This window comes from Nocardia sp. BMG51109, from assembly GCF_000526215.1.
Taxonomy (GTDB): domain Bacteria; phylum Actinomycetota; class Actinomycetes; order Mycobacteriales; family Mycobacteriaceae; genus Nocardia.
The window spans coordinates 8,491,941-8,533,894 of record NZ_JAFQ01000004.1 but is presented as its reverse complement, the minus strand read 5'-3'; the positions used below and the strand labels follow the sequence as shown (position 1 = coordinate 8,533,894).

At 67.8% G+C, this 41,954-nt stretch carries 38 protein-coding genes and 1 pseudogene; 19 read left to right on the top strand and 20 right to left on the bottom strand.

Annotated elements, in window-relative coordinates; all coding sequences use genetic code 11:
* Positions 1-349, bottom strand: a pseudogene (locus tag D892_RS0139940) (hypothetical protein); the annotation flags it as partial.
* Positions 350-515: 166 nt separating this feature from the next.
* Here D892_RS0139940 and D892_RS49100 point away from each other — a divergent pair.
* The 5 genes from D892_RS49100 (at position 516) to D892_RS0139920 (ending at position 5,478) form a co-directional block, all read left to right on the top strand.
* Complete coding sequence (locus D892_RS49100; protein WP_232236439.1) at positions 516-659, top strand: hypothetical protein; 144 nt, start codon at positions 516-518, stop codon at positions 657-659.
* Between the two features lie 262 nt (positions 660-921).
* Complete coding sequence (locus tag D892_RS43310) at positions 922-1,893, top strand: sensor histidine kinase (protein WP_063629998.1); 972 nt, start codon at positions 922-924, stop codon at positions 1,891-1,893.
* Between the two features lie 103 nt (positions 1,894-1,996).
* Positions 1,997-2,914 (top strand): undecaprenyl-diphosphate phosphatase, encoded by a 918-nt coding sequence (locus D892_RS0139930; protein ID WP_036566578.1) that lies wholly within the window; start codon positions 1,997-1,999, stop codon positions 2,912-2,914.
* Positions 2,915-3,073: 159 nt separating this feature from the next.
* On the top strand, positions 3,074-3,733 hold the full coding sequence (locus D892_RS0139925) for a response regulator transcription factor (protein ID WP_024806609.1): 660 nt from the start codon (positions 3,074-3,076) through the stop codon (positions 3,731-3,733).
* 50 nt (positions 3,734-3,783) lie between these two features.
* A complete protein-coding gene (locus tag D892_RS0139920) occupies positions 3,784-5,478 on the top strand; it encodes a serine/threonine-protein kinase (RefSeq protein WP_024806608.1) in 1,695 nt (564 codons plus the stop codon).
* A gap of 50 nt (positions 5,479-5,528) precedes the next feature.
* Here the strand turns inward: D892_RS0139920 and D892_RS0139915 are convergent, their stop codons facing one another.
* From D892_RS0139915 to D892_RS0139875, 7 genes are all read right to left on the bottom strand, one after another.
* Complete coding sequence (locus tag D892_RS0139915) at positions 5,529-5,708, bottom strand: hypothetical protein (RefSeq protein WP_024806607.1); 180 nt, start codon at positions 5,706-5,708, stop codon at positions 5,529-5,531.
* A 166-nt stretch (positions 5,709-5,874) separates the two neighbouring features.
* Positions 5,875-6,906 (bottom strand): ATP-dependent 6-phosphofructokinase, encoded by a 1,032-nt coding sequence (locus D892_RS0139910; protein ID WP_024806606.1) that lies wholly within the window; start codon positions 6,904-6,906, stop codon positions 5,875-5,877.
* A gap of 80 nt (positions 6,907-6,986) precedes the next feature.
* Entirely contained in the window at positions 6,987-7,949 is a 963-nt protein-coding gene (locus tag D892_RS0139905; RefSeq protein WP_024806605.1) for a hypothetical protein, read from the bottom strand.
* A 223-nt stretch (positions 7,950-8,172) separates the two neighbouring features.
* Positions 8,173-9,114, bottom strand: a complete 942-nt coding sequence (locus D892_RS0139895) for a serine hydrolase (RefSeq protein WP_036567831.1) — start codon at positions 9,112-9,114, stop codon at positions 8,173-8,175.
* Positions 9,104-11,845 (bottom strand): serine/threonine-protein kinase, encoded by a 2,742-nt coding sequence (locus D892_RS49095; protein ID WP_232236283.1) that lies wholly within the window; start codon positions 11,843-11,845, stop codon positions 9,104-9,106. Before D892_RS49095 ends, D892_RS0139895 begins: the two co-directional genes overlap by 11 nt.
* A gap of 72 nt (positions 11,846-11,917) precedes the next feature.
* Positions 11,918-12,577, bottom strand: coding sequence for a response regulator transcription factor (locus D892_RS0139880; RefSeq protein ID WP_036571648.1), 660 nt, complete (start codon positions 12,575-12,577; stop codon positions 11,918-11,920).
* A 98-nt stretch (positions 12,578-12,675) separates the two neighbouring features.
* The gene (locus D892_RS0139875) at positions 12,676-14,139 is read right to left on the bottom strand and encodes a sensor histidine kinase (protein ID WP_063629996.1); all 1,464 of its coding nucleotides are present in this window, start codon (positions 14,137-14,139) and stop codon (positions 12,676-12,678) included.
* A 183-nt stretch (positions 14,140-14,322) separates the two neighbouring features.
* Here D892_RS0139875 and D892_RS0139870 point away from each other — a divergent pair, with 183 nt between their 5' ends.
* The 4 genes from D892_RS0139870 (at position 14,323) to gatB (ending at position 19,527) form a co-directional block, all read left to right on the top strand.
* Positions 14,323-14,643, top strand: a complete 321-nt coding sequence (locus D892_RS0139870; RefSeq protein ID WP_024806601.1) for a hypothetical protein — start codon at positions 14,323-14,325, stop codon at positions 14,641-14,643.
* Between the two features lie 58 nt (positions 14,644-14,701).
* Positions 14,702-15,424: an ABC transporter ATP-binding protein gene (locus tag D892_RS0139865; protein ID WP_024806600.1), complete on the top strand. Its 723-nt coding sequence runs from the start codon at positions 14,702-14,704 to the stop codon at positions 15,422-15,424.
* Positions 15,421-17,913, top strand: a complete 2,493-nt coding sequence (locus tag D892_RS0139860) for an ABC transporter permease (protein ID WP_024806599.1) — start codon at positions 15,421-15,423, stop codon at positions 17,911-17,913. Before D892_RS0139865 ends, D892_RS0139860 begins: the two co-directional genes overlap by 4 nt.
* 102 nt (positions 17,914-18,015) lie before the next feature.
* Entirely contained in the window at positions 18,016-19,527 is a 1,512-nt protein-coding gene (gene gatB / locus D892_RS0139855; RefSeq protein ID WP_024806598.1) for an Asp-tRNA(Asn)/Glu-tRNA(Gln) amidotransferase subunit GatB, read from the top strand.
* 205 nt (positions 19,528-19,732) lie between these two features.
* Here the strand turns inward: gatB and D892_RS47515 are convergent, their stop codons facing one another.
* Complete coding sequence (locus tag D892_RS47515; RefSeq protein WP_024806597.1) at positions 19,733-20,065, bottom strand: hypothetical protein; 333 nt, start codon at positions 20,063-20,065, stop codon at positions 19,733-19,735.
* 3 nt (positions 20,066-20,068) lie between these two features.
* Complete coding sequence (locus tag D892_RS0139845; protein WP_084161434.1) at positions 20,069-21,268, bottom strand: PQQ-dependent sugar dehydrogenase; 1,200 nt, start codon at positions 21,266-21,268, stop codon at positions 20,069-20,071.
* A 123-nt stretch (positions 21,269-21,391) separates the two neighbouring features.
* Here D892_RS0139845 and D892_RS0139840 point away from each other — a divergent pair, with 123 nt between their 5' ends.
* The gene (locus D892_RS0139840; protein WP_024806595.1) at positions 21,392-22,252 is read left to right on the top strand and encodes a DoxX family protein; all 861 of its coding nucleotides are present in this window, start codon (positions 21,392-21,394) and stop codon (positions 22,250-22,252) included.
* Positions 22,253-22,393: 141 nt separating this feature from the next.
* On the opposite strand, the gene ilvD is transcribed toward D892_RS0139840, so the two are convergent.
* Together ilvD and D892_RS0139830 are read right to left on the bottom strand one after the other, a co-directional pair.
* Positions 22,394-24,235 carry a dihydroxy-acid dehydratase gene (gene ilvD, locus D892_RS0139835; protein WP_024806594.1) on the bottom strand — a complete coding sequence of 614 codons (1,842 nt, stop codon included), beginning with the start codon at positions 24,233-24,235 and terminating at the stop codon, positions 22,394-22,396.
* A 534-nt stretch (positions 24,236-24,769) separates the two neighbouring features.
* Positions 24,770-25,231 (bottom strand): PH domain-containing protein, encoded by a 462-nt coding sequence (locus tag D892_RS0139830; RefSeq protein WP_232236282.1) that lies wholly within the window; start codon positions 25,229-25,231, stop codon positions 24,770-24,772.
* A gap of 369 nt (positions 25,232-25,600) precedes the next feature.
* On the opposite strand from D892_RS0139830, the gene D892_RS0139825 reads away from it, so the two are divergent.
* From D892_RS0139825 to ilvC, 3 genes are read left to right on the top strand one after another with little or no spacing between them, the layout of a single operon-like run.
* The gene (locus D892_RS0139825; protein ID WP_024806592.1) at positions 25,601-27,550 is read left to right on the top strand and encodes an acetolactate synthase large subunit; all 1,950 of its coding nucleotides are present in this window, start codon (positions 25,601-25,603) and stop codon (positions 27,548-27,550) included.
* Positions 27,547-28,050, top strand: coding sequence for an acetolactate synthase small subunit (gene ilvN / locus D892_RS0139820; RefSeq protein ID WP_024806591.1), 504 nt, complete (start codon positions 27,547-27,549; stop codon positions 28,048-28,050). The genes D892_RS0139825 and ilvN overlap by 4 nt, the downstream gene beginning before the upstream one ends.
* A gap of 52 nt (positions 28,051-28,102) precedes the next feature.
* Positions 28,103-29,104 carry a ketol-acid reductoisomerase gene (ilvC, locus tag D892_RS0139815; protein ID WP_198037210.1) on the top strand — a complete coding sequence of 334 codons (1,002 nt, stop codon included), beginning with the start codon at positions 28,103-28,105 and terminating at the stop codon, positions 29,102-29,104.
* Between the two features lie 249 nt (positions 29,105-29,353).
* Here the strand turns inward: ilvC and D892_RS0139810 are convergent, their stop codons facing one another.
* On the bottom strand, positions 29,354-29,887 hold the full coding sequence (locus D892_RS0139810; protein ID WP_024806589.1) for an SMI1/KNR4 family protein: 534 nt from the start codon (positions 29,885-29,887) through the stop codon (positions 29,354-29,356).
* Positions 29,888-30,051: 164 nt separating this feature from the next.
* On the bottom strand, positions 30,052-30,717 hold the full coding sequence (locus D892_RS0139805; protein ID WP_156959911.1) for a TetR/AcrR family transcriptional regulator: 666 nt from the start codon (positions 30,715-30,717) through the stop codon (positions 30,052-30,054).
* A gap of 117 nt (positions 30,718-30,834) precedes the next feature.
* Here D892_RS0139805 and D892_RS0139800 point away from each other — a divergent pair, with 117 nt between their 5' ends.
* Positions 30,835-31,764 carry an oxygenase MpaB family protein gene (locus D892_RS0139800; protein ID WP_024806587.1) on the top strand — a complete coding sequence of 310 codons (930 nt, stop codon included), beginning with the start codon at positions 30,835-30,837 and terminating at the stop codon, positions 31,762-31,764.
* A 109-nt stretch (positions 31,765-31,873) separates the two neighbouring features.
* Positions 31,874-32,260 (top strand): nitroreductase family deazaflavin-dependent oxidoreductase, encoded by a 387-nt coding sequence (locus D892_RS0139795; RefSeq protein WP_084161999.1) that lies wholly within the window; start codon positions 31,874-31,876, stop codon positions 32,258-32,260.
* Between the two features lie 47 nt (positions 32,261-32,307).
* On the opposite strand, the gene D892_RS0139790 is transcribed toward D892_RS0139795, so the two are convergent.
* Positions 32,308-32,568 (bottom strand): hypothetical protein, encoded by a 261-nt coding sequence (locus D892_RS0139790; protein ID WP_232236281.1) that lies wholly within the window; start codon positions 32,566-32,568, stop codon positions 32,308-32,310.
* A gap of 192 nt (positions 32,569-32,760) precedes the next feature.
* The gene (locus tag D892_RS0139785) at positions 32,761-33,177 is read right to left on the bottom strand and encodes a PPOX class F420-dependent oxidoreductase (protein ID WP_024806584.1); all 417 of its coding nucleotides are present in this window, start codon (positions 33,175-33,177) and stop codon (positions 32,761-32,763) included.
* 225 nt (positions 33,178-33,402) lie between these two features.
* Here D892_RS0139785 and D892_RS0139780 point away from each other — a divergent pair, with 225 nt between their 5' ends.
* The 3 genes from D892_RS0139780 to D892_RS46180 are packed head-to-tail and all read left to right on the top strand — an operon-like array spanning position 33,403 to position 36,253.
* Positions 33,403-33,753: a hypothetical protein gene (locus D892_RS0139780; RefSeq protein WP_024806583.1), complete on the top strand. Its 351-nt coding sequence runs from the start codon at positions 33,403-33,405 to the stop codon at positions 33,751-33,753.
* A complete protein-coding gene (locus D892_RS46185; RefSeq protein WP_084161432.1) occupies positions 33,750-35,015 on the top strand; it encodes a caspase family protein in 1,266 nt (421 codons plus the stop codon). The genes D892_RS0139780 and D892_RS46185 overlap by 4 nt, the downstream gene beginning before the upstream one ends.
* Before the next feature lie 41 nt (positions 35,016-35,056).
* Entirely contained in the window at positions 35,057-36,253 is a 1,197-nt protein-coding gene (locus tag D892_RS46180; RefSeq protein ID WP_084161431.1) for a hypothetical protein, read from the top strand.
* Between the two features lie 646 nt (positions 36,254-36,899).
* Here the strand turns inward: D892_RS46180 and D892_RS0139775 are convergent.
* On the bottom strand, positions 36,900-37,496 hold the full coding sequence (locus D892_RS0139775; RefSeq protein WP_024806582.1) for a GNAT family N-acetyltransferase: 597 nt from the start codon (positions 37,494-37,496) through the stop codon (positions 36,900-36,902).
* Positions 37,493-38,842, bottom strand: a complete 1,350-nt coding sequence (locus tag D892_RS0139770) for a helix-turn-helix domain-containing protein (RefSeq protein ID WP_156959910.1) — start codon at positions 38,840-38,842, stop codon at positions 37,493-37,495. Before D892_RS0139770 ends, D892_RS0139775 begins: the two co-directional genes overlap by 4 nt.
* A 495-nt stretch (positions 38,843-39,337) precedes the next feature.
* On the opposite strand from D892_RS0139770, the gene D892_RS44345 reads away from it, so the two are divergent.
* The gene (locus D892_RS44345; protein ID WP_024806580.1) at positions 39,338-39,763 is read left to right on the top strand and encodes a hypothetical protein; all 426 of its coding nucleotides are present in this window, start codon (positions 39,338-39,340) and stop codon (positions 39,761-39,763) included.
* A gap of 441 nt (positions 39,764-40,204) precedes the next feature.
* Here D892_RS44345 and D892_RS0139760 read toward each other — a convergent pair whose 3' ends face one another.
* Positions 40,205-41,296: a hypothetical protein gene (locus D892_RS0139760; RefSeq protein ID WP_156959909.1), complete on the bottom strand. Its 1,092-nt coding sequence runs from the start codon at positions 41,294-41,296 to the stop codon at positions 40,205-40,207.
* 162 nt (positions 41,297-41,458) lie between these two features.
* Positions 41,459-41,890, bottom strand: a complete 432-nt coding sequence (locus D892_RS0139755; protein ID WP_024806578.1) for a MarR family winged helix-turn-helix transcriptional regulator — start codon at positions 41,888-41,890, stop codon at positions 41,459-41,461.
* Positions 41,891-41,954 lie beyond the last annotated feature (64 nt).

Here is a 41,954-nt window from a genome sequence, read left to right as displayed (position 1 = left end):
CGCCGGGCGGTAGCCCTGGCGCGCCCTGGAAATCGCCGGGGATCACCGCTTCCCAGGGATGGTCGCCGGTCAATTCGATGATCGCGGCCCGCGCGGCCGCGCTCTCGACCGTCGGCTGAGTGACCGCGGCGGTCGCCGCGGGTGCGAACGCAACGGTCGAACCCGCCACCATCGCCACCACCGCGGCGCCGCCGCCGAGCCGGCGTAGCCGGTGGGATCTGCCGTCCGGCGCCGAGGCGGCGCGGCCGCTCCCGGATTCGGTCGGCAGTGTGCCCGCATCCCGCGCGTCGGACGAGTCGGTGACGGCCGGCTCCGCCCGGGAGGGGCGGCCCTGCGTTGCATCGCTCATGACAGCCTAGGTTATGGACATCCCCCTCACCCGTCCTCACGCCGGGGATAGATTTCGGTACCGGCGCGCCGGGGGAGCGGGATTTCCGGCTAGCACCCAGGTAGGGGTGCGAATTCATCCACCGGTATGACGACGCAGGTCATGGAGGTTTTCTACGGTCATAGGCATGGCTCGGATTGCGCAGGCGGCGCGACAGGTGACTCTGACCACGCGGCGGCCCGATCGCATGCGGTTCGTCTTCGACGTGTTCACGGTGGTGGGTCCCACCGTGACGCTGTTTCTCGGTCCGCGTGGCCGACCCTGCATCTGACCCACCAGGTGCCGGCGGCGGCCCAGCCGTTCATCGCCGGTCTGGCGGCGCTGCCGTTCGCGCTGATCCGGGTCAACCCGGCGCTCGGCTGGGCGATAATCCGCCGGCTCCGCGCTGCTGATCGCGCTGGCCATCGCCAACCAGCCCGGCAACTCGCTGCCGTTCCAGGTCGTGCACATCCTGACCTGCTTCGCCCTGTTGTTCGCGGTGGCGGTGCGGGCGCAGATGCAGATCGTGGTGGTGGCCTGGCTGGCCTCGTCGCTTGCTGTTCGTCACCACGATGGCCCGCACCGGCGACCCGTTCGCGTGGCCGATCGCCATGACGGGCCTGGTGGTGTTCGGCCTCCTGGTGCGCTGGCTGGTGCTGTCGCGCCGGGAGCTGGTGCGGCGGGAGGAGGAGAACGAGCTGGAGCGGGCGCGCCGGGCGATCCTGGAGGAGAAGGCGCGCATCGCCCGCGACCTGCACGACGTGGTCGCCCACCACATGTCGCTGGTGGTGGTGCAGGCGCAGACCGCGCCCTACCGGGTCGCCGACGTGTCCGAGCAGGCGAGGGCGGAGTTCGAATCGATCGGGGCCTCGGCCCGTGAGGCGCTCAACGAGGTGCGCGGCATGCTCGGGGTGCTGCGCAGCGACGGCCAGCTGCCCGAGCACGCACCCCAGCCGGCGGCCGTGGACGTCCTCGCGGTGCTCGACGCCGCCCGCCGGGCGGGGGTGCCGGTCGACTGGGTGCTCGAGGGTGAGCTGGCCGCGGTCCCGGACACGGCGGGCCTGGCGCTGTACCGGATCGTGCAGGAGTCGCTGTCCAATGCCTCGCGTCATGCTCCCGGCACCGCGGTGCGGGTCACGATCACGGTCCGGCCCGGCGCGGTCGAGGTGGTCATCCGGCAACGAGCCCGGCGTGGTCGTGCCGAACGGCGCACCGGGAACGGGTATTTCGGGTATGCAGGCCCGGGCCGCGGCCATCGGCGGCACGCTGACGGCGGGTACCCGGCCCGACGGTGGTTTCGAGGTGCGCGCCGTGCTGCCGTTCGGGGCGGACGCCGGACCGGTCGCCGCCGAGGTCACGCCCGCCGTCGTCGCGCCGGCGCCCCGGACCGCGCCCGAGACATCCGTTCCGGAGTCCTGACGCCCGGCGGCGTATCGCCCGGGCGGATCGCACCTGCCGGTGTCGGTCCGTCGTCCGGCAGGTCGGAAATGCCCGGAGTGCAGACGAATTCGAGGTCCCGGGCGTGACGGCGCACGGGCCCGGGTGGATCCGCCCGAATTGCCGGGGCGCGGCGGCGGGGACCGAATGCTCGTGCGGCGGTGGCGGTCTGGTCGTGCCAGACTCTTCGCGATGCTGACCTACTTCCAAGCGACCGTCATCGGCACGGTGCAGGGTGTCACCGAACTGTTCCCGGTCTCGAGCCTCGGGCATTCGGTACTGGTGGCCGCGTGGGTCGGCGGCGACTGGCAGGCCATGGTCGGCACGGAGGAACCCGGCACGGGCACACCGTATCTGGCGTTCGTGGTCGCCCTGCACGTGGCGACGGCCGTGGCGCTGCTCGGTTACTACCGGCGGGACTGGTACGCCATCGTCGCCGGGTTCCTCACCACCCTGCGCACCAGACGCCTGGAGACCGTTCCGCAACGGCTGGCCTGGCTGATCGTGATCGGCACCGTCCCGGTCGGCGTGCTCGGGCCGCTGCTCGAACATCCGCTGCACGTGCTGTTCGCGGCGCCGATCTACGCGAGCGTATTCCTGACCCTCAACGGTGTCGTGCTGATCGTCGGCGAGGGGTTGCGCCGGCGCAACGAGCCGACGCTGGCGCAGTACGGTCGCCGGTTCGCACTGCGCCAGCGGCACGCCCGGGCCCGCCGGCAGTCCGATCGGCCGCTGGCCGCCCTCGGGCTGCGCGACGCCGCCGGGATCGGTTTCGCGCAGGCCGGTGCGCTGCTGACCGGATTCAGCCGATCCGGCCTCAGCATGGTCGGCGGTCTGTTCCGTGGCCTCGAGCACGTCCACGCGGCCAAGTTCGCCTTTCTGCTCGCCACGCCGGTGATCCTGGGCGCGGGGCTGGTCGAGCTGCCGGTGCTGGCCGGACCGGAGACCGTCGGGATCCGGGGGCCGGTGCTGGTCGGTGCCGTCGTATCGGGATCGGCCTCCTGGCTGTCGGTGCGGTTCCTGGAACAGTTCTTCCGCACCCGCACGCTCCTGCCGTTCGCGGTGTATTGTCTGGCCGCCGGGCTGCTGTCGATCGCCAGGTTCTGCTGAGATCGGCGGCGGTTCCGTCCGGCAGCGCACCGGGGGTACGGCGCGCGGCCCGCGGGTCGCTCGTGCGAGACTCGTCACGATGTTCACCTACCGTTCAGCGCTCGGGCCGGCGGCGGCCGGGGCGCTGTCGACCGTCCGATCCAGCCGAGGTCCGGTCACGTGCCCATAACCGTGTTGATCGCCGACGATCAGGCGATGGTGCGACAAGGGTTCGGCGCCCTGCTCGCCGCCCAGTCCGATATCAGCGTCATCGGCGACGCGCCCAACGGCAAGGTCGCCGTCGAGGAGACGGCGCGGCTGCGGCCCGATGTGGTCCTGATGGATGTGCGGATGCCGGAGATGAACGGCCTGGACGCCGCCCGCACCATCCTGGCCGCGCATGCCGATCCGCCGGTGCGGGTGCTGATGCTCACCACCTTCGATATCGACGACTATGTCTACGAGGCACTGAGCCTGGGCGCCAGCGGTTTTCTGCTCAAGGACGCGCCCGCCGAGGAACTGGTGCGCGCGGTGCGGGTGGTGGCCGAGGGCCAGGCCCTGCTGGCGCCGACGGTCACCCGGCGGCTGATCGCCGACGTCACCCGCCGCCGCGCCCGCCCCAAGCCGGCCCCGGCGCTGGACGCGCTGACGCCGCGCGAGCGGGAGGTGCTCGAACTGATCGCCAAGGGCATGTCCAACACGGAGATCGCCGAGGCGCTGTTCGTCGCCGAACAGACGGTGAAAACGCATGTGTCCAAGGTGTTCTCGAAACTCGAGCTGCGCGACCGCGCGCAGGCCGTGGTGCTGGCCTACGAATCCGGCCTGGTCACCCCGGGCTGACCGGACAGGTAGGATCGCGCACTGGTACGTCGCCGGAAGGGGATCCGCAGGTGTTGAGCACAGGTGATGTGTTCGCCGGGTTTTCCGTCGAGCGCCTGCTGGGGCAGGGCGGGATGGGTTCGGTCTACCTCGCGCGCCATCCCCGCCTGCCGCGCCTGACCGCCTTGAAGCTGCTGAACCGGGAGCTGTTCGCCGACGCCGAGATCCGCGCCCGGTTCGAGCGGGAGGCCGACCTGGCCGCGCGGCTGGACCACCCGAACATCGTGGCCGTCTACGACCGCGGCGTCGAGGACGAACAGCTGTGGATGAGCATGCAGTACGTCGACGGCGTCGACGCGGCCACCGTGAACCCGCACACGCTGCCGCCGGAGCGCGCGGTGCAGATCATCGAGGGCGTCGCCGCCGCACTGGATTACGCGCACGGCAACGGCGTCCTGCACCGCGACGTCAAGCCGGCCAACATCATGCTGGCGCGCTCCGGCGGCGGCAAGGGCGAACGGGTGTTCCTCACCGATTTCGGCATCGCGCGGCTGCGCGAGGACTCCCAGCATCTGACCCAGGCCGGAATGTTCACCGCGACACTGGCGTACGCGTCGCCGGAACAGATGACCGGCGCCGTGCTGGATCATGCCTCCGACCAGTATTCGCTGGGCTGCGCGCTGTACTGGCTGCTGACCGGCACCGGCCCGTTCGACTCCGAGGATCCGAGCGAGCTGATCGACGGCCACCTGCAGCGGCCGGTGCCGCCGGCCAGCGCGCGGCGGGCCGGGCTGTCACCGGCCATGGACGCGGTGATCGCGCGGGCGATGGCCAAGCGTTCGGTCGACCGGTTCCCGACCTGTGCGGAATTCGCGGCCGCCGCGCGGCACGCCCTGACCGCCCCGGCCGCCGTCCCGGTCGGTGCCGTGGGCCCTGCCACGGGGCCGCTGCCGGTCGGCCCGTCGCCGGGCATGGTGGCGCCGCCGGCGAATCCGTCGGTCCCGCCCGCGTATTCGACCACGACGCCGATGGGCCCCGGCGTGCGTCCGGTCGCCGCGGCACGGGCGGTGCGCCCGCCCGCGCCCGCGTTCACCGCCCGCCCGCCGCAGCGACGCTCGCCGGGCGCGCTCGGCTGGATCGCCGGCGGCGTCGTGCTCCTGGTGGCGGCGCTGGCCGCCCTCATCGCCGTCGTCGCGTCGCACGACGACGACTCGGACGACATCGGCTCCGACACCACGCCCCCGCGCAAGTCCGATCCGGTGCGGGAACTGGAGTCGCTGCACACCGCCTTCCCGAAGCTGGTCCCCGAACTCACCACAGGCGACGGCACCGGCGAGGGCCCGGGCTTCGGCGGCAAGACCTGCCATGCCGCGAAACCCGGCGATCCGCTGGTCCAGCACGGCGAAGGCCAACCCGCACTGGGCAACTGGGTCGCGGCGTGGGACTGCTGGGGCGGCACCGGCGACCGGCCCGACTACGCCCTCGTCGCCTACGGATCGCCGGCCGACGCGCTCACCGTGCTGTCGCGATTACCCCCGAACCGGCGGGTCGCGGAGCGCAACGGGGACACCGCGTATACGAACTACCGCTGGAACACCCCGGAGAACCAGTCGCGCACCACGTACTACTCCATCACCTCGTTCGACACCGATCCGAATCGCTCGAACTACCTGCTGTACTGTACCGACGACCACTGGCCGTCGATCCAGCTCGGCCTGTCCGCCACCGACTTCGCCGAGTGGTGGAAGACGCTGCCCCTGAAGTGATCCGGCCGCTGAAGTGATCCGGCCGCTGAAGTGACTCCGGACGGCCCGCGTTACCAGCGGATGGCGCGCTCGTCGAGCACCATGTGCCCGGCGTCGACGAGGATCTGCCGCGCCCGTTTGCGGACGGCGCAATCGTCTACGGTGCAGCACATGTGGATCTGCATGGCCTCATGAGACTGGTCCGGTGTCAGCGGACCGGGGTCGACGGTGCAGTCGAAGAGAAACATCATGGCGACTACCAGCGTTCTGCATTCGGGGCCGACGAAAGCAATCCGAGTAAGCCTAACCACACTCGCCGGGATGCGTGAACCGTATGGGTCGTTCGGAGTTGCCAAGGCCCCTGTGGGCAGAGCTGCCAAGGCCCCCTACGGGTCGGGGGTTGCCAAGCCTCTACGGTCACCCGAAGAATGCGGCCGCCTCCCCGTATCGGTCCGACGGCACCAGCTTGAGCTGCTTGGTCGCATCCGCCAGCGGCACCAGTTCGATCTCGGTGCCCTGCAACGCCACCATCTGCCCGAAGTGCCCGTCGTGCACGGCCTCGGTGGCGTGCACACCGAACCGGGTCGCCAGCACCCGGTCGAACGTCGTCGGCTTGCCGCCGCGCTGCACGTGCCCGAGCACCGTGGTGCGCACCTCCTTGCCGATCCGCCGCTCGATCTCGGAACCCAGTTGATGCGCGACACCGGTGAACCGCTCGTGCCCGTATTCGTCGATGCCGCCCTGGCGCAGCTGGAACGATCCCTCGGCCGGCTTGGCGCCCTCGGCCACCACGCAGATGAAATGCGAATCACCGCGCTGGAAGCGGCGTTTGATCATCGTGCACACCTCGTCCACGTCGAACGGCACCTCGGGCACGAGGGTGAGGTGCGCGCCGGAGGCGATGCCGGAGTTGATCGCGATCCAGCCGGCGTGCCGGCCCATCACCTCCACCAGCATCACGCGCTGATGGGATTCGGCGGTGGTGTGCAGCCGATCGATGGCATCGGTGGCGATGGCGATCGCGGTGTCGTGGCCGAATGTGGTGTCGGTGCAGTCGATGTCGTTGTCGATGGTCTTGGGCACCCCGACCACCGGGACGCCCTCGTCGGCCAGCCAGCTGGCCGCCGTCAGCGTGCCCTCGCCGCCGATCGGGATGAGCGCCTCGATGCCGTTGTCGTCGAGGGTCTGCTTGATCCGGCCGAGCCCCTCGCGCAGCACGTCCGGATTGGTGCGCGCGGTGCCGAGCATGGTGCCGCCCTTGGTGAGCAGCCGATCGGTCCGGTCGTCGTTGTGGATGCGGATCTTGCGATCCTCGAGTAGGCCGCGCCAGCCGTCCTGGAAACCGACGATCGCGTCTCCGTAGCGGCCGTTCGCGGTGCGAACGACAGCACGGATGACCGCGTTCAAGCCTGGGCAGTCCCCGCCTCCGGTCAAGACTCCGATGCGCATATCCGCTATCTTGCCGGGCGCGTCCCGGCCGCGCAGCCCCGACCCCGTGAAGCCTCGGTAACAGGGGGCGCACCGGCCGATCAGCGCGCCGGTGGGCACTGCCCGGCGGGCAGTTCGCCCAGGTGCTTGCCGACCAGCCCGACCAGCTTGTCGAGGATCTGGGTGCCCTCGTCGAATCTGCCCGAATTGGCCTGCGCGGCAAGGGCGATCGCCATCTGGCCGGTCGGCGTGGCGACGAGCCCGAACTGGCGGACGAGATAGCCCCCGGCCGGATCCGGCCCCCAGCCGCCCTTGTACCGGGCGTCGTCGAGACGGCCGACGCCCCACTGCTGGCCCCACACCACCTGGCCCATCAGGTTCAGCACGGTGTCGGAATCGGGCAGGCAGGGCAGGCGCGAGGCGAACCGCACCTGGTCGGCCAGCGACCACTGGGCCTGGCCGAATGCGGAGTAGTCGGGGCGGGACCGGGTCGCGGGCACCTTGGTCGTGGTGTCGCCGCCCTCGTGCAGCACCCCCTCCACCGCCTGCGCCGCCCGGTCCGGGGTGCCCAGCGACTGCCACAGCCCGTCCGCGGCGGCGTTGTCGGATTCGGTGATCGCCGCCGACATCTGATACGTGCTGGTGTTGCCGTTGCCGCGGAGCACGGCCAGGGTCAGCGGCACCTTCATCGTCGACCAGGCCGGGCCGGTGGTCCAGTCGCCCATGGCGCTGAGCCGGGTGCCGCCGACGGGCATGATCGCCATGCCGGCGTGCCCGCCCAGCGACGGTTGCAGATCCTTGAAGTCGGCGGCCAGCGTGCCGGGCAGCGCCACCATCGCGCCGGGGTCGATATTCTTCGGCGGCGCCATCGTGGGTATCGGGCCGGAGTCGCCGCCGCTGTCGGTGGAACAGGCTCCGACCAGCATCAGCGCACCGCACAGGGCGAGCGTCAGCCGCCGGATTCGCTTGCCGCGCGGCCGCCGGGGCGACTCCAGCGGTGGCCCGCCGACCGGCGCCGGAGCGGAACCCGCTGCCCGCGGCGCTGTTCCGTCGCGGGGGTTCATACCGAAATGCCCCGGTAGCGAACGCGTTTCGGGCGGCTCGCACCGGTTGCACGGCCGCCGGTGCGGATGTCCTGGCCGCCGGCACGGTGCGTCCACGCGGTCACCTCCACCATTCCCGGGTGGCTCGGAACCATGACACCCGCCAGTCGAGGCATTCTGGGCCGCCGGGACAGAACGGTCAAATGTTGTAGCCCACGGTGTCGCATATGCGACGGGCCGCGTCTCACCTCCGGCACTCGCCGCCGCCCAGTTCGTGCAGGTGTTCCGACAGCAGGGCCGCCATCTTGTCGAGCATCGCGGTGGCGTCGTCGAAGCTGCCGGAATCGGGCTGCGCGGCAACGGCCACGGCGAGCGGCCCGGCGAAGGTCGGGACGACGCCGAACTGACGCACCAGGTACGCGCCGGTCTCGTCGTCGGGGCCCCAGCCGCCCTTGTATTCGGCGCCGACGAAGGCCCCGAGGCCCCAGGACTGGCTGGCGGTGATCTCGCCCATCAGGCGCACCACCCGCGCCGCGTACGGCAGGCACGGCAGCCGGCTGGCGAAGCGGACCTGGTCGGCCAGCGTCCACACGGTGGCGCCGAACGCCAGCGGATCATCGACCGTCTCGCGCGCCTGCGGATTGTGCCGGTCGGCGACATCGGTTGTGGTGTCGCCGGCTTCGCGCAGCACCGCCTCGACCGCCTCGGCCGCCGGGTCGCCGCCCCCGAGCGCGTCCCACAGCTGCTGGGCGGCGTCGTTGTCGGAGGCGGTGATCGCCGCCTCCGCGGTGGCGGACAATCCCTCAGGGTCGTGCCGCAGCGCCGCGAGCGCCAGCGGCACCTTGATGGTGGACCAGGCGATTCCGCTGCCCCAGTCGCCGAGCGTGATGGCGTGATCGCCGCCGACCGGCATCACCGCCAGCCCCATGCTGCCGGGCATTTCGGACTGCAACCGGGCGAATTCGGCGGCCATCGTGGGCGGGACGCTCAGGTTGTCGCCGAGCGTCTGGGGTTTCGGTAGGTCCAGCGGATTCGCCGCCGGGACCGGGGCCGTGATCGGGGCGACCTCCGCCTCGGGAACGGGCGTGCCGGCGTTCGCCGTGCATGCCGAAATCACCATCGCCGTGGCCGTCAGCAACGTCCACCGGAATCCCTTGTGCCGGACCGACTTCACATCAGTACACATACACCACCGCGTTCTCGCCGCCGGTGCAGGTCACCAGCTGTCCCGACGCCGAGCAGTTCATCGTGTAGGAGCGGCCGGTCACCGGGCTGACCGCGACCACGGACGACGGTGCGCCAGAACCGGTTTCGGCCCCGTCGGCATAGGCCTTGCGGACCGCCTCGGCGAAGGCGCACGACGTCACCGACGAACCCGTCGCCGATTTCGCGTACTTGCCCCGCCCGGAGGTCGCGCCCTGGCATTCGTTGGCGCCGGCCGGCGCGGTGGCGGTGGCGCCGGTCGTGGGTGCGGCCGTGCTCGGCGCGGGCTGTTGCGGCACAGTGACATTCGAACTCGCCGGGCCCGAGGCGACCGACGGCCCGCTGCTGCCGGGCTTGCTCACCATATGCCAGCCGACCGTGCCGACGACGGCCGCCAGTGCCACCGCGAGGACGCCGATGACGATGGGCAGGATGATGGAACGCTTCGATGCACGTTCGTGGTCCTGCTCGTATTCGCCCGCGGTGGTGGAGTATCGGGGTTCCCCGCCGAAGGCGTAGTCGTATTCCTCGCGATCGGTGGCGTAGCCGCGGCGCGGGCGGGCGTAGTCGTCGTAGCCGTCATCGTAGTCGTCGGCGGGGTGGGCGTAGTGGTCGTCGCCCGCGTAGTGGTCGTCGCCGGGCCGTGCGTAGTGGCCGTCGTCACGGGGTGCGTAGAGGTCGCTGCCGGGGGCGGCGAAGCGGTCGTCACGGGGATAGCGGTCGTCGCCGGGAGCGGCGTAGGGGTCGGCGGGGGAGTCGTAGCCGGGTGGTGCGTAGCTGTCTCGGGTAGCGGCGTAGGCGTAGTTCTCGTCGACGGGGTACTGGTTCTCGTCGACGGGGTACTGCTCGGCGGGCGTCGGGAGGTCCGGCTCCCAGGGTTCCTGCGGTTGCCGGGGCTGCGCTTCCGGCGTGAAGCGGAACTCGTCGGGCCGCAGCAGGGTCGGATCCGACGGCCGGATCACCGGTAGGTCGTCGGCGGGGTCGTGGCCGTCGTCCGGGACGAGGGGCGAGACGATCCGCAGCGAACCGGTCGTCGTGTACTCGCGCGCCGGCGGGTTCTCGCCGGTCGTGTCGTGCTCCGTGGCCGGCGCGGGTTCTCGCCGGACCGGGCTCGTCGGCGAGTCCGCATTCGACGGACGGCCCGTGCCCGCACCCGTGTTCAGCACCGAGGTGGGTTGTGCGGAACTCTCGACGGGGGCCGGGGCGCCGCGCGGGGGGAATCGCGCGGGAATCGTCGGTCCCTCGGGGCCGAAGGGCTGGAACGCATTCGGCGCATTCGGCGCGGGCGGTGCGGCATCGGGGCCGGGTCCGGTGGCCGGGGCGTCCTGCCGGTAGGCGCCGCTCGCGTCGGCTCGGTCGGAGGTGTCCGTCCGTTCGGAACCGAACCGTCCGGCGGTGGTCGGCTCGGCGGGTGTCGAGCCGGAAACGGTCGGCCGGTCGGTGCCGCTCGGCGGATAGCCCTGGTCGGTGCCGACCGTGCGGCCGGAAACATACGGCATGGCCCGGGTGGGGGTCGCGGGTCGCCCGGCCGCCGCGGATTCGGTTGTCGACGAGACGGATTCGGGGTCTTCCCCGGGTGGGAAGCCGACCACGTAGCGGGCGCGGGCGGGACCGGCCGGTGCGGCCACCGAGCGATGCCCCTCGGGGGGTGTGCGGTCGGGCTCGCCGAAGTCGTTGCCGTACCGGTCGTTGCCGTACGGTTCGTCGCTGTACCGGTCGTCGCCGTACGCGTCATTGTCGTACCGGTCGTCGGCGCCGAATTCGCCGGTGTCCCCGGCGAACCGGTCGGCGTCGCCGTCCGTGTCGCGGCCGAACATATCGTCGCCGGTGGGCTCGGCGGCGAAGGCCGGTGCCGCGTCCTCGGCGCGGTCGTGCCCGTAGCCGACGGACAGTCCGAGAGCGGCACGGGCGGCGCCCGCGAACTCCCCGGCCGTCGCGTAGCGGCCCTCGGCCTTCTTCGCCATCGCGTGCCCTATCACGGCGTCCAGCGCGGGCGGCACGTCCGAGTGCTGCAGGCTCGGCCGCGGCGGCGGGTCGGACAGGTGCGAGCGGATCAGTTCGCTCACGGTGTGCGTCGGGAAGGGCGTTGTCCCCGTCAGGCATTCGTGCAGCACGCAGGCCAGCGAGTAGATGTCGGCACGCTCGGTGATCGGGCCCGCGTCGAACCGCTCGGGCGCCATGTAGGTGTAGGTACCCGCCGCGGTGCCCACCATCGTCACGGTGCTGTCGGCCTCGCTGCGCGCGATGCCGAAATCCGCGAGATAGGCGAAGTCGCCCGGAGTCACGAGTATGTTGCCGGGCTTGACATCGCGGTGCACCAGGCCGGCGGCGTGCGCGGCGTCCAGCGCGGCGGCCACCTGCTCGACGAGGGCGATCGCGCGGTCGGGATCCGTCGGGCCGTGCCGGCGCAGCAGCGTGCGCAGCGAATCTCCGCGCACCAGGCGCATATCGAGGTAGAGGATGCCGCCGATCTCGCCGTAGTTGTGCACCGGAATGACGTGTGGGTTCGACAATCCCGCCGCCGTCTCCGACTCCCGGCGGAACCGTTCCCGGTAGGCCGGATCCTCGGCGAGCCCGCGCGGCAGCAGTTTGAGCGCGACGACCTGGTCATCGACCGTGTCGTAGGCCTCGTAGACCTCGCCCATGCCGCCTCTGCCCAGCAGCGAGCGCAGCTCGTACCGGCCGAATCTGCCGCCGGCCCGCGGTGCCTCCACCGGTGAAACCTCCACATCCTGGGCAGGGTGCGAAACCCTTGCCCGGTGCAACACCGGGGTTGTGCCTGCCCCTCAGACTGCCGATTCTCCGGGTGCGACCACGCCGTGGTCAAACGCATACACGATCGCCGCGGCTCGATCGCGCAGTCCGAGCTTGCCGAAAATGTGTCCTACGTGGCTCTTTACGGTCACCTCCGAGATGCCGAGCTCGATGGCGATCTCGGCGTTCACCCGGCCGCGCCCGATCAGCCGCAGTACCTCGACCTCGCGGGCGGTCAGCTCGTCGAGACCCGTATGAGCCGGTGGCGGGGATGGGCATGCCGATCGGTAGGTCGACAGCACCCTGCCGGTGACCGACGGATCCAGCCAGGAGCCGCCGCCCGCGACGGTCCGGACCGCGCGGATGAGATCCTCGGCGGGAGAGTCCTTGAGCAGGAATCCGGTCGCGCCCGCCCGCAGGGCGCCCGACAGCAGCTGGTCGTCGTCGAACGTCGTCAGCACGAGCACGGGCGGTGGGTGCTCGCCGGCCCTCAGCAGGCGGGTGGCGTCGATGCCGCCGACGCGTTTCATGCGCAGATCCATCAGCACCACGTCCGGCCGCTGTGCCGAGACGGCCGCCGGAACCTCGTCCCCGTCCGAACATTCGGTGACCACGAAGCCGTCGCGGCGGCGCAGGATGCGGCGCAGCCCGCCGCGCACCAGCTCCTGATCGTCGACGACGAGGACCACGATGGTGTCGGTGCCCGGCTCCGGCCGGACGGCCGCCTCGTGCCCGCTCGCACCGGGGCGAGGCGTGTCGTTCGTGTCGCCGACCGTGTTCGGTCCCGAGATCACGTGCCCTCCTGGGGTTTCCGGGCGATGGGGTGGCGAGCCACCGTATTCGTCACGCTGGTGAAGGCCACCCGGATCGTGCGCAGCGGAAGATCGGTCCCGGTGAGACACCCGCTGCCCACGGATTTCCCGGTGCCGGTCGGGATCCGGGCACGCACCTGCCAGCCGCCCTCGTGCGGCCCGGCCGTCAGGGTGCCGCCCAGCAGCCGGGCGCGCTGGCGCATGCCGGAGATCCCCATGCCGCGGCTGCGCAGCACCGTCCAGCCGGGCAGCGTATTGGTCACCGTGGCGGTCACCTCCGCATCCGTCACCTCGATGCGCAGGACGACCTCCGCGGCGGGCGCGTGCTTGGCGACGTTGGACAGCGACTCCTGGCCGATCCGGTACAGCGCCAGGCCCATTGCCGGAGACACCACGGCGGTGTCGCCGGTCAGCGCGTAGTCGACCGGGAGCCCCGCGCGCACGAAATCCTCGACCAGCCCGGCGATGTCGTCGAGCCCGGGCTCGGGCGTCGTGATCGTCGAGCGCTGATCGAGCAGGCCGACCGTGCGCCGGATGTCCGACATGGCCTGGCGGCCGAGCCGTTCGGCATCGGTGAGCGCGTCCACCGCCTCGTCGACGTCGCGGTCGGTCTCCAGGGTGTGGCGCGCGGCGGTCAGGTGCAGCAGGGTGACGCTGAGCGAGTGCGCGATGACGTCGTGCACCTCGCGCGCGATGCGGCGGCGCTCCTCGTCGGCGGCCTGGGCGGAGCGGATCTCCTGATTCTCCCGCTCCTGATAGAGGGAACGGCGCTGGAACTGCAGCATCAGCCCGACCATCCAGCCCAGCACCACCCCGACCAGGTACATCGGCAGCCCGGAATCCACGTTGCCGAGCGCGGCGAAACCGAGCACCTCGAGCAGCGCGGCGCCGGTGGCGGCGAGGCTGATCTTCTTCGGTGCGATGGCCGCGATCTCGCCCACGACCACCGTGAGTATCAGCGTGGCAGAGTCCGGGGAGACCGGTTGTGCCAGGAAGATGGCCACGGTGATCATGGCCGATCCGGTGAGCACGATCGGGGCCGGCTCGACGTCCAGCAGGTAGTAGATCGGGTAGCTCAGCGCCAGGACGGCCACCGCCACGAACGGCAGCGCGGTGGGAAAGTAGCTGTACCGCAACGCCGCCGCGGCGATCGCGATGATGATGATCGAGATGTGCGCCGTGTAGATCACCGACGCCGGATAGTCGTAGGAGGTCTTCTCGATCTTGCGGTGCATCGAGCCCAACGGGTCGCGCACGAACTCGCGGAAGCGGACGCCGATCCGGCCGGGCAGACCGGGCAGCTCCGGCACGGAGCCGGGCTGCTCGTGCGCATCTGCCTCGTGCGCATCCGCCCCGTGTGCATCTGCCTCGTGCGTGGTGGCGCCGGGCTCGGTAGCGCCGGGCTCTGCAGCCCCGTGCTCGGTGGCCTCTGTCGCACCCATTCTCCAAGGTTAACGGCCGCTCGACGGCGCGGCATCATCCCGCGAACGCACCGGAACTCCTACCACGGTAGGAGCGCAAGTCTCGTCCGCGGCACGACGACGGAGAGGCCCGCCGTCCGTAGCGTGAATGCCACAGCGGGCCCTGTGGTGAGGCGGGGCAACCGAACCGAGGAGGTGGGTGCTGTGACGTGGAATGACCTGCACGATCGTACCGAAATCCTGCGCGAGGTACTGGCCCGCGCGGCCGCGGATCCGGCCAATCCGGGCCTGCTCTACGACCTTCCGGGGTGCGATCGACTGTTCGGCGGGCCCGCCGGCGTGCTGGCCGCACTGCAGTACCGGTGGGACAACCACTTGCACGCGAAATTGGACCAGGCGGGGTTGTCGGGCCAGTCGGCCGCCGACGCGTACCTGGAGCTGGCGGCCGAGCAACCGGTGTTGCGGGCCGTCCTGGACGCGCAGGACGTCCGCCGCTGGCGAGACGCCCGGGTGCCGGCCCGCTGAGGCCCGCCGGGCCGCATCGCAGACAGCCGCACGATCGAGGAAAGGGCGGGGGATCGCCATGTTGGAACTGACCGACGTCACTAAGGAATACCAGGTAGGGGAGCAGCGGGTACGTGCCCTGGAGGGCATCGGCCTGCGCATCGAGGAGGGGGAGTTCACGGCGATCATCGGCCCGTCCGGCTCGGGGAAGAGCACTCTGCTGCATCTGCTGGGCGCACTGGATTCCCCGAGTTCCGGTTCGATCCAGTTCCGCGGCGAGGAGATCGGCTCGCTCGACGACAACCGGCAGTCCGAATTCCGGCGGCACCGTGTCGGTTTCGTGTTCCAGTTCTTCAACCTGTTGCCGACGCTGTCGGCGTGGGAGAACGTGGCGATCCCGAAGCTGCTGGACGGCACCGGATTACGCAAGGCCAGACCCCGGGCGCTGGAGCTGCTCGAGCTGGTGGGCCTGGCCGATCGGGCCGAACACCGCCCGGCCGAACTGTCCGGCGGGCAGATGCAGCGGGTGGCGGTGGCGCGGGCGTTGATCATGGATCCGCCGCTGGTCCTGGCCGACGAGCCCACGGGCAACCTGGATTCCAAGACCGGCGCGGCCATCCTCGAGCTGCTCGGCGACATCACCGGCACCGGCAATTCGGTCGTCATGGTCACCCACGACATGGGCGCCGTGCAGTACTGCGATCGGGTGATCACGCTGCGCGACGGGCAGATCGGCTCCGACGACAGGGTCGAGCGCGGGCAGGCGAGCGTCGCCGACATCGGGAAGGCGGTGCGCGCGTGATCCGCGCGGGCTGGGATCGGTTGCGGCTGTTCAATATCGGTGAGCTGCTGATCCACCGCGGCCGCACGCTGATGTCGATGGCGGTGATGGCGGTGTCGGGGGCGCTGCTGGTGGCGGTCCTGAGCATCGCGGGATCGGTGACGGGTTCGGTGGACAGGCTGACCCACGCCCTGGGCGGCAGGGCGGAGCTGGAGATCTCCGGCGTCACCGAGTCCGGCTTCGATCAGCAACTGCTGCAACAGGTCCGGGCGGTGCCGGGCATCGAGGCGGCGGCACCGATGCTGCGCGCCCAGGTCGACAACTACGAGAATCGGACGCTGCTGGTAGGTGCCGACGCCGGCATCGCCGCCCTCGGCAGCGATCTGGACGGCCCGCTGCGCAGCGAGGCCACCAAGCTCCTGGCCGTGCCCAACGGGGTGCTGGTCGGTCCGGCCCTGGGCCGTGCCGAGGGGGAGCAGTTCCGTTTGGGTACAAAGACCGTGACGGTCGCCGGCGTGCTCGACGAGGCCACCACGAAGGACCTCAACCGCGGCCGGGTCGTCGTGGCGACGTTGCCGGTGGCGCAGCAGCTGGTGAACCGCACGGGCATGCTGGACTCGATCCAGATCGTGCCGAAGCCGGGCACCGATGTGACACAGCTGCGCTCGGCGCTCACCGATGCGGTCGCGGGGCGCGCGGTGGTGGCCGACCCGAGCCTGCGGGCCGCCCAGGCCGGCGGTGCGGTCCAGCTGGTGCGCTATTCGACCGCGATGGCATCGGCCGCGGCCCTGATCGTTTCGGGATTCCTCATCTACAACGCGATGAGTATGGCGGTGGCGCAACGGCGCCCGGTGCTGTCGCTGCTGCGGGCGATCGGCGGCCGCCGCAGACCGATGGTGCGCGATCTGATCGCCGAGGCCGCCCTGCTGGGGCTGATCGGCGGGGGCATCGGCGCGTTGATCGGAATGTTCGCCGGGCGCACCGCGATCGACCGGATTCCCTCGGCGATGATGGCGGCCGTCGAGACCCGCACCCAGTACATGGTGCCCTGGTACGCCATACCCGTCGCCGTCGCCGCCTGCGTGCTGGCGAGCGTGGCGGCGGCATCGATCGCGGCGCGGCAGATCTACAAGGTGGAACCCATCGAGGCGCTGGTGCCGGTGGGAGTGTCGAAGGCGGACCGGGTGTCGCCGTTGCTGCGATGGTCGGTGGGGTTCGCCGGGGCGGGCCTGATCGTCGCGTCGATCTTCATCGCACAGGCCGATCTGGGCAGATTGTCGCTGGCCGCGATCTCGCTGGCGATCACGGGTGCGGTGGGGTTGTGCTTCACCGCGACCGGGCCGATCGTCCGCCTGGCCGCGGCGATCGCGCGGCTCTTCGGTGCCCCGGGCGCGCTGGGAGCGACGACGATCGAGCGCTCACCCCGGCGCGTCTGGGCGACCACCATGACCGTGATGATCGGCGTCACCGCGACGGTCGCGATGGGTGGCGCCTCCACCAACCTGGTCGATTCGGCGACGGCGTCGTTCGAGGGCCTTGCCGGTAGCGACGCATTCGTGAGCCCGTCCTCACTGGCCGAATTTCCCACCGGGCCACTGCTTCCGGCGGATCTGAAGGAACGGCTCCGCGCGGTGCCGGGTGTGGCCGAGGTCGGGTCCGGCCAGATGGCCTTCGCCACGCTGGGCCGCGACAGAGTGATGCTGCAGGCCAACGAGAAGGGGATGCCCGGCGGGATAACGACGGACCTGAGTCCGGCCGTGTCGGCGCAGATGGCGTCGGGTGCGGGCGTGGTCTTGTCGCGCGATGTCGCCCGATCACTGGGTGTGCGGGCGGGTTCGCGGCTGGACATGCCGACGCCGACCGGCATCCACAACGTCGAAGTACTACAGGTGATTCCGTATTTCTCGGCCGTCTCCGGCGTTGTCATGATGGATCTGGACATCTTGCGGCAGTGGTACGAACGGCCCGGGGAGACCATCCTGACCGTGCAGTTCCAGCCGGGCGCGGACGAGGCCGCGGCGATGGCGGCGGTCCGTGCGGTCGTAGGGCCCGGCTTGTCCGTGGACACCGGGGACGGGGCGGTGGCGGCGATATCCCGAGGCGTGCAACAGGGTACGTCGCTGTCGCGCTCCATCCTCTGGATCGTGGTGCTGGTGTCCACCGCCGCCCTGCTGAACACGCTGATGCTGTCGGTCCTGGAGCGCCGGCGCGAGCTGGGGGTGCTGCGCGCCATGGGCACCAGCCGCAGATTCCTGCTGCGCACCGTGCTCACCGAGGCGGCCGGTATCGGGCTGGCCGGTGCCGTCGTCGGGCTGGTCACCGGCGCCGCGGTCCAGTACCTGGCCACTTTGGCGATGGGTCACGCGATGACGATCGACGTGCTCTACCGCCCGAGTCCGATGTTGCTGGTGTACGGCGTCGCCGCGCTGTTCCTGGCGCTGCTGGGTTCCGTCCCGCCGGCCTTCCGTGCGGCGCGCATGCCGATCGTCGAGGCCATCGCCGCCGACTGATCGGGAGTAGGAGGGGAACCCTCACCCGGGCTCGGGCGGGTGAGGGTCTTCGGGCCTCGGGTGGCCGTCGCACGGTGCGCGCCGAAACATAGACTGAAGGGCATGACTGCACCCACGGTGGACTTGATGGACTATGCCGACGTCGTCGACCGGTACGAGCCGGTGCTGGGCATGGAGGTCCACGTCGAACTGGGTACCGCGACGAAGATGTTCTGCGGCTGCCCGACGACGTTCGGCGCCGAGCCGAACACCCAGGTGTGCCCGGTGTGCCTGGGCCTGCCGGGCTCGCTCCCGGTGGTGAACCAGCGGGCCGTCGAGGCGGCCGTCCGGATCGGCCTGGCGCTCAACTGCTCGATCACGCCGTGGGGCCGGTTCGCCCGGAAGAACTACTTCTACCCGGATCAGCCGAAGAACTACCAGATCAGCCAGTACGACGAGCCGATCGCCACCGACGGCCACCTGGAGGTTCCGCTGGACGACGGCACCACCTTCCGGGTCGCGATCGAGCGCGCGCACATGGAGGAGGACACCGGCAAGTCGGTGCACGTGGGCGGCGCCACCGGCCGCATCCACGGCGCCAGCCACTCGCTGCTGGACTACAACCGCGCCGGTGTTCCGCTGATCGAGATCGTCACCAAGCCGATCACCGGAGCGGGCGAGCGCGCCCCCGAGGTCGCCCGCGCCTACGTGACGGCGCTGCGCGAAGTGCTGAAGTCGCTCGGCGTCTCCGACGTGAAGATGGAGCAGGGATCGCTGCGCTGCGATGCCAACGTCTCGCTGATGCCCGAGGGCGCAGGCGAATTCGGCACCCGCACCGAGACCAAGAACGTCAACTCGCTGCGCAGCGTCGAGGTGGCGGTGCGCTACGAGATGCGCCGCCAGGCCGCGGTGCTCGCCTCGGGCGGCACCATCACCATGGAGACCAGGCACTTCCACGAGACCGACGGCACCACCTCGCCCGGCCGCCCCAAGGAGACCGCCGAGGACTACCGCTACTTCCCCGAGCCGGACCTGGAGCCGATCGCCCCCGAGACCGCCTGGGTCGACGAGCTGCGCCGCACCATCCCCGAATACCCGTGGCTGCGCCGCTCCCGCATCCAGGCCGACTGGGGGCTGTCCGACGAGGTCTTCCGGGACCTGGTCAACGCCGGTGCCCTCGACCTGATCATCGCCACCGTCGACGCGGGCACCTCGGTCGACGCCGCCCGCGCCTGGTGGGTGAACTACCTGACGGAGAAGGCGAAGGACCGCGAGGTCACCCTCGACGATCTGCTGATCACCCCGAAGCAGGTGGCCGAGGTCGTCGCGCTGGTGGACGCCAAGACCATCAACAGCAAGGTCGCCCGCCAGGTCGTCGACCTGGTGCTCGCGGGCGAGGGCGATCCGGGCGAGATCGTCGAGGCCAAGGGTCTGGGCATGGTCTCCGACGATTCGGCGCTGCAGACGGAGGTCGACAAGGCGCTCGCCGCCAACCCCGATATCGCCGACAAGATTCGCTCCGGCAAGGTCCAGGCCGCCGGCAAGATCGTCGGCGACGTCATGAAGGCCACCCGGGGCCAGGCCGACGCCGCCCGCGTCCGCGAACTGGTCCTCGCCGCCTGCGGCGCGGCATAATCCTCCCGGCCACGCGGCGCACCGGTGAAAGCCGGTGCGCCGCAGTATTTTCCGGTCCACAACAGCGCACACCCGTACCGCATGTGGCCGACACCCCGGACGCGGCGACGGGCGCCCGGTACAGCGGTGAGTCGACTCGCGATGCGTAGCGGTGTGACGAAGTGGATCGTGCCGGTCACGCCGATGCCCGGACCGGCCACCGTTCCTACCGCTGCTGCGGCCAGGGCGGGTTCGGCTGCGTCGGAGCGGGTGCCGCCGGGCCCGGCTGTCCCGGTCCGTATCGACCGGCTTGCACACCTTCGTCGTGGGCTCGGGCAAGCAGCCCGTCGACGTGATCCCGGGGCACCTCCGCCGTGGCACCGCAGAAGGTGCACTGCAGATGGTGCCTGGTGCGCACCGTGAACAGCGGGATGAAGAAAAAGGTGAACTCGGTGATCACCGCGCGCAGCGCGTGCGCGGCCGGGTTGTGGCAATACGCGCAGACCAGTGTGAGCATTGCCAGCTGATGGATCTGCCGTTGCCCCCGGTCCGGCGACACCCTCTAGTCCGGCCCGCCACCGCCGCCACCCGACGGCGAGATGACGACCACGCGATCGTCGGTCGGCGTGGGCTGGCCGCCGACCTTGTTGGCCGTGCTGGCCCAGATCAGGCCGTTCGCACCCGGTGCGGCATCGTTGAGCCGACCCCACTTGTCCTGGTACATCATCGCCGGGGCGGTGGTGATCGCCTGAGAGTCCTTCTCCACCTTGGCCATTGCCATCGCCTTCGCATCGGACATGGCGACGGCGACGAAGTCCGGTCCGGCCACGCAGCCCGCCGCGCCCGGGTGATCGGCCCAGGACCACGCCGTGGTCACCGTCCCGTCCGGCGACAGCCGCTGCAACCGGTCGGCGACGGCGGTGCGGTCGGTGAACCAGATGTTGCCCGCCGGATCGGGGCAGACCCCGCCGGCGATCTCGACCCCGGACGCCAGCACCTTCGACGCACTACCGGGCGACGGGTTGTCGAGCTCCAGCAGCTTGCCGGCCAGCGAGCCCGGATCGGCCGCGGCGCCCGGGCTGCCGCCATCGCCGGTCAGCACCAGCATCTTGTTGGCATCGATGAATTCGATGGAGCCCCGGTTTCCGGTGTCGCTCTTGGGAATTCCGGTGAGGATCGGCTTGGCGACCCCGTCGGCGCCGATGCGGACCACGCGATTGTCGCTGCCGGTGGTCACGTAGGCGTAGATCAGCTGATCCTGGCTGTAGGTGGGGGAGAGCGTGATATCGATCAGGCCGCCGTCGCCGGAGGCGTCGACACCGTCGACCTGCCCGATCTGCTTGAGGTAGTACGGCCACGGCCCGGGATCCTGGGTATCGATGAGAAGGATCCGGCCGGTGGAACGTTCGGCGACGACGCCGGTGGTGCCGTCCGGGAGCGCGACCACCCCGGTGGATTCGTTCACGCAGCTGGCGACGACGGTCGGATCGGGATCCTCGCAGGGCCCGGGCGGGCGCTTCTTGGTGCTCGGCGCCTGCGGAGTGGTCGGCTGGATGCCTTCGGGCCGGAGGGTCGGCGCGGGGGTGAACGGGTCGGAGGCGGAATCGTCGAACCGCGCACAGCCGGTCAGCAGACCGGCGATGACGGCCAGACTCAACGCGACGCGGCCGTATCGGATGCGGCCCGGGCGGGGGCGCCGCGTGGTTGCGCAGGCTGCCTCCTCCGGTTCCTGACGGCTCGGTCCGTCGAACACCACACTCATGGTTCAGACGTTACGGAAATACCCCGGCCCGCGCTCGCACGGGGTTGGCGCACCGACGCGGGTGTCGTGGACACGCCGTCGGCGGGCAGCGCGTGAGCTGTCCACCCGTCATACTCTGAGCCCGTGACCGACAAGCCGAACGAGACACCGGAGTCGAACGAGCCGCCCACGAAGGCCGCGCCCGACACGCCCGAAACCACGACCGGTGGGTCCGGGAAACCCGCGGCGACCGGTCCGACGGCCGGCAGCCCCTACGACGATCCGACCGGCGAGTTTCCGCCGGTCGAGCCCGCGAAGGGCAGGGACGTGCCGCGCACCGACGACGAACTGGGTCTCGATCCGGAGGTCCCGCCCGCCGGGTCGGCACGGCCCGGCGAGACCGAGTCACCCACCTACGCATTCGCGACAATTCCGCCCGCACCGCCCGCGCCGTCCGAGAACGGCCGCAAGCGCCGTCGCGATACTCGCAGGGGCACACAGGATCTGGGCCTGCTGGCCCTACGGCTGATCCTGGGCCTGACCTTCCTCTACCACGGCCTGCAGAAACTGGCGGGCTGGTTCCACGGCCCGGGCCTGGACAACACCCGGCACATGTTGGAGCAGGGCGGATGGAAGCATATCGAGCTGTCCACCGCGATGCTCACGATCTCCGAGGTGGGCGGCGGCGCGCTGCTGATCCTGGGCCTGGCGACGCCGCTGGCCGCGGGTGCGGTGCTGGCCTCGATCGCCGATGCCTGGCTCTGGAAGCAGGGTATGGACCCCGGATTCCAGTACAAGACCACGGAATTGGAGGCGATCCTCGCCGGTCTGGCGGCGGTGGTGATCCTCACCGGCCCCGGCCGCCTGTCCTTCGACCGCAACCGCGGCTGGTCCACCCGCCCCGCCTGGGGTTCGTTCGTGGTGCTGATCCTGGCCCTGGCGGCGGCCGTCGCCGGCTGGCTGGTGCTGCACGGCGGCAACCCGTTCGTCGGCACCATCGACTGAGCACCGGCCGCGATATTCCGGCGTGGTCGCCCGTCATGCCGGGATGACGGTGAGGGGGCGGGTGTGCCGGAATGACGGTGAGGAGATAGGAAAGCCGGGATCTCGCAAGAGATCCCGGCTTTCGCCTGGCGAGGCTCGGTGTTACGGCACCTGGCGGACGGCGCCCTTGTCGGCCGAGGTGGCCAAGGCGGCGTAAGCGCGCAGCGCGGTGGTGATGGGCCGATCCCGGTGCACGGGCTGCCAAGGGCGTTCGGACGCTTCCATTTTGGAGCGCCGCTCGGCGAGAACCTCGTCGGGAACCAGCAGTTCGAGCGCGCGGGTGTGCACGTCGACGCGGATGCGGTCGCCGTCCTCGATCAGCCCGATGGTGCCGCCGCCGGCCGCCTCGGGGGAGATGTGGCCGATCGACAGGCCCGAGGTGCCGCCGGAGAAGCGGCCGTCGGTGATCAGCGCGCACACCTTGCCCAGGCCCCGGCCCTTCAGGAACGAGGTGGGGTGCAACATCTCCTGCATGCCCGGCCCGCCCGAGGGCCCCTCGTAGCGGATCACGACCACGTCGCCCGGCTGGATCTTCTTGCCGAGGATCGCCGACACCGCATCCTCCTGCGACTCGACCACCACGGCCGGCCCCTCGAAGGTGAACAGGTCCTCGTCTATGCCCGCGGTCTTCAGGATCGCGCCGTCGGGGGCGATGTTGCCCTTCAGCACGCACAGCCCGCCCTCGACGGTGTAGGCGTGCTCGAGGTCGCGGATGCATCCGCCGGCGGCATCGGTATCCAGCGACGACCACCGGTTGCCGGTGGAGAACGGCTCGGTGGTCCGCACCCCGCCCGGCGCGGCGTGGAAGAGTTCGATCGCCTCCCGGGAAGCCTTGCCGGAGCGGATGTCCCAGGTGTCGAGCCACTCGTCGAGGGTGGGCGTGTGCACCGTGCGGACGTCGGTGTCCAGCAGTCCGGCGCGACGCAGCTCGCCGAGGATGGCGGGGATGCCGCCGGCCCGGTGCACGTCCTCCATGTGGTAGTCGGAGTTCGGCGCGACCTTCGACAGGCACGGCACCCGGCGGCTGATCTCGTCGATGGTGTCCAGGGTGAAGTCGATCTCGCCCTCCTGCGCGGCGGCGAGCGTGTGCAGCACCGTGTTGGTGGAGCCGCCCATGGCCACGTCCAGGGCCATGGCGTTGCGGAATGCCTTCGCGTTGGCGATGTTTCGCGGCAGCACCGACTCGTCGTCGTCGCGGTACCAGCGGTGGGCGATATCGACGACCGTGGTGCCGGCCCGCTCGAACAGCGCCCGGCGCGCGGCGTGCGTCGCCAGCGTCGAGCCGTTGCCCGGCAGCGCCAGGCCCAGCGCCTCGGTGAGGCAGTTCATCGAGTTGGCGGTGAACATCCCGGAACAGGAGCCGCAGGTCGGGCACGCGCTGCGCTCGACCTCGGAGAGGCCGTCGTCGGTGACGTTCGACGACGCGCTGGCCGAGATGGCGGTGATCAGGTCGGTCGGCGCCTGCGCGACACCCTCGACCACCACGGCCTTACCGGCCTCCATCGGCCCGCCGGAGACGAACACGGCCGGGATGTTGAGCCGCATCGCGGCGTTCAGCATGCCCGGGGTGATCTTGTCGCAGTTCGAGATGCACACCAGCGCGTCGGCGGTGTGCGCGTTGGCCATGTACTCCACCGAGTCGGCGATGATCTCGCGGCTGGGCAGCGAATAGAGCATGCCGCCGTGCCCCATCGCGATGCCGTCGTCGACCGCGATGGTGTGGAATTCGCGCGGTACGCCGCCCGCGGCCCGGACCGCGTCCGCCACGATCTCGCCGACCTCCTTGAGGTGTACGTGCCCGGGCACGAACTGGGTGTAGGAGTTCGCGATGGCGACGATCGGCTTACCGAAGTCGGAGTCGGACAGGCCGGTGGCACGCCAGAGCGCGCGAGCGCCCGCGGCGTTGCGTCCGGCGGTGGTGGTGCGTGAACGAAGCGGTGGCATGGATATGGGTCCTCGGTCGGGTCGGCTCGGTCCGAGCTGGTCGGCGGGCCGTCGGCTGGTCGGCACTGCCGCCGTCCGATCAGCACTGCCGTCGTCGGGGGAGAGCGTTCCTCGTTGTGGGCGAATCTGCTCTCGATGGTCCCCGAGTCGGCTCTCGTCGTCCCGGCGTTGGCCGGAACCGGGTCGCCCGGGCTGGTCGGCGACTGTGCCGAAGGTCTCGGCGGCTCTTCAAACGTTACTCCCGCGCGGAGTGGGCGGATCCGCCGGTGGGCGTCTCGCCTCGCCGAATGGCGTTCGTCGCCGGGCCCGGTCGGGCACGGGCGCGCGCCGCGGAAGAGTGCGGTACCAGGGTCAGCGCTCGGCACCCGGATCTTGTTCCCGGATCTGTGGGCCGCCGCCCGACTGTGCAGGACGGCCGTCGTCCGCGACAGGGTGGATGTCGGACAGTGCAGGCATGGGTCGCGGACAGCAGTGTGCGCTCGGCGACTCGGGATCGCACGGTCGGCAGGTTCGGCCGCCCCGACCTCATGGGTCTTATTCGCGCGGCCCGGGGTCGCCGTCCTTGTCTGCGGACAATCCGTTCGGTGCCGGTGCGGGGTCGGTCTCGGGGGCGTCGTCCGAAGCTTCGCCGGCGGGCTCCTCCGGCTGGACGAACGGGTCGGGGATGCGGCCGTCGGACGCCTCGACCAGGTGCCGCAGGCGGTCGTAGCTCACCGCGGGCAGCGCGATCTCGGAGTCGTCGATCAGGTGCGCGCGCACGAAGCCGCGCTTGGGGATGCGCAGGCCCCGGATCTGTGACCAGTCCAGATGACGGGTGCCGAATGCGGTCCGCAGATCCAGCCCGGCGCTCGACACCGTCGTGCGGGTCCGCTCGATCCACAGCGCGACCGCCGCCGGGATCAGGAACAGCACCCACAGCACCGCGGGCCATCCGAAGAACGGGAACGCCACGCAGAACAGCAGGATCAGCACGCCGACGTGGCCGAGCCGAGTCATCCTGATCACACGACCCGTATCCGCTCCGCCATCGGAGATATGGGACGATCGAACAGGTGGCACGGACCGGTGCGGCGATGGCATACATCCATCCTCGCATCACGGTGGACAGACCGACGCAACCGCCCCGTCTCACATGATGGGACACCCCATGTCAAGCAATTTGACTTCTCGACTCGCGCACGCATACCGTCGTCCGCGTGAATCGAATCGAGCTTCTCGTAATCGGCCGGCGCGTCCAGCGCTGAGCCTGACAACGTCAAGCTCGCAGCTGCGACGCGCCACCCTCGATCAGCCTCGGCTGTCGGGGGCTTTTTTGTGTTCAGGCAAGTTCTGTTACCGGAACGACAAGCAGTAAGGAAAAAGACGGTGAGCGCACCTACCGCACGGCCCGGGCCTTCGGCCCGCAGGCCAGCGCCCTCGGCCACGCAGCCGACACCCGCGGCGTCCGGAAACCGCCGCCAGGTCCTCCCGGAGAAGGTCACCGGCGCGCAGTCGGTCGTCCGTTCGCTCGAGGAGCTCGGCGTCGACACGGTCTTCGGTATTCCGGGCGGCGCGGTACTCCCCGTTTACGATCCGCTGTTCGATTCCACCAAGGTCCGCCACGTCCTCGTCCGGCACGAGCAGGGCGCGGGGCACGCCGCCACCGGCTACGCGCAGGCCACCGGCAAGGTCGGTGTGTGCATGGCCACGTCCGGCCCGGGCGCGACCAACCTGGTCACCCCGATCGCCGACGCCCAGATGGATTCGGTGCCGCTGGTGGCCATCACCGGCCAGGTCGCCCGCTCGCTGATCGGCACCGACGGTTTCCAGGAGGCCGACATCTCCGGCATCACGATGCCGGTCACCAAGCACAACTTCCTGGTCAACGACCCGATCGAGATCCCGCAGGTGATCGCCGAGGCGTTCCACCTGGCCTCCACCGGCCGCCCGGGCGCCGTGCTGGTCGACATCCCGAAGGATGTCCTGCAGGCGCAGACCACCTTCAGCTGGCCGCCGGAGATGCGGCTGCCCGGCTACCGCCCGGTGACCAAGCCGCACGGCAAGCAGGTGCGCGAGGCCGCCCGGATGATCCTGGAGTCGAAGTCTCCGGTGCTCTACGTCGGCGGCGGCGTGATCAAGGCCGACGCGTCGGCGGAACTGCGGGAACTGGCCGAGCTGACCGGCATCCCGGTGGTCACCACGCTGATGGCGCGCGGCGCGTTCCCCGACAGCCACCGCCAGAACATGGGCATGCCCGGCATGCACGGCACCGTGGGAGCCGTTGCGGCACTGCAGAAGTCGGACCTGCTGGTCACCCTGGGCGCGCGCTTCGACGACCGCGTCACGGGCCGGCTGGATTCGTTCGCCCCGAACGCGAAGGTCATCCACGCCGACATCGACCCCGCCGAGATCGGCAAGAACCGGCACGCCGACGTGCCGATCGTGGGCGACTGCCGCGAGGTGATCACCGAACTGATCGAGACCCTGAAGGCCGACCCGGCCGGTCGGGGGGCGCCCCTGCTCGACCTGTCGGAGTGGTGGACCTACCTCGGCGGCGTCCGCGACCAGTTCCCGCTGGGCTGGACCCCGCCCAGCGACGGCTCGCTGTCGCCCGAGTTCGTCATCGAGAAGCTCGGTGAGATGGCCGGCTCCGACGCCGTCTACGTCGCCGGCGTCGGCCAGCACCAGATGTGGGCCGCGCAGTTCATCAAGTACGAAAAGCCGCGCACCTGGCTGAATTCCGGTGGTCTCGGCACCATGGGCTACGCCGTCCCGGCCGCCATGGGCGCCAAGATGGGCGCCCCCGACAAAGAGGTCTGGGCGGTCGACGGCGACGGCTGCTTCCAGATGACCAACCAGGAGCTGGCCACCTGCGCCGTCGAGGGCGTGCCGATCAAGGTCGCGCTGATCAACAACGGCAACCTGGGCATGGTCCGGCAGTGGCAGACCCTGTTCTACGAGCAGCGCTACTCCAACACCGACCTGGGCACCCACACCCTGCGCATCCCCGACTTCGTGAAGCTCGCGGAGGCGCTGGGCTGCCACGGAATTCGCGTGGAGAAGGAGGAGGACGTGGAGGCCGCGATCCGCGAGGCGCAGTCCATCAACGACCGCCCCGTGGTGATCGACTTCATCGTCGGTAAGGACGCCCAGGTGTGGCCGATGGTCGCCGCCGGCACCTCCAACGACGAGATCATGGCCGCCCGCGGCATCCGCCCGCTGTTCGACGACGATGAGGCCGTCGAGGAGCCCGCCGTGATCCACGAGGCGATGTCGCACGAGAAGGCCACGCTCACCGCCCACGAACGGGCCGCCCAGAAGGGGAACCAGCAGTGAGTACGACCCACACCCTGAGCGTGCTGGTGGAGGACAAGCCCGGCGTGCTCGCGCGCGTGGCGAGCCTGTTCTCCCGGCGCGGCTTCAATATCGAGTCGCTGGCCGTCGGCGGCACCGAGGTCAAGGACATCTCCCGGATGACCATCGTGGTGACGGTCGAGGACCTGCCGCTCGAGCAGGTCACCAAGCAGCTGAACAAGCTGGTCAACGTCATCAAGATCGTCGAGCAGGACGCCGACACCTCGGTCGCCCGCGAGCTGATCCTGGTGAAGGTGCGCGCCGATGCCAGCGTGCGGACCCAGGTGATCGAAGCGGTGAACCTGTTCCGGGCTAAGGTCATCGACGTGTCGCCCGACGCACTGACCGTCGAGGCGACCGGCACCCGGTCGAAGCTCGACGCGTTGCTGCGGATGCTGGAACCGTACGGAGTCCGGGAGATCGTGCAGTCCGGCGTCGTGGCCGTGGGACGTGGACCCAAGTCCATCAGCGCGACCCGCTAGGCAGATATCGGTAACCGAAATTAGAAGGGACACAACCACAGTGGCAGTCGAGATGTTCTATGACGACGATGCCGACCTGTCGATCATCCAGGGTCGCAAGGTCGCCGTCATCGGCTACGGCTCCCAGGGGCACGCGCACTCGCTGAGCCTGCGCGACTCGGGCGTCGAGGTGCGGATCGGCCTCAAGGAGGGCTCGAAGTCGCGGGAGAAGGCCGAGGAGGCGGGCCTCGCGGTCGGCACGCCGGCCGAGGTCTCCGAGTGGGCCGATGTCATCGTGCTGCTCGCCCCCGACACCGCGCAGGCGTCGATCTTCACGCAGGAGGTCGAGCCGAACCTGAAGGACGGCGACGCGCTGTTCTTCGGCCACGGCCTGAACATCCACTTCGACCTGATCAAGCCCCCGGCGAATGTCACCGTCGGCATGGTCGCGCCGAAGGGCCCGGGCCACCTGGTGCGCCGCCAGTTCGTCGACGGCAAGGGCGTGCCCTGCCTGATCGCCATCGACCAGGACCCGAAGGGCGAGGGCCAGGCGCTGGCGCTGTCCTACGCCAAGGGCATCGGTGGCACCCGCGCCGGCGTCATCAAGACCACCTTCAAGGAAGAGACCGAGACCGACCTGTTCGGCGAGCAGGCCGTGCTCTGCGGCGGCACCGAGGAACTGGTCAAGACCGGTTTCGAGGTCATGGTCGAGGCCGGCTACGCGCCGGAGATGGCCTACTTCGAGGTGCTGCACGAGCTGAAGCTGATCGTCGACCTGATGTACGAGGGCGGCATCGCCCGCATGAACTACTCGGTCTCCGACACCGCCGAGTTCGGCGGCTACCTGTCGGGCCCGCGGGTCATCGACGCCGGCGCCAAGGAGCGCATGCGGGAGATCCTGCGCGACATCCAGGACGGCACCTTCGTCAAGCGCCTGGTCGCCAACGTCGAGGGCGGCAACAAGGAGCTCGAGGACCTCCGCAAGAAGAACGCTGAACACCCCATCGAGGTCACCGGCGCCAAGCTCCGCGGCCTGATGAGCTGGGTAGACCGCCCCATCACCGAAACCGCCTGACTCGTAACCGGATTCGTCCGGTGAGTGTGCACGGGTGGAGGCGACGCGCGTCCCGCCACCCGTGCGCGCCGATCACGGTCGGCTGTATGCAACGGCCCGCCAGGCTGTACGCCTGGCGGGCCGTGCGCATTCTGTATCGGTGACCTCACCGTCATCCCGGCATGTCTTCGGCCGGGATTGTTCAGTCTGGGGACATCTGTCGCAGAGGATGTCTACCCAGATGTGACACACCGTGGTGACGTTGCGGTACTAGCCGCCGACCTGCTCGACCTTGTGCACGTCCAGGGGAAAGTGGTCCTCGGACAGCAGGACCGAGCGCAGATCGCCGCTGAGCGCCGACGACAGGAACTGGGTGCAGCTGTGCGGGACGTGCTCCCACATGGGCGTGCGGCCGTCGTTGATCAGGATCGTCCAGTCGTCCGGCTTCTGCCCGGGGCGGACCAGCCAGTAGAGCATCTCACCGTTGTCGGTGGTGGCCCAAGGAACGATGCGGCTGCCCGGCTCCTCCAATTCGGCGGGCCGCGGTTCGTACTGCCAGAGATCCTCCATCTCCTCGGATTGCCAGTCCTTCCACTGGAACAGGTCGTAGCTGTCGTCGGGGCACCCGGGCGCCATGACGTACAGGTAGTCCTCCCACCGGCTACCGCCATAGGTGTCGATGAATTCCTTGTAGTCGGCGGGTAATCCGAACCCGAGGGCTCCCTCGACCTTGTCCCAATCCGTGTCCGGCACGGGGGCGGGAGGCGGGACGAGTTGCCGGAGTCGATCCATGGACGCAGTCACGCGGACGATTCTCCAGCAAATCGGCGGCGGCTCCACGGGAACCCCCACATTCGATCACCGGCGGGCGTTCTGCCCGGTATATGCCGTCCGGTCGGTTGCCGTGGAAACGCCCGAATTCGAAAGATAATGCGAGGGAAACGGATTGACGAGGCAGGCGCCGCTCGCTACCGGGAGTCGGGGAGTGCCTGCGGTGCGTTCGTGGTGCCGGCGAACAGCAGATCCGTGATGATGTCGACCAGATGCTCACGCCCGGTGCGGAATTCGCCGCGCAGCCAGGCGGTCACGAGTTCGAGGGTGCCGCTGACCAGGACGTAGGCGGCCATGTCGATGTCGAGCGGCGCGGGATCCTCGATCAGCTCCCGGGCGACCGCGGCCATCGCGCCGGCGATCGCGTGCTGGGTCGTCACGCGCCCCTGCTGCAGCGCCGGGGTGCTGTGCGAATGCAGCAGCAGGGCTTGTCGGCGCGGATCGGTATCCAGGAAGCCGAGGGCGGCGTCGGCGGCCGCGTGGATCCGGGTGCGGATGTCCGGTCCGGCGGCCAGGGGCGCGGCGACGACCGTGTCGATGCCCTGGCTGGTGACGTCCTGGGAGAGCGCCTCCAGCAGCGTGTCCCGGTCGTCGAAGTGCTCGTAGAAGTAGCGATCGTTGAGCCGGGCCCGGGCGCACACCGCGCGCTTGGTGACCGCGGCGCCGCCACCCTCCGCCAGCAGATCCAGCGCGGCGTCGAGGAGTGCGGTGCGCCGCCGCGCGCTGCGCTCGGCGGCCCCGACCCCGGCGTAGGGGCGGGATTCCGTGATCTTCTCGTCGTCCTCGCTCATGCTCTTGACCACCACCCCAATCTGGTGCAATCTGACACCAGAAATGTTTGGTGCCGTGGTGCACCAGAATAGCCGGATGCGGTTTCCGCGGGCAGGCACCCCGCGGAACCGGAACAAGGGAGTTCTCCGATGACCTGCCCCGTCACGCAGCAGCAGACGTCCACCCCGGAGCGCCCGCAGGTGTCGCCGGCGGTGCGGCGCTTCGAGCGGGTGAGCGGTTCCGTCTTTCTCCGCTTCTTCGGCATGGGCCTGTACGACCAGACGATGCTTCCGCAGGTCTCGGCCGCGCTGGAGGTCACCGGCCGGATCCGCAACGAGCCGTGGGCGCGGGCGATCCGGACCACCGCTTCGGACCACATGGTCTTCCTCGGCGACGACACCGACCGGCTCGCCGAATCGAACCGGCTGCGGGAAATGCATCGGGACGTGAAGGGGATCGGTCCCGATGGGGAGCGCTACTCGGCGCTGAGCCCGGAGAACTGGAACTGGATCCTGTACTCGAGCTTCTTCGTGCAGCGCACCGCGTATCTCGCCGTGACCGGCGACCGGCCGTCGCCCACGGACAACCAGGCGATCTGGGATCATTTCCGCACCAAGGCATCCGGCCTGGAACTGCCCGGCCACTCCCGCCTGATCGAGGACTACCGCGAGCTGGTCGACTACTACGACCGCATGGTGAGCGAAAAGCTCACGAAGACAACCACTCTGGAAGCGGCGACCTCCGCGATCCAGCAGGCGCCGCGCCCGGACTTCCTCCCGCCGGCGGCCGACCCCCTCTGGCGGCTCGGCGCTCCGGCGCTCCGCCACATGGTCATCGTCCTCGGCTGCGGCGGCATGCACCCGGGCGTGCGAGACCTGATGCCGTTCACCTGGACCGACCGCCACGACCGCGAATACCGGGCGATGACCAAGGCCCTGCAACTGGCCTTCCGCTATCTGCCCGCCGCGGTGACGGACACCCCGCTGGCCCGCAACCGCCGCCGCTACGAAAAGCTGATCACGAAATACCGTGGCAGGAGCCTGGTCTCGTTCGTCCCGGAAGCTACCGCAGCCCGCTGACGACCGGTACATTCGCGATGTGAGCACCGACCGAGGGCCCGATCCGGCGGAGTTCCGCCCCGAACGCCGATACCGGCCGGGCCGCTGGCATCACCTCGAAAACAGGATCATGACCGCGCTGACCGCCGCCGGCGCCATCCCGCACTCGTACGTGCTGACCACCCGCGGCCACCGCACGGGCCTGACCAGGCGAAACCCGGTCACGATCGTCGAGCACAACGAACGCCTGTGGCTGGTGGCCCCGTACGGCGCTGTCGCGTGGGTCCACAACGCCCGCAAGGCCGGACAAGTTTCTCTGACCCGCCGTCGCGTGAACCGCACTTACACGATTCGAGAGGTATCCGCGGACGATGCCGGCCCGGTGCTCCAACGCTACGTGCTCATCGCCTCCGCCACCCGCCGCTATTTCCAGGCTGCTCCGAACGACCCTGTCGAGCGTTTCGTGGCCGAAGCCGCACATCACCCGGTCTTCGAACTCACCCCGACCGCTTCGTGACAACGGTCCGGCACCCCGTGCGGTGCCGGACCGTCGCCCAGCCGGGATCAGCTGCTACCGAACCAGCCCGGAGGCACGACCTGCCGCCATCCCCCACCCGGATGGTGGAAGCGACGGTCGCCCGGATCGCAGTCGTCATCCCAGCGGTCGTGCCGATCCCGGCGGTCATCCCACAGCCCCGGCCGATCCCAGGGGCCGTGATCATGCCGCCCGACCTCCGTGACGGCCTGGTCGCCGACCGTATCGGCCTGCGCCGGAATCGCAAGAACAGCAAGCGGAGCGGCCACAACCGCCCCCGCCACAGCCACCCGCACCACAGTGCGCGAAGCGGCTTGTTTACCTATCGAGAACAAGGTGAATCCTTCCAACTCAACTGCGTCGCATGCAGTCTGGCCCATGCGGTCCGGAAGGTCACGGGGGTTGGCACCAGTATCGGGAACAAATAGTCCTGCGGTATGAGGGGAGTGGGGGAAGACCCTGAGTATCGGTGTTCCTCCAGTTCAGAAAACTTTACGCGATTCCCCATCCGGATTGGCCGGATCGATGTGCCAACTGTGGATCCGGTTCGGGTGGATGCGAATCACCTGATCGGAGAACCACTCCGGGTTCACGGGCACATCACCGACGGTAACGATCTCCGCCGTCCCCCGAATCTCCACTCCTCGCCCCCACCCGGGCTTGACCTCGTCCGGGTCATCGGGAGTCATGTCGTCGACGACGAAGCTGACGTTCGAGTTCGACCGGACGTTGCGATAGCGCTTCCCGTTCGGGTTGGGGCCGCCGATGTCGATGGTGTGGTCGGGGTTGAGGCGGAAGCCGACCGGGACCAGGTGGGGGGTGTTGGTGGGGGTGACGGTGGCCAGGCGGCCGATCTGTTGGGTCTTGAGGTAGGCCAGCTCGGGGGTGGTGAAGGTCATGGGGGTGACGGTAGGAGCTCAAGTGTCGTTGAGGTCAAGAGGCCGGGACCGGTCGGCGGACGCCGATTCGGTCCGGGCTACGCGCCTCCCGTGATCGACGGGCCATACGTGGTAAACATCGATATGGTGACGAGTAGGTTGGGGACGGCGCATAGTCTGATGGTGCGTTGAACCTTGGAGTCGCTGAACCTTGGAGTCATAAGTTCGATGTAGTTGGGAAGGGTTATGCAACTGAATATCACCGCCGGGTCGGATACTCCCGTCGACGACCTGCTCTCCCTCGGTCAGTGGCTTCAGCGCGAGCGGGAGTTAGCAGGTGCCGTTAAGGAGGTGCGTAGTACGCCGACTGAGGAGGAACTCGGTGGGGCCATCGAACTCCTCTCCGTCGTCGTTGAATCGGGGGATGTCTTGACAGCACTGGTCTCCACGCTCGGGATCTGGCTACAGCACCGACCACGAACTAAGCTTACAATCACCCGAGGCGACCAGATGATTGAGATTGACACAAATTCGGTGAGGCAGTTGTCAGCGTTGCTGGACAAAGTGGCGGGACCCGAGACCGACCCGGAACCGTGACCGTATATTCAAAGTCGCGGGCCCTGCTGGTCGGTGTATCTCATTATGAGGACAGTGCGCTTCCCGATGTACCGGCAGCTGGTAATAGTCTCCGTGCATTCAAGGAAGTATTGACCGATCCTGCGCTGTGTGGTTGGCCAAAGGATTGTGTCACCGTCGTTGAGAATCCAAAGACCGCGAGGGATTTTGGGAAGCTTATCAGGACGCTCGTAGAGGAAGCTAGCGACACCCTTCTCTTGTATTTTGTCGGACATGGTACGCAGAACAAGCGTGGGAACTTGTCTTTGCTGCTTACGGAGACGGAGGCCGATGATGTCCGGTTTTCCGGACTAGAATACGATCTTCTTCGAGAAGTTCTTGCCAATGAGTGTGGCGCAAATACTAAGATAGTCATACTCGACTGCTGTTATTCCGGTAAGGCAATCGAGACCTTATCTAGCGACAATTCCGACGAAATTGCCGCCAGTACCACAATTAGTGGTGCATATACGTTGACGGCCTCGGACAGGGAGGCTCACGTACCCGGCTCGCAAGCCTTTGGTGAGCGTACATCCTTTACCAACGAACTTGTCTCGGTTATTTCTGAAGGTCTGCCGGGTGGTGGAGAATATCTGAGCTTTTCTACGATATACGGGAAGCTGGCTCAACGGCTCGCAGCGAAGAGGCTACCGAGGCCTAATCAACGCGGGACCGAAAATGTAGAGAATTTCGAGTTCTCTCGTAATGCTGCCTATCTGTCCAAATTTCCTGGGGTTCGGACCGTTGAACAGCAGCTTCCTCGCGACCCTGTTGACCGCGAATTTCTCCAGGTGATCTTGCGATGGTATGAGAAGGATAAGTCAAAATTCATTTATACTGCAGTCGCTATCTGGAAATTAATCGCGCCTTCCACCGGGGACTGCAAAATATTGCCAGCTCGCCATGGTAATGACAATATGGCAGAAGGTGAATATCGTTTCGGTCCCATTGATGATCGTGTCCCGCTGAACTTTGTGCTTGTAGGGAAATGTTTCCCTGAACGGCAAGCGATCGATCAGTCAACAGTCAATCGATTGCTTACTCGAATTCGAAACTTTGATTTCGGTGTGATCGTTACGTTGTCCTATCTGGATGAGGACATCTATCGACGGCTTCGTTCGGATGGTGACCCGATTGTCGTTGTCAGTGGACGAGATATCGTCGAAGCTCTGCGATCATATGGCTGCACGAGGCCAGAATCAGTGACCGAATGGCTGCGTGGTCAACTTTCGCTGACTGCCTAGAACATAGCCGAATCGAGTAATAACTGACATAGGATAGAGGCGTGCCCGAAGACTTCATCGTCCCGTATGACGAACTACACACCGCTGACCTGCACGTTGACCGTATCTATGCTGGTAAGACATTTAACGGTCGGAGTCTCGATCCTGTTAGCCGGATATTTGGCGTTGGGGTGCAGGGCGGTATCCGTTTCAGAGGGTCGGCCCTAAACAATTCGGTGAGTCTTGCTGTACTGTACTCTACAGGTGATAATCCTGATTGGCGTGATTATCTGGACACACAAACAGGTATTCTGACCTACTATGGCGACAACAGGTATCCGGGCCGTGAATTGTTGGATACCCACTTACGCGGGAACGTAGCGGTCAAGAACGCCTTCGAGGACGCGCGCGGATCGGAGGATCGCCGTCGCCGGGTATCGCCGTTTTTCTATTTCGAGACAGTGCGTAAGAAAGGGTCGCTTGTTCGTTTCAGAGGGCTTGCGGTGCCGGGGGTCGAGTCGCTGAAGAGTTCGGAAGAGCTTGCTGCATTATGGTCCAGTAAGAACGGGCAGCGGTTCCAAAACTACTGTGCGCGTTTCACGATTCTCGATGCGCCCGTTATATCGAGGTCATGGATTGATGCATTGATAGCGGGTGATCCCAGATTCGGCGATGATTGTCCTGATGCTTGGCGGCTGTGGGTTGAAAGCCGAACGTACAGAGCTTTGGTTGCGCCTTCGACGACGAATGTTCGCAAAAAGGAGCAGCAGTTGCCCAGTGATGCGCTGGGTCTGGAGATTCTGGCCGAAATACGGCAATATTTCACCTCCAGGAATGATTTTCAAAAGTGCGCTATGGCGGTATGGAAACTAATGTCTCCTGCTACCAAGATTCCTGGTAGAGGGGACAAGGAGCTGGATACCGGGTCCTTTTCCGGTGGTGAGTACTTGATTGGTCCTGCTGCCGACCAGGTCTCGATAGGGTTTGTTCTAGCCGCTGACAGCGGAGTGACCGGCAAGCCTGTCGTAGATGTCAGTCTGTTGTTGTCGCGATTGCGATTTCGTGAATTCGGAGTATTTGTCACGTTGTCGTATTTTGCAGATCAGGTCTATGATGAGGTGCGTGCGGATCGTCATCCGGTAGCGTTAGTTTGCGGCAAAGATGTTGTAGAGATTCTTCGACGGCAGGGCTATAGCGATTCTGTTTCAGTTCGGGAATGGCTTGCGCAAGAATTTCCTGGCGACGGCCGTGGCGCATGAGTATTGCTATATTTCGATCGCACCGTCGAGCCAGCCCATGGGTTATCGACCGAAAACATACCTGCCACCCGGGGGTCAGTGTAGGCATCGAGAAGAGATGCACGCGCTGTGTCGGAAGCGGCCGACAGATTGGAATCCCGAGCTACCTTCCAGTCGTCCCAACTCCATCCTGCTCCTGCGTCGACGGTGTACTCGGAAAATGAGTGCTCTACGCCGTCGACGAATACGCGGACATCTAGCGGACCGTCTGGATCCCTTACTGTGACGACCTCGATTCTCTTCGGCGGAAGCTGAGGGGAACTCGGCAACAGATATCTCCTGTGGATTATTTTTGGTGGGATGGATGGTGTATTTGTTGAATCCGCGCCCGTAGTAGTCCGATCCGACGGATGCTGATCCTTGATCTCCACGGACATCCGCAAGGCCCGCTCACGCAACTTGACCTGATACTTGTTCCTCAAATATACATTTTATCCTATCCGACAGATGATGAAGTCTCCGACTCACCGAGGCGGTTTATGGCGCGCGGGGACGGTTGGCCGTGTCGAATCAGCTGAGTGGTGGAAGGAGTTTTATGTGAGCGTGGACGCGCGGCAGTTCAAGATCACGCCACGGAAGAGGTCGAGTTTGTGTGGAGACGATTAAACTAGGCCGCTGCAAGCTGGCAGGTCAAGACATCGAACCGAGGTGCACCGGGCCAGCTGGGCCGAAGAACTCCGACTCGATCCCAACCCCAACGAAGGTAGGTGTCGTAGGCGCGCCCGTTGTCCGGCCGGACGAGCAGCGTGGCGCGCTGTTCAGGGCGCCGGTCGAGTAGTTCGTCGTGCAAGACCCGGGCGATGCCTCTGCCGGTGAACTCCTTGCGGACCATGAGTTCGCTGAAGGCGAATGTGCGGGTTCCGGTTTCGGTGGTGTAGGTGGTTGGGTCGCCTTCGTCGAGCTGGAAGCCGTTCCACCATCGGCTGTCGGGGCCGAGCGGCCAGCCCCATGCCTGGCCGACGGGTTCGTCGCCGATTCGTGCCATCACCAGGTCGAAGCCGCTTGCGCGGCTAGGGTCGGTGTAGGCGTCGAAGCGGGTCATGAACGCCTCGGGGGCCTCGAACGGCTCGCCGGACTCGATCGCTTCGATGTAGGCGCCCCGGAAGATCTGTTTGACCTCATTGCGCAGGTCGCGAGCTTGGGCCGCGGTGTAGTGCCGAAGGTCGACGCCTTCGGTGGTGTGGGTAGGCCGTTCAGTGGTCATACACTGCCGACCATAGTATGCCGCAGGCTGTCGAATCGGTCCCTGAACTCGCTGTCGGGTGAGGACGCTGCGGCGGAACGAACAGGTGTCAGCAATCGCAGGGTACGCGTGGAGGTTACGGAGGTTTCGAGGCTGTCGAGGACGGAAAGCCCTTGCGTGACAGCGCCGTTGATATCGCCGATGTTGGCGAGTGTTGCCGCCCACCCGGCACGGTAACACGCGGCGTTACGTGCGCCCGCTCGCTCCAGAGCAGGTTCGTCCGCCAGCAGTTCAGCCGACCTCGTCAGTTCCCCTAGGTCTTCGAACCCTCGTGCTTCGTGAGATCGGACCTCCGTTGGATTGACGAATCGGAGCCACCTTGGACAGTCCGCAATGGCTTCGTGGTCGAGAGCGTTATCAAGTTCCCGCCATGCCGTGCTGATCGCCCGTTCGAACGCTCGGCGGTCACCGAGTAGTCCGTAGGCGAGTGCTTCACGGGTCGCGATCAAAGCATGAACCCGTCCTGGGGGCTGGCCACTGGTCAGGCATCGGGCGCGGTGGAGATGCCCGAGAACACGGTGTGGGTTACTGCTTCCTGCGCGGCTGAGCGCAATTGACTGGTGGGCCGCATTGAGGCAGACGTGGGTTGTCAGTTCGTCGTCGCCGGCCTGATTCGCCAGCGCGAATGCGTCGGCGTAGCACTGTCGCGCGACTGGGTGCATGTCGCTGTCGTACGCCATCCAGCCGGCGATCGTCGCGAGTTCGCCCGTGGCGCTCATGAATTCGCGGCCCGCTTGTTCGCTGAAGGTGCAGGTCTCCAGGAGAGATTTGGCCCTCTCCAGCCCTTCGACGGCAGTCCTGACGAGGGTGACGCCGCCGATCGCCTGCTCACGCTGCGCGAAATCTGCCACGCTTTCGGACAGTCGTCGCGCGTCAGCCGTACCGATGCGACCCTGCGTCAGTGAGGAATCGTCGCCCGCTGCGATGAGGGCTGCGCCAAATAGAATCCCGAACTCGCGTCGCTTCACGTCGTCCTCGACTTCCTGGACGCTGTATCGACTCTCAACAGCCAGGCTATCGCGTTGTTCGGCAGCAGGCCGCCGATCGTGCAACTTGGGTACAGCCGCGTACTCGTTCTCGACAGTCGCGCGGAAGCGGGCGCGCTGCTCGTCGGTGAGTCGGGCCAGCTGGGTGTCGAGCGCTTGTGCGGATTCGCCTCGGACGGGCCGTTGCCGGGTGGTCCTCTCCCACTTGCGCACGGTCGGAGGCTGGTATCCGAGGCGCTCGGCGAACTGCTCCTGCGTCAGCCGTAGGGCGGCCGTGCGGAGTGCTCGGACTTCCACACGTGTCCACGTGCTGACGATCATCACTACCCCCGGTTCGCGCAGAGAACTGCCTTGTAGCGAGAGCGTATAACTTTGGGCAGGATTTGCGACGGAGTTTGAACCAGCTGGTCGGAGATGTTTCGTCGAGGAGCTGACGAACCTTCCCCCAGGCCCCCGCTTGCGGACCGGAACCCCGCTGAAGCCGAGTAAGTCGGCGAATTCGCGTCACTCGGCCTTCGGATTCTTGAAGCAAGCGAGCTGCTTACCTGGCCAGCTCGCGACTCTTGTTGCGGCCGCCTCGGTCTGCCCGTCGGGCCGTAGATGCAGCGTAGAGGTTCCGTGACGGTTGCGTACCTTCTGCCGCACCCGATTTCGGACGACGCTCGTACCGGCCCCGCCGCCGGGTAGATGCCCGGACCGCTCAGCGCACCGACCGGACTGTGCCCCGGTCGGTGAATGTCCCCGGCGGCGGGTGCTTGCCAAGCATCCAGGAGAGGGGAGCGGAATGGGATTCGGCTGCGAGCGGTGGGGGTCGGTATGACGATGCTCTACACGTATGTGTCCGCGGTAGATGTGCCGCCGGAGGGGCCGCCGCGGGTCATCGGTTATGTCGATCGCACTTTGCCCGGGTGGTTGTCGAACGAGCAGCTGATCCGCAAGCACGCGACGGACCGTGGGTATTTCCTGGTGCGGATTGTGGTGCATCGTCGTTCCGACGTCGATGATCCGATGGAGCGGTTGCTCGCGAAGGCCCGTGGTTACAACGTCGCGGCTGTCATCGTGCCGAATCTCGGCCATCTGGGCGGGGATCCGAGCCGGGTCCGTGCGGTGTGCGACGTGGAGACGGCCGACCCTGCGGAAACTTTCACGCGGGTCGGAGGTTCCGGTCGGGGAGAGCGGCGCGTCGAGGACACGGTCGTCGCCATGCCGCCTCGTCCCGATGGTGTCGCCGAGGCGGGGTGAGGCCGGTGTAGGGTTGGCAGGCGGTCTGGTTGGTGCTTTCGATTCTCGGTATCTGCGCCGTGGCGGTAAGTGGAGGGGCCTACCTATGGCCCGGAACTCAGCGCTCCATGACCGGAGACCCGGATAAGCATCCGACAGCGAAGCGGGTTGCGCACCTTGATATTTGGCTGTCGGCATCGAACCGTGCTGCCGGGACCAGCGACCGAGCATGGCTGCTGAGCACCGAGATATGCAGTTGCACTTGGAATGTCGTCCCGCCGATTGCTCGGTGAAGGCGGCCGCACTCCGCGCGCTCGAAGCGGCCGGTCGGCTGGTACCAGACCGATCACGACGGCTGTGAAATGAAGCGTCGATTATGGTGACTCGACGGGGTGCGAGGCCGTTCGAGAGGTTCCCATGCCAGGCCGACCCGAACGGGATCAGATCCAGTGGGGCCGTGGATTACCTGACGGCATCCCATCCATCTCTGTACCTACCAACGAAGTCGAGGTAGGGCTTCTTCATCATTCCGTGGTTCGACCCGTTCAGGATGTTGGGAAGATCGGCCTGGACCTTATCCGCGGGGACCGTATTCGAATCCATGAGCGAAAGAACGTCCCGTAGCTGCCCGCTCGGGTCGAACAAGTACGCGTAGCGAATGTCGTGGTCCACGAAGCCCTCGTGATTCTGCAACGCCTTCACGAGGTCGAGTTCGGGGAGGGCGTAACCCGTCCGAAGGTAGTTGACATAGGGCTGTTCACGCTTGTCGCTCTGCGCCGGCGGATCATCGCCGAATTTGTCCCGGGTGCGGTCGTCTGCCTCGACGCTCAGCCCGCGATCGAGCAACCGGCACAGGACCCCGTATTGGTTCGGTGTGACGGCGGCAGCGTGTTGATCCAATTCGGCAGCGACCCACGTATCGGCGATCTGACTTGCGGTGGAGAAGGCCGCGTCGGCGAATTTCTGGGCGGCGTCCCTGTCGGTAGAGACGACCGCGAAGACATTGACGGCTTCGTGGTACGTCGGATCGTCGCCGACCGGCGAGGCGAATGCCGGAGCTGCGACTCCTGCCGCCTGGGCTCCGGCCAAGTTTGCGATGTACGGCTGCAGGGCCGCCGCGATTTGTCGTACCGCTTCGGGGCTCACTTGCCCTATCGACTCGGTGCGCGGGCCGTCGAGATTCAGCAATTCGTCCACGTGACTGCTGACGTATCCGGCCAACCCGGAGGCTGATTCGCCGGCGCGGGTGGCAGTCGCCGGATCAGGTGACTTCGCGTCGGATCCGATCCAAGAAAACAGGGCGCCCATGGCGGCGCCGCCATCGTCCCAGTGACGGTGCATCAGATTGTCGAGAACCTCGTCAGCCGAGACGTCCTCCCGAGGACTGTGGCCGGTAAGCAAGCTGTGGACCGCAGCCTTATCGACGCCGCCGGATGTCGCGCCATGGTTCACCATCTCGCCGGCGGCGGACTGTGCGGCATCGGCCGCATCGCCGCACGCGGCCAGACCGGTCAAGCACAGCGCACACAGAACAACCTGGGCTAGGCGTTTCATCGAATTGGTTCCCAGCCTTCAACTGTTTCGTCCTGAAGACCCATAGCTCGATTCCCCCTTCGGCGATTCGCCAACCTTCGAAACCGGTTCTCTCGGTCGAGGTCTCGTGTCCAGGACATCGGCCATTGTTCCCCCATGTCCGCTCACCCTGCTCAAGGCAGCCTATCGGCCAAGCCCGCTCGGGTCGGGCCCGAGGGCCGCATCCAGCAGCTCACCCAGCTGGTCCAGCTGGTCGGGCGACAGTGCGCTGAAGGACGACTCGACGACCTTGTCCGCAGCTTCCTGGCCGGCGGCGCGCAACCGGGCGCCCTCCTCGGTGAGGCGGTGGCGTACGGCTCGGCCTGGTCCTGGGACTCGTTCTATCAGGCCGCGGGCGGCCATTCGGGTGGCCAGGGGGCCGAAGGATTGGTCGGTTTGGAAGGTCAGGACTGCTAGGTCGTGTAGTGAGGCGTCGGGGTGGCGGTGCAAGTGGCGCAACGTGTCCCACTGCACGAGCGAGAGGCCCAGGGGCGCCAGCGCTTGGTTCAGGGCGCGGTGGTGGCGGTACTGCAGGCGCTTCACGGCCAGGGCTACGTCGGCGGGGCGGTAGGTCATGGCGGAGAGCTTACCCGGGTGAATCAGGTTGCTTATATCAGGTAGCTTATATAAGGTTCCTGAT

Bases quoted from the DNA above. Each gene is read 5' to 3' on its own strand.
- D892_RS49100 (WP_232236439.1), top strand. From the start codon at position 516: ATGGCTCGGATTGCGCAGGCGGCGCGACAGGTGACTCTGACCACGCGG.
- D892_RS0139930 (WP_036566578.1), top strand. From the start codon at position 1,997: ATGCTGACCTACTTCCAAGCGACCGTCATCGGCACGGTGCAGGGTGTC.
- D892_RS0139915 (WP_024806607.1), bottom strand. From the start codon at position 5,708: ATGATGTTTCTCTTCGACTGCACCGTCGACCCCGGTCCGCTGACACCG.
- D892_RS0139910 (WP_024806606.1), bottom strand. From the start codon at position 6,906: ATGCGCATCGGAGTCTTGACCGGAGGCGGGGACTGCCCAGGCTTGAAC.
- D892_RS0139905 (WP_024806605.1), bottom strand. From the start codon at position 7,949: ATGAACCCCCGCGACGGAACAGCGCCGCGGGCAGCGGGTTCCGCTCCG.
- D892_RS0139895 (WP_036567831.1), bottom strand. From the start codon at position 9,114: ATGTGTACTGATGTGAAGTCGGTCCGGCACAAGGGATTCCGGTGGACG.
- D892_RS0139875 (WP_063629996.1), bottom strand. From the start codon at position 14,139: ATGGGTGCGACAGAGGCCACCGAGCACGGGGCTGCAGAGCCCGGCGCT.
- D892_RS0139865 (WP_024806600.1), top strand. From the start codon at position 14,702: ATGTTGGAACTGACCGACGTCACTAAGGAATACCAGGTAGGGGAGCAG.
- gatB (WP_024806598.1), top strand. From the start codon at position 18,016: ATGACTGCACCCACGGTGGACTTGATGGACTATGCCGACGTCGTCGAC.
- D892_RS0139845 (WP_084161434.1), bottom strand. From the start codon at position 21,268: ATGAGTGTGGTGTTCGACGGACCGAGCCGTCAGGAACCGGAGGAGGCA.
- ilvD (WP_024806594.1), bottom strand. From the start codon at position 24,235: ATGCCACCGCTTCGTTCACGCACCACCACCGCCGGACGCAACGCCGCG.
- D892_RS0139830 (WP_232236282.1), bottom strand. From the start codon at position 25,231: ATGACTCGGCTCGGCCACGTCGGCGTGCTGATCCTGCTGTTCTGCGTG.
- ilvC (WP_198037210.1), top strand. From the start codon at position 28,103: ATGTTCTATGACGACGATGCCGACCTGTCGATCATCCAGGGTCGCAAG.
- D892_RS0139800 (WP_024806587.1), top strand. From the start codon at position 30,835: ATGACCTGCCCCGTCACGCAGCAGCAGACGTCCACCCCGGAGCGCCCG.
- D892_RS0139795 (WP_084161999.1), top strand. From the start codon at position 31,874: ATGACCGCGCTGACCGCCGCCGGCGCCATCCCGCACTCGTACGTGCTG.
- D892_RS0139785 (WP_024806584.1), bottom strand. From the start codon at position 33,177: ATGACCTTCACCACCCCCGAGCTGGCCTACCTCAAGACCCAACAGATC.
- D892_RS0139780 (WP_024806583.1), top strand. From the start codon at position 33,403: ATGCAACTGAATATCACCGCCGGGTCGGATACTCCCGTCGACGACCTG.
- D892_RS0139775 (WP_024806582.1), bottom strand. From the start codon at position 37,496: ATGACCACTGAACGGCCTACCCACACCACCGAAGGCGTCGACCTTCGG.
- D892_RS0139770 (WP_156959910.1), bottom strand. From the start codon at position 38,842: ATGATCGTCAGCACGTGGACACGTGTGGAAGTCCGAGCACTCCGCACG.
- D892_RS44345 (WP_024806580.1), top strand. From the start codon at position 39,338: ATGACGATGCTCTACACGTATGTGTCCGCGGTAGATGTGCCGCCGGAG.
- D892_RS0139760 (WP_156959909.1), bottom strand. From the start codon at position 41,296: ATGAAACGCCTAGCCCAGGTTGTTCTGTGTGCGCTGTGCTTGACCGGT.
- D892_RS0139755 (WP_024806578.1), bottom strand. From the start codon at position 41,890: ATGACCTACCGCCCCGCCGACGTAGCCCTGGCCGTGAAGCGCCTGCAG.